The sequence below is a fragment of the Fusobacterium sp. JB019 genome (assembly GCA_030673965.1).
Lineage (GTDB): Bacteria > Fusobacteriota > Fusobacteriia > Fusobacteriales > Fusobacteriaceae > Fusobacterium_B.
In genome coordinates this window covers 1-53614 of record JAUTCN010000014.1, presented here as the reverse complement: position 1 = coordinate 53614, position 53614 = coordinate 1, and the positions used below count along the sequence as shown (strand labels likewise).

Genomic DNA, 53614 nt, shown 5'->3' with positions numbered 1-53614 from the left:
ATTTACAGAATGGAAAGAGATAAGAGATTTACGTGGAAAAGATTTTAAATTAATGAGAACACCTCTTGTATATGATGGAAGAAATATATATGACACGAAAGAGATGAGTGAAAATAATATAGAATATTATTCAATAGGAAGGTAATTATGAAAGATAATTTTAACTATGATTTTTATAGATATTACAAAAGAGATTATATAAATAAGGATTTTCTATTATTATTAACTCATCATGATTTATTATTTATTTATCTTTTTAGAAAATCTAAAATAACTAAAAATAAATTAATGAAAATTATAATAAAATTTTTGTTAAGGAAAATAAGATTAAGATATGGTATAGAGATTGATAAATCAGTTGTTATAGGTCCCGGATTTTATATGGGACATCCTTATAATATAACAATTAATCCTGAAACTATTTTAGGTTCGAATATTAATATTCATAAAGGAGTTACAATAGGAAAAGAAAATAGAGGGGGAAGGAAGGGAGCTCCTATAATAGGAAATGATGTTTGGATAGGAGTAAATTCAACAATAGTTGGAAAAATAAAAATAGGAAATAATGTACTAATAGCTCCAAACACATATTGTAATAAAGATGTTCCAAATGATTCAATAGTTATTGGTAATCCTTGCATAATAAAAGAAAATATAGAAGCTACTAAAGGCTATATAAATAAAAGAATAGAGGTGTAGTTTAATTATATGAATAAAAAATATTTAATAACAGGGGCAGCTGGCTTTATAGGATATTATTTATCTAAAAAATTATTAGAAAAAGGAAAATTAGTAATTGGAATAGATAATATCAATGATTACTATGATATTAACCTAAAACATACAAGACTGGGTATTTTAAATAAATTTGAAAATTTTAAATTTATAAAGGAAGATATTTCAAATAAAGAAGAAATATTAGAAATATTTAAAAATGAAAAACCAAATATAGTTGTAAATCTTGCAGCTCAAGCGGGAGTAAGATATTCAATAGAAAATCCTGATGCATATATAAAAAGTAATATAGAAGGATTCTTTAATATATTAGAGGCTTGTAGATATTATTCAGTTGAGCATTTAGTTTACGCCTCATCAAGTTCTGTATATGGAAATAATAAGAAAGTGCCATTTGAAGAAAGTGATAATGTGGATAGTCCAGTATCATTATATGCAGCTACTAAAAAGTCAAATGAATTAATGGCAAGTACTTATAGTCATTTATATAAAATACCAGCAACAGGACTTAGATTCTTTACAGTGTATGGTCCAATGGGAAGACCTGATATGGCTTATTTTGGATTCACTGATAAATATTTTAATAATGAAGAAATTCACATATATAATAATGGTGATTTTGAGCATGATCTTTATAGGGATTTCACATATGTAGATGATATAGTGGAAGGAATAGAAAAATTAATAGATAAAGGTCCCAATATTAAAGAACTTCATAGAGTATTTAATATAGGAAATAATAATCCAGAGAAATTAATGACATTTATATTAACTTTAGAAAAATGCTTAAGTAAGTCTTTAAATAAAAACATAGAATTTGAGAAAATATATGAGGCAATAAAGTTAGGAGACGTTCCAAAAACCTATGCATCGACAGATAAATTGCAAAATGAAATAGGATTTAAACCAAAAACAAGTATAGAAGAAGGATTACAAAAATTTACAGATTGGTATGTGATGTATTATAGAAAATAAAATTATTAAAAGGAAATAAATATGAATAAGCCAATAAGAATATTACAGGTTTTAGCAACCTTAAATATAGGTGGAGCTGAAACTCTTGTAATGAATATATATAGGAATATTGATAGATCAAAAATTCAATTTGATTTCATGATCCATACGAATGAAAAATGTGATTATGAAGATGAGGTGTTAGCTTTAGGAGGAAGAATATATAGGGTATCAAGATATAAAGGGAAAAATCATTTTATTTATAAAAAAGAATGGAATAATTTTTTTAAAAATCATAAAGAGCATAAAATAATTCATGGTCATATAAGAAGTATAGCTGCCATATATTTAAAAATAGCTAAAAAATATGGAAGAATAACAATAGCTCATAGCCATAGCACTGCTTCTAGAGGGAATAGCTTAGAACAAATAGCTAAAAATATTATGCAACTTCCCATAAGATATATAGGAGATTATTTCTTTGCTTGTTCTAATGAAGCAGGAAAATGGTTGTTTGGAAAAAAAATATTAAATAATAAAAATTATAAACTTATAAAAAATGGGATAGAAGTTGAAAAATATATTTTTAATGAGAAAAAAAGAAAAAAAATAAGAAAAGCTTTAAAGTTAAATGGGAAATTTGTAATAGGACATGTAGGGACATTTACTTATCCTAAAAATCATAAATTTTTAATTGAAATTTTTAATGAAGTTTATAAGATTAATCCTAATTCAATACTTTTAATTGTTGGAGAAGGATCTTTAGAAAAACAGATAAAAGAGCAGATAAAAAAGTTGAAATTAGAATCTAAAGTTATATTTGCAGGAAGTGTTTTAAATGTAGGGGATTATTTGCAAGGAATGGATAGTTTTTTATTTCCATCAATATTTGAAGGTATGCCAATGTCTCTTATAGAAGCACAAGCCTCTGGATTAAATTGTATAGTTTCAGATTCTATAACAAAGGAATCTAAAATATTAAATAGTGTGAAATATATTTCATTAAAAGAATCAAGTAAATACTGGGCTAGAAAAATACTAGAAACATCTTATGAAAATGGAAGAAGAAATACATCAAAAGAAATTACAAATAATGGATATAATATAAAATCTATAGTAAAAGATTTAGAAGATGTATATTACTTAATGCAAAGGAGATAAAATGAAAAAAAAAATTTGTTTTATTTTACCTAGTTTATGGGGACATGGTGGAGCAGAAAGAGTAGCTTATAATTTATTAAATAACTTATCTTTAGATAAATTTGATCTGCATTTAATTTTAACCAAGGAAAAGGGAGATGCTTTTAAAAAATTAAGGAGTGAAGTTAAATATAGTATTCTTAATTGTAGAAAAAGTAGATATTCAATAATAAAAATATATAAGAAATTGAAAAAAATAAAACCAGATATAGTTATAATTTTTTCCTTTGAGATATCTATGCTAGTTGGAGTTTTTATAAGCCCTTTTTTAAAAAATATTAAGTTTATAAATAGACAATTAAATTTAATTTCTAAATCAAATTTTAGTTGCTTAAGAAAAATATTTTTAAAAATAGCATACGGAAATTTTAATAAAATAATAAGTCAATCTAAAGATATGACAGAAGATTTAATGAAAAATATTAAAATTTCAAAAGAAAAAATAATAGAAATTAATAATCCTGTTAATTTTAAAGAAATAAAAGAATTAAGTGAAAAGAAAATGGAAATAGAGTTTAATAGTAAAAATAAAAATCTTTTATGTGTGGGAAGACTTTCTAGACAAAAAGGTTTTGATAAGATAATAGAAATTATGAAGCTTTTTAAAGGGACTAATATAAAATTATATATTTTAGGAATAGGAAAAGAAAGAAAAAATCTAGATAATATGATAGAAAAATATGATTTAGAAGGGACAGTTTTTTTACTAGGTAGAAAAAGAAACCCATATATATATATGAAAAATGCTGATTTATTTATTTTAAGTTCTAGATATGAAGGATTTCCAAATTCTCTATTAGAGGCAGGGGTATGCGGATTATATTCAATTTGCAATGATTCACCTGGTGGAATTAATGAAATAATAGAAGAGGGGATTAATGGAAATATAATTGATTTTAATAATAAATTAGAAGTTAAAAATATAATCTTAAAGAATTTATATGAGGACAAGAATAAAGATAAGATAAGAAATATTGTTTTAGATAGATATAATTTAGAAAAAATAATAGGAAAATATAGTAAATTATTAGAAAACATTTAATAAAAGGGGGAGAGAATAATGAAAATTTACTTTATAATGTTAATTCTTATTTTTATTTGCTCTTTTATAAAGAATAAGTGCATTCAAAAAAGAGTAATATTTAGTATATTTTTTCTGGTTTCATCATTAAGATATATTTATTTAGGGACAGATACTTTTAGCTATATTAGTTATTTTAGAAGATTCAGTAGAAGTACTTTTAAGGAATTATTTTTAAAACAGCAAAGTATTGAAAGAGGATTTGCAATTTTTAATAAAGTCCTAGGATTAATAAGTAAAAATGAAAGATATTTTTTAGTTATGATTGCTATTATAGTAATGATTTTAATTACAAAATTTATATATGATAATTCTAAAATTCCATGGTTTAGTTTCTTTTTGTTTTTAAGTTTAGGTTTTTTTATAGCGAGTTTAAATATATTAAGACAAGTTTTAGCTGTACTTATAATGATAAATACATTGGATTATATAAGAAAAAGAAATATAAAAAAGTTTTTATTTTATTATTTTATTGCAATTTCAATTCATATAACAGCAGCAATTTTTATATTAGCTTATATTCTTTATCCAATAAAAGTAAATCTTAATTACATTTATTTTACACTTTTAATAACTGGTTTAATTCATTTATATGCAGATAAAATATTGATATTACTGTTTACTTTTTCAAATAAATATAGTTTAAGGTATACGAGTCATTTAAATAGTGGGCAAGGGAAAGGAATGCTAATAATGATTGTAGGGGTTCTTTCTTTAGGATATGTTTTAGAGAAATTAGAGATAAAAAGAGATAGAAATGTTATGTTTTATCATATGTTAACCCTTGCAGTTTTTTTACAAATCATAGCTTTAAAGTTTTCTTTATTTGTTAGAGTAGTTAATTATTTTTCCATAGGGTTAATAATTTTTATTCCAAATATAGTAAGCAAGATAGAAAGAAAAGATTTGAAGTTTTTAGTTGTTACAACAATTTGTATAATTACTAGTTTTTATTTATATATAATACTATATGAATCTTCTTCTGGAGTAGTCCCCTATAGATTTTTATTTCAGTAATAAAAACTTAAAGTAAGATTATTTAAAAGGGAGAAAATTTATGAATAAAAAAATATTATTTTTAGCAGGAGGATGTCATCCAGGCATTCAAGGAGGGATACAAACTTTTGGAAGGACATTGCAAAAGATGTTTTATGATAATATTATTTTTTTAGCGAATAAAAAAAAAGATAAAAAAATATTTAAAGTTGATAATGTAGAAGAAGTTTCAAGGGGGAGTTTTCTATTTAAAGTAATTAATAGATTTTTAAATAATAAATTAAGAGAAAAAAAGTTAATGAAAAAAATAAAAAGTATAAATCCAGATATTTGTATTTTAAGATCTCCTCAAGATTTAAAAAAATTAGATGCTATTGAATGTAAAAAAATATTAGTTCAACATACTAAATTAGATAGATGTTACAAAAATTGGAATTATTATAATTCAGAAATTAATTTATTTGAAAAATCTAAGGAAGAATTAAGTTATTTTGTAGTAACTTCTTTAAAAGATAGATATATATTAAATGAAAAATATAAATTTCCAATGGAAAAGATAAAAGTTATAAGACATTCTTGCGAGCTTGATTTATTAGAAAAAGTAAAGATAAGAAATAAAAATTTAATAATGATAGGAAGATTAGATAATGAAAATAAAAGGTTTGATTTAGCTATAAGAGTTATGAAAAAGTTGCCTGATTTTAAGCTTAAAATTTTTGGAGATGGTCTAGATAAAAAAATATTAGAACAAATAATAATAAAAGAAAAACTAAAAAATGTATTTTTATGTGGTCCAACAGACATAGTTAAAAATAAATTGGATGAGTCAGGAATTTTAGTAATAACAAGTGATGTGGAAGGTTATCCTATAACAAGTATAGAGGCTATGAGAAGAGGATTACCTATTATTTTAAGAAATACATTTGAAGGAGCAAGTGACATAGTTATTGATAATGGAATATTACTAGAAAAAGAATGGGAAGAAAATAAATTTATAGAAGGAATAAAAAAAATATACAATAATTATGATTATTATTCAAAAAATAGCTTAAAAATGGGTAAAAGACATGATATTAAAGTTATAAAAAAAGAATGGGAAAGTATATTTTATGAATAAAAAAGGAGAAAAAAAGTGAAATATTTTATTATAACAGTGGATACAGAAGGAGACAATTTATGGGCTTATAATGGAGGAAAGATCACAACTAATAATTCAAAATATATCCCAAGATTTCAAAATTTATGTAATAAATTTAATTTAAAGCCAGTTTATTTAACAAATTATGAAATGGTTAATGATGACTATTTTGTTGAATATATAAAAGGAGTGTTAAAGAATAATCAATGTGAAGTGGGGATGCATTTACATGCATGGAATAGTCCTCCTTTTTATAAATTAGAAAAAAAATATGATGGGAATCCCTTTTTAGTAGAATATCCAGAAGAAATAATGGAATTAAAAATAAAAAATATGTTGGAGTTATTAGAAAAAAAAATAGGAACAAAAATTATTTCTCATAGAGCAGGAAGATGGATAATAAACGATTTATATTTTAAGGTATTAAAAAAATACGGATTAAAAGTTGATTGTTCAGTAACTCCTTTTGTAGATTATTCTAAGACACAAGGTAGAACTCAATTTGGAATAGATTATAAAAAATATAAAAAAGATTGTAGTTATATATACAACAATATATTAGAGGTACCAATGTCTATTAGAAAATTTAGATATTTTAGTCAAGGGAGTTTAAAACATAGGGCAAGAGTTCTTCTAAAAGGAAATAATATTTGGTTAAGACCTGCATTAAGTACCTTGGAAGAAATGAAAAAGGCAATAAATAAAATAGAAAAAGAAAGTGATTATTTAGAGTTTATGATTCATTCTTCAGAACTTATGCCAGGAGGGAGCCCTTATTTTAAGGAAGAAAAAGATATAGAAAAATTATATGATTCAATGAAAGAATTATTTATATATGCTATAAAAAAAGGTTATAAGGGCATAACTTTAAAAGATTATTATAATATAAAAAAGAAAGGAAATAAAAAGGCATGAAAATAGGGATATTAACATTTCATAATACTACAAATTTTGGTTCTATGTTACAAACATATGGACTGTATAAAGCTATTGAAAATCTTGGTCAAGAACCTGAAATAATAAATTATAATTGTAAATTTTTAGAAGATAAAGAAATTCCTAAAAATATTAGATTACATTTAAAGCTAAAAGAAAATATTAAAGAAATTTTAATATATAATAAAATCAGAAAAAAATATAAGAAGTTAACTTTATTTTTAAAGAATAATGTAAAATTAAGTAAACCGTATAATGTTAATAATATAAAAGACTCAAGCAATAAATATGATAAATTTTTTGTAGGAAGCGATATTGTTTGGGGATTAGATATAACTTCTAATGATTATACTTATTTTTTAAATTTTATAAAAAATAAAAATAAAAAATATTCTTTTTCATCTTCTATTGGAAATAAATGGAAAGAAAATCAAAAAATAGAAGTTAAAAAACTGTTGACTGATTTTAAACAAATAGCAGTTAGAGAAATAGAAGCTAAAAAATGGGTAGATGAATTAGTAAAGAAAAAAGTGGATGTGGTATGTGATCCAACTATGTTGATTAAAAATGAATGGAATAAATTTATAATGGAAGAGGATAAAAATGAAAAATATGTATTGGTTTATTTTAATGACTCTAATAATAAATGTTTAGAATCAGCAATGAGATATGCTGCTAGAAATAATTTGAAAATATATTATATTAATTATAGCTTACCATTATCCAAGGTGAAAAATATTAAACCAGAAAGTATAGAAGAGTTTTTAACTTTAATTTATAATGCTGAATTTATTTCTACAGCTTCTTATCATGGATTGTTATTTTCTTTATATTTCAATAAAAAATTTGCATATTTTAATAGAGCCCATAAATCTAGAATGGATTCTTTAGGAAAAATGTTATCTATTTGTGATAGAGATGGTATCAAAAATGATATTTTAAAAATGGGGGAATTAAATTATGATGAAATAAATAAAAAAATAGATATAATAAAAGAAAAATCATTAGATATTTTAAAAGGAATGTTAGATGAATAGAAATTAGAATATATAGGAGGAAATTTGAAAAAGATAAAATTTAGTATAATAATACCAGTTTATAATTCAGAAAATAGCTTAAAACAGTGTATGGATTCTATATTAGGTCAAACCTATAAAAATTATGAAATTATTATAATAAATGATGGTTCTGAGGATAATAGTATTAACATTTGCAATAACTATAGAAATTATGATCAAAGAATAAAAATATATAATCAAGAGAATAGAGGTGTAAGTTATTCAAGAAATAAAGGGATTAAAAAATCAAAGGGTGAATATTTAGTTTTTATAGATTCAGATGATTATATAGAAAAAGATATGTTAGAAATATTAGATAAGGAAACAAAAAAAGATACTCCAGATATATTATATTTTGGAATTAAATTTATAGATTTACAAAGGAAGTTACTTCAGATAAAAGCGCCTTCTTTTAATTCTTTGTCTTTAGATAAAGAATATATTTATAATGATTTAAAAATAAAAAATGAAATTTTTGGATTTACATGGTCAAAAATTATAAAAAGAGATATAGTTATAGAAAATAATATTTTGTATAATGAAAATATGGAATTATATGAAGATCTTGTGTTTACATGCAAAGTATTCAAAAAAGTAAAAACGATAAAAACGATAAAAAAGCCTTTATATAATTATGTTATAGGAGAAAATGATTCGGGAAAATTAAGTAAAAAATATCATAAAAATATGAAGGAGTTAAAGTCAGAGATAATATTATTTTTAGTTGAATTTATGGATGATATGAAATTTAAAGATTCTATAAAATTAAAAATAAAGCTAAAAAATTATGAAAATTTTATTGATTATATGATTGTAAATTATTTAAATGAAAAAAAATTAAAAAAGGATGATAAAAAAATATCAAAGTTTTATAAAGAAATAATGAATGATAATATATTTAAAGATTTTATAAACATAAGAAAAGAATATCAAAAAGAAATAAGGAATATAAATCAATTATTTATATATATATTATTGCTCTCAAAAAGCAAATATTTTTTAACTTTATTTTTATATTTAAAAAAACTAAAAAGAAATAAAAATTTTAGTTAATTAAGGAGATTTTATGTTCTTAAAAAAAGTATATAAGGGTATGCTTATTAATTTTATATGTACATTTATTCCTTGTATTATAAGTTTTATAGTAAATAAATATTTTGTAGAATTTATGGGAATTGAATATTTAGGATTAATGAGATTATTTACTCAACTTCTAGCATATTTAGGTATTGTTGAGATGGGATTAGGATCTGCTTCAGCCTATTCTTTATATAAACCTCTTGCTGAAAAAGATTATAGAAGATTAAACATAGTTATATCTACAATATCTAGTTTATATAAAAAAATAGCCTTTTTTATTTTAATTATGGGATTAGTTTTAGTTCCATTTTTAAAATTTTTTATAAAAGATATAAATATAACTAATATGATAATTTTATATTGGATATTATACTTAACTAATACAGTATTAAATTATTTATTTATAAAATATAATATATTATTTACAGCTAATCAAGAATATAATTTTGTTAGAGTAGTTCAGGCTTCAACTAGGATTTTAAGTCAAATATTGAAGATTTATGTTATTTTAAGATATAAATCATTTTTATTATTTATTAGTTGTATATTACTTGAGACTGGAATTCAATATTTATTATTTAAAAAATACTATAATAAAAATTATTCTTTTATAAAAAAAACAAAGATAAGGGACAAAATTATAGTGAAAAATTTAAAAAATTTGTTTTTTCATAGAATTGGAGAATTAGTAGTTTTTAATACAGATTTAATATTAATATCAAAATTTATATCCTTGAAAACAGTAGGGGTATATGCAAGTTATCGTATGCTAATAAAATTACTTAAAATGAGCTTAAATGTTATAACAGGAGTCTTATCTCCAATGATTGGTAGATTTGTAGCAATACATTCAGATGAAGAAAATTTTAATTTATGGAAAAAAATAAATATAGTTTATGTATTTATGGGAGTTATAGGAACGTATTGTTTTTATGAACTATCCACTGATTTTGTTATTATTTGGATAGGAAAGGAAAACACTTTTATTAAAGAAACTGTATTTTTATTAAGTGTAAATTTATATATAATATTTATAAGATGTATAACTGAGAAATTTAAAAATTCTTATGGATTTTTTGATGATATACAATTACCTATATTAGAAAGTATATTAAATTTTTCTGTTTCTTTGATATTAGTTATAAAGATAGGACTAAATGGAGTAATAATAGGGACAATTGTTTCTGATATATTTGTAATATTGATATTAAAACCAATACTAGTATTTAAAAGATGCTTTAAAAAAAGTATAGGTTGTTATGCAAGATTATATTTAAACTATATTTTTCTTTCAATAATATCAATATTATTGGTTAGTAATATTGTAAATAAATATTTTGATAAAAATATAAGTGATTTTTACGACTGGACTTTAAAGGGTTTTGAGATATTTATATTAACAACTATTATATCACTTCTAATTTTTTTATCAAATAATGATTTTAGAAAGGGAATTAAAAATATTTTTAAGGATATATTTAAAGAAATTAAAAAATAAAGAGAATATGCTAAAAGAATATTTTATAAAAATAAAAAGACTGCAAAGATAATTTGCAGTCTTTTATGATTATATCTATTTTTCTAGCTTTTCTAAAAAATGACTTACAGGTAAAAATGCAGCTCCAATTAAATTAGAAAAATCACCATAATTTGAAAATTCTAAGATATTATTGTTTTTAAAAAATATATTATTGAATATTTTTTTTGTAAGAGCTTCTTCTATTATATTTTTATAGTTAGCTATAAGGCCTCCAATAATAATTTTATCTAAATCAAGTAAGAAGAGAAGACTTCTAATACTTGATGCAAGATAAGTTGTATATTCATCTAAGATTTTCTTTCCTTTTTCTTTTTCGTATAATTTTTTAGAAAATATTTCCACAAATGATAAATTTTTAAAATTAAATTCTTCTTCAAAGCTTTTAATTAAAGCTTCATTAGAACAATAAGTCTCAAGACATCCGTGATTTCCACAGTTACAAGCTCTTCCATTTAATTCCACTGTGAAATGTCCAAACTCTCCAGCCTTAGATGTTGATCCTGAATAAAGATTTCCATTTAATATTATTCCTGCTCCTATTCCAGATTCAATAGAAATAAAAGCTAAGTTATTAAAATCACCAGTTTCGTTTAAAAAGAACTCTCCCATAGCACCAGCGTTAGCTTCATTTATTAAATAAACTGGTAAATTAAAAGTTTCTTCTAAAATATCAAAGTTTTTAGCAAATATATTAAAATTTGTTCCTATTTCAAAAATTTTCTTATCATTATTAACTATCCCAGAAAGGGAAATTCCTATTCCTATTATTTTATTTTTATATTCAAAATTCAATAAGAACATTTTTAGTTGCTCGCTTATATATGACACAAAATTGTTATCATTGAAAAATTCTTTAACAATAACAGTTTTTTTTATTTCTATTCCACTTAGATTTATTAATATAAAACTAATAGAATGAAGTTCTACTTTTATTCCTATTGAATAAAAAGAATTTGGATTATATTTATATAAAAGTGCCTTTCTTTTTATATTTTCATTTGAAAAACCACTATCAACTATAATTTCTTTTTCTAAAAGAATATTTATTATTTTAGTCGCTGTTGGAAAACTAACATTTAGAGAAGTAGATAGTTCTTTTTTTGTAAATATATTGTTTTTAGCAATATAACTGTAGGCTCTATTTATATTTTTAAACTTTTCTTTTTTCTGATAAATTAAATTATTCATAAGCTTTCTCCTTAAGACAATTATGTATATTTAAAATTTAACATATAATAAAAAATAAGTCAATTTAATTAATTTTTTGTGTCATATTAAAGCTAGGTAACTTTCTTAAAATTCTATGGTTTTTAAAGTGTAAGAATGTTCTGAAAATAAATATAATAAATTTAAACTTGACATAAAAATAAAAATAGGGTATATTTTCAGTATAAATTAAAGTCAATTTAATTAATCAAAAATATAGGAGGAGAAATGGAATTTTTTAAAGGAATAGATAAAATAAAATATGAAGGCAGTAAGAGTATAAATGCATTATCTTTTAAATACTATAATCCTGAAGAAGTTGTATTAGGGAAAAAGATGAAGGAACATTTGAAATTTGCAATGTCATATTGGCATACCCTAACAGGTGGAGGAATGGATCCATTTGGAGAACAAACTATTATTAGAAGCTGGGATGCTTTAAATCCTATGGAAAAAGCAAAGGCTAGAGTTAAAGCAGGATTTGAATTTATGGAAAAATTAGGAATTGAATATTTTTGTTTTCATGACAAAGATATAGCTCCTGAGGCTGATACTTTAGAGGAATATTTTAAAAATTTAGATGAAATAGTTGATGAGATAGAAAAAGAAATGAAAAGAACAGGAATAAGACTTTTATGGGGGACATCTAATATGTTTTCAAATAAAAGATTTGTTCACGGAGCGGCAACTACTTGTAATGCAGATGTTTTTGCATGGGGAGCAGCTCAAGTTAAAAAAGCATTAGAGATTACCAAAAGATTAAATGGTTCTGGTTATGTCTTCTGGGGTGGAAGAGAAGGATATGAAACTTTATTAAATACAGACATGGGTCTAGAATTAGATAATTTAGCTAGAATGTTAACTTTTGCAAAGGAATATGCAAATGAAATTGGATTTGAAGGTCAGTTCTATATAGAACCGAAACCAAAAGAACCAACAAAACATCAGTATGATTTTGATTCAGGAACTGTAATTGGATTTTTAAGAAAATATAATTTAGATAAAGATTTTAAATTAAATATAGAGGCAAATCATGCAACTCTTGCAGGACATACTTTTCAACATGAATTAAGAGTGGCAAGAACAAATAATATGCTTGGAAGTATTGATGCTAATATGGGAGATACTCTTTTAGGTTGGGATACAGATCAATTCCCTACAAATATTTATGATTCAACACTTGCTATGTATGAAGTGTTAATGGATGGTGGATTTAAAGAGGGCGGACTTAATTTTGATGCTAAATTGAGAAGAGCTTCAATTGATGTTGAAGATATGTTCTTTGCTTATATAGCTGGAATGGATACTTTTGCAAAGGGATTACAAGTTGCAGCAAAACTATATGAAGATCAAGTTTTGGAAAATATAATAAAAGAAAGATACTCTAGTTTTGATACTGGAATAGGTAAGAAAATAGTAAATAAAGAGGTTGGATTAAAGGAACTTTCTGATTATGCTCTAGGTTTAAAAGAAATAAAAAATACTTCTGGAAACCAAGAAAAATTAGAAATGATATTAAATCAATATATCTTAGGATAGGTGAATAAAATGTATATTGGAATAGATATAGGAACTTCATCAGTTAAAACTTTGCTAATGGATTCTCTTGGAGAAGTTGTAAGAACATCTTCAAGGGAATACCCCCTTATTTTTGTAAAGGATGGTTGGATAGAACAACATCCTAGTGACTGGTATGAAAAAACTATTGAATCTTTAAAGGAATTAGTGGTTGGTTATGAAGATAAGATAAAAGCAATAAGTTTTAGTGGGCAAATGCATGGCCTTGTTGTTTTAGATGAAAATGATAAGGTTATTAGACCTGCAATGCTTTGGTGTGATCAAAGAACTGAAAAAGAATGTAAATATTTAAATAATGATATAGGAAAGAAGAAATTAATAAGTTTAACAGGAAATATTGCACTTACAGGATTTACTCTTCCTAAAATACTTTGGATGAAAAATAATGAACTAGATAAATTTAACAAAATATCAAAAATAATGCTTCCTAAAGACTATATTGCATATAAGTTAAGTGGTAATTTTGCAACAGATGTAAGTGATGCATCTGGAACATTGATGTTAGATGTTAAAAATAGAAAATGGTCATGTGAAATGTTAAAAATAGCTGGTATAGATGAAAGTAAACTACCAAAGGTATACGAATCTTATGAAAGTATAGGAACTTTAACAAAGAAAATATCAGATGAGCTAGGATTAAATGAAAATATTAAAATAGTTATAGGTGGTGGAGATCAAGCTATTGGGGCTGTTGGACTTGGGGTTGTGAGTGAAGAAAATTTATCAGTTTCACTTGGGACATCAGGTGTAGTTTTTTCAAATAGTGATGAATATACATTTGATGATGAGGCTAGGGTACATTCTTTTTGCAATTCAGCTTCTAAATATCATCAAATGGGAGTAATACTTTCTGCTGCATCATCTTTAAAATGGTGGGTTGAAAATATAAATAAAACTGATGACTACAAAGCTTTAATGGAAGAAGCTAGTAAATCAGAAAATGAGAGCATATACTTCATGCCTTATCTAGTTGGAGAAAGAACTCCTCATAATGATTCTAATATAAGAGGATCTTTTGTTGGTCTTAGTGCAATTGATACAAGAGGAGATATGACAAAGGCTGTTTTAGAAGGAGTAAGTTTTGCTTTAAGAGATTCTTATGAAATATTAAAAGAGATGAAAGTTAAAGGAAATGTTATTAGGCTTAGTGGAGGGGGAGCTAAAAATAAATTATGGAGAGAAATAATTTCTAATGTTTTTAATTTAAAAGTAGAAATTTTAAATTCTATAGAAGGTCCAGCCTTTGGAGCAAGTATAATAGCAGCTGTTGGAGATGAAAAATATGATAATGTGAAAATGGCTTGTGATTCCTTAATCAAAGTTACTGAAGAAATATTTCCAAATGAAGAGAAATCAAAAAAATATAATGAAAAATATAACAAGTTTAAGCAACTGTATCCGATGATGTGTGAATTTTATAAATAATTAGGAGGGCGAGACAATGAAAAAGAAACCAAGTTTTTTACAGGCAGTGATACCAATTATTTCAATGATATTATTATTAGGAGTTGGTTATGGGGTTTATGGATTAAGAGCAGAGGTGTTAATGTTAATATCTGCAGGAATAGCAGGTATTATAGCAATTCATTTAGGTTATACTTGGGAAGATATTATGAATTCAATAGTTGGAAAACTTTCAAAAACAATGCCAGCAATATTAATCCTTATAATTGTTGGAGTTTTAATAGGAAGTTGGATGCTAGGTGGAACAATTCCAATGATGGTATATTACGGACTTAAAATAATAAATCCTAAGTTTATAGTTATCACTTCATTTGTAGTAACTGCATTTGTATCCCTTTGTACTGGAACTTCATGGGGAAGTGCTGGGACAATAGGGGTTGCTCTTATGGGAGTAGCAGCAGGAATGGGAATGCCACTTCCAATAGTTGCAGGTGCAGTAGTTTCTGGAGCATATTTTGGAGATAAAATGTCACCTTTATCAGACACAACTAATCTAGCTCCAATAGCAGCAGGAACAAGTTTATATGAACATATTGGGCACATGATATTTACAACAGGTCCAGCATTTATTTTATCATCTATTGTTTATATAATAGTAGGATTAAAAATACCAGTTTCAGAAATGGCAACACCAGAAAAAGTAGGAGTGATATTATCAACATTAGATAAAATGTTCACATGGAATCCTTTAATTATATTACCTCCAGTATTAGTATTATATGGTTCTTTTAAGAAAAAACCAACTATTCCAGTAATGCTTATATCAAGTTCTATAGCATTATTTAATGGAATTGTTTTCCAAAAGTTTACTTTACAACAAGCTTTTGAATCAACAATAAGTGGATTTAATATTTCTATGATTTCAGGAATAGATTCATCATCAGTAATAGCAGATATTCCAAGATTATTAAATAGAGGTGGAATGAATTCAATGCTTGGAACAGTATTAATAGCTTTTTGTGCCTATGGATTTGCAGGAACAATATCTGTAAACGGATCTTTAGATATAGTTTTAGAAAGAGTTTTGAAAAGTGTAAAATCAACAGGAAGTTTAATACTTGCAACTTTGGTTTCTTGTTTCACTGCAGTATGTGTTACATCTAATGGACAATTATCAATATTAATTCCTGGTGAAATGTTTAAGAATAGTTATTTAGCAAGAAAACTAGATCCTAAAAATTTATCAAGAACTTTAGAAGATGGAGCTACAGTTATAGAACCATTAGTACCTTGGACAGCAGCAGGTATGTATATGGCAACAACTTTAGGAGTTCCAACTTTAGAATATTTACCTTGGGCAATATTATGTTATTCTGGTTGTATATTTGCAACTATCTGGGGATATACAGGTAAATTTATAGCTAAAATAGATGAATCAGATGAAAGATATCAAGAATATTTAAAAGAACATGAAAAAATAAAATAGTAATTATAGATGGGAGATAATTATGAATAGTTATGATGAGATAATAAATAGATTTGGAACAAATTGTGCAAAGTGGGATGAACATAAAGATGAATTAGGAGAAGATATATTACAGTTAGCAGTCGCAGATATGGATTTTAGATCACCTAAAGAAATTATTAATAAAATGTTAGATGTTGTAAATCATGGTATTTTTGGATATACAATTTTACCAGAGACTTATTATAAGTCAACAATAGACTGGTATAAAAAAAGACATAGTTACACAATAAAAAAAGACTGGATATTATATTCACCTAGAGTTGGGATAGGTGCAAATACTATTGTTCAAGAATTAACAGACGTGGGAGATGACATTATAGTAAATACTCCTGCCTACCCTACATTAACAGAAGTTGTTTTGAAAAATAATAGAAATTTAATTGAAAGTCCACTAGTATTAAAAAATAATAGATATGAGATAGATTTTGAAAATCTAGAAAAAGTTGTAACTGAAAAAACAAAAATATTCATGCTTTGTAATCCTCATAATCCTACAGGAAGAGTTTTTACAAGAGAAGAATTATTGAAAATAGTTGAATTTTGTAAAAAATATGATTTATATATTATATCAGATGAGATACATTGTGATTTAACTTTCCCATCTAAAAAACATATTCCAATATGTAGTGTATCTAAAGAAGCAGAGGGAAGAAGTATAATTTGCAGTTCTATTACGAAAACTTTTAATGTTCCAGGTGTTATAACTTCTAACTTAATTATTCCAAATAAAGAGATTAGAGAAAAAATATTAATAGCTTTTGATAAAGCTGTAATCCATAATCCTAATATATTCGGGGCAGCTATCACAGAGGTAGCATATAATGATTGTGAATATTGGTTAAATGACACAATGGAATATATTATAGAAAACAGAAATTATTTGAAGGAATATTTAGAAAAATATATTCCAAAATTAAAATTAATTGATGCTGAAGGAACTTATTTAGCTTGGATTGATTTTAAAGAAACAAATATAGAAGATGCTGAGCTTCAAAAATTATTTATAGAAAAAGCAAGAGTAAATGTATATATGGGAAATCATTTTGGAGAAGTTGGGAAAGGTTATATAAGAGTTAATCTAGCAACTCCTAGAAAAAATATAGAAACTTTCTTAAATAATATAGAAAAATATTTAAAATAATAATATTAGTGAAGTTTAAGAATAGGAGGAAAATTGAAAATATTTATAGATACAGCTAATATAGAAGAAATAAAAGATGCAAATGATATGGGAGTAATTTGTGGTGTTACAACAAATCCTAGCTTGATTGCAAGAGAAGGAAGAGATTTTAAACAAGTGATAGGAGAAATATCACAAATAGTTGACGGGCCAATAAGTGCAGAAGTTATTTCTTTAGAGCATGATAAAATGATAGAAGAAGCAATTCCTCTTTCAAAAATTCATAAAAATATAGTTATAAAACTTCCAATGACAATTGAAGGTTTAAAAGCTTGTAAAAAATTAACTGAGATGGGGATAAAAACTAATGTAACTTTAATATTTACAGCTAGTCAAGCTTTGCTTGCTGCTAGAGCAGGAGCTACTTATGTGAGTCCTTTCTTAGGAAGGTTAGATGATATTGGACAAAATAGTTTAGAGTTAATAGAAGATATAGCTAAAATATTTAAAGTCCATGATATAAAAAGTGAAATAATAGGAGCAAGTATAAGAAATCCTTGGCATGTGAAGGAAATAGCAAAAAGAGGAGCTCATATAGGAACAATTCCTTATTCAACAATAATTGCTATGACAAAACATGAATTAACTAATAAAGGAATTGAAAAATTTTTAAAAGATTGGGAAAGTTTAAAAAAATAATATGTTAAAGTAATATAAAAGGAAGCTGCTAAGAATTTAAGTTCTTAGCAGCTTTTTTAATAATTACATTTAAAAAATACTCAAATTAAATTTACTTGATAAATTCTCTAAAAGAGATATCCCAGCAAGGGAATTTCCATGCTCATTTAGGGCAGGTCCATAGACCCCAATTCCCATTTTTCCTGGGACAACACATAATATTCCTCCACCAACTCCACTTTTCGAAGGAATACCAATCTTTACAGCAAATTCTCCTGATTCATCATATAGACCGCAAGTGTACATTAAAGTTTTTACTATCTTAACAATATTAGAATCTATAATTTGTTCATTTTTACTATTTTTTCCATTTCTTGCTAAAAATAAAGCTATTGTTGCTAAATGTTTTGCAGTTATTTCTATTGAACATTGTTTAAAATATAAATCTAAAGAGTCAGGAACAGATTCTTCTATAATTCCTTGTCCTTTTAGAAAATATGCAAGAGCTTTATTTCTATCTCCAGTCCTAGCTTCACTGCAGTATACCTTATAATTTACATCTAAAGAGTTATCTTCAGATATTTTTCTTGTGAAATTTAATATTCTTTGGAATTTATCATCTTTATTTCTTCCTTTTATAGTTGAAGTTATTACAATTGCTCCAGCATTAATAAAGGGATTTGCAGGTTTTTTCATTGTTGAAGTTTCTAATTTTTTTATGGAATTAAAGGGATCACCAGATGGTTCCATTCCGACTTTTGAAAATATATATTCTTCTCCGTTATCTATGATAGCAAGCATTAATGTTATTATTTTTGAAATGCTTTGGATAGTGAAGTATTCATTATGATCTCCTGAAAAAAAAGAATTACCAGAAACATCAGATATATAAATTCCTAAATTATTTCTATTTACATTTTTTAATTCAGGAATATAGCTAGCTACATTTCCTAGTTCAGTTTCCTTTCTTTTTTCCTGTATAAGTTCTTCTAAATATTCTTTCATATCTCCTCCTGAAAATCATATAGATCTGTTGATAAGTATTTTTCTCCTCCATCTGGAGAAACTGTTAATACTTTTTTACCAGGTCCTAATTTTTTAGCAATATTTATTGCAGCACATACATTAGCACCTGTTGATATACCAGAAAGAAATCCTTCTTTTTTTCCAATAATTCTGCAAGTTTCAAAGGCATCTTCATCTTCTACACTTATAATATTATCTATTATATCTAAATCCACTATTTTTGGAATAAATCCAGCTCCTAATCCTTGAAGTTTATGAGGGCCTGGTTTTCCACCTGATAAAACATTTGAATTTTTAGGTTCCACTGCGTAAATTTCTATATTTTCATATCTTTCTTTTAATTTTTTTCCTGTTCCAACTAATGTTCCACCTGTTCCAACTCCTGCAACAAAGGCATCTAAATCATTAAAATCTTCGATTATTTCCATAGCTGTAGTATTATAGTGAATTTCTAGGTTAGCTAAGTTATTAAATTGACCTGGCATAAAGCTGTTTTCTATTTTTTTAGTTAGCTCTTCTGCCTTTTCAATAGCACCCTTCATTCCTAATTTTCCTGGAGTTAATATAACTTCTCCTCCGTAAGCTTTCATAATATTTATTCTTTCTTGACTCATAGAATCAGGCATAACTATTTTTACATTATATCCCTTTAATCTTCCAATATAAACAAGACCTATCCCTGTATTTCCACTTGTTGGCTCTATTATTGTTCCATTTTCTTTTAATAAACCTTCTTTTTCTGCTTTTTCAATCATATTAAGAGCTACTCTATCCTTAATACTTCCACCAGGATTTTTCCCTTCTAATTTTATATATATATCTGCCATATCTTTATTTGTTAGATTATTTAATTTTAAAATTGGTGTCTTTCCTATTAATTCTATTATGTTTTTCACTATCATAATATTCCTCCTTTAGTCTTATATAAAAAAGTAACCTAGAAATAAGGCTACTTTTCTATATAACAATATAATACATTTAGGGCATTTTTATTTTTAACCTAATAATGCGATTGCACTTTTGATTGCTGATAATAAACTAGTTCCTCCAAGTACAAAGGAAATTGCTGCAATAGTCCATCCAATAGCTTTTTGGAAAGTGTTATTAGTGTAATCTCCTAGTATATTTTTTCTTGAAGTAGCATAAACTAAATAGATAACAATTATTGGCAAAGTTATTCCATTTAAAGCTTGAGAAACTAAGATCAATGTAATTGGATTGAAACCAGTTGCAGATCCTATAATTCCAAATAAGACGATTAAAACATTTGTAGTTTTGAATCTTTTGTCAGAATTATTATATTCCCATCCAAGGAAACCAGCTAATGTATATGAAGCTCCTAAAGGAGTAGCTATTGCAGATGAAAGTCCTGCAGAAAATAATCCGATACTTAAGAAGTATTTAGCATATTTTCCTAATAATGGCTCAAGTTGAACTGATAAATCAGCAGCACTTTGTATACTCATTCCTCTCATTAAAGTAGCAGAAGTAATTATAATAGCTGCAGTAATTAATCCTCCCATACTTATTGAAAAATAAATATCCCATTTAGATAATTCTAATTCATCAGCATTTTTCCATGTATTTTTAGCAGAAGCAGCGTGAATGAAGAAGTTATATGGTACGATAGTTGTTCCTATTATTGCAATTACTGTAAAAAGGCTTTTATGTGGTATAGTTGGCATAAATCCTGTAAATATATTTGATAAATCAGGTTTAGCCACAATCATTGTAGTTACAAATATTACAGCCATTAATCCAACTAAAACAGTTAATAATTTTTCTAAAACTTTAAAACTTCCTTTATAAACTAAAGCAAGAATTATTAAACCCATAAGAGGTGCAACCACATTAGATTTTCCTCCTATCATAGTAGTAAGTCCAAGAGCAGTTCCTGCTAAATCTCCAGCAATGTATGCAACACATCCACTTACAATTGAAAATCCAACAAGGACCATACTTAATTTTTTCAAAATAGGGTTGTCAAAAGTTTTAACAACTGCCTCCCCGAGTCCTTCTTGGGTAATTATTCCTAATCTAGCTGCCATCTCTTGAAGAACTATTGTTGATATTGTTGCAAATATAACAGTCCATAAAAGAGCGTATCCAAAGCCTGCCCCAGCTTTTGTACATACAGTAATTGTTCCAGGCCCTATAAAAGAAGCTGTAATAACAGCACCAGGACCTATAGCCTTAACCTTATCCTTCCAAGTGTACTTCCCCATATTTTGTTCCTCCCGTTTACTTTAATTATTTATTTAAGCTCAAATTTGAACTTTGTTAATCCCGTTAATAAATAGATACTCATCCAAACAGCCACATGACCAGAAGTATTTTCAGGATCTTTACCAGGATAAAGCTCTACAAAATCAAAAGCTCCAACTCCAGCTTTCCCGCATTCATGTAACATCATAGCTAATTCATATGTTGTCATTCCACAAGGATCAGGAGGTCCAGCAGGATTATTAGCAATATCTAAAATATCAGAACATACAGTTACATAAAAAGTATCAGTATCCTTTGTAACAATTTCTAATGCTTTTTTTATAGAATTTTTCCATCCTTCTTCTTTAACTTCCATTCCTGTGATTACAGTAGCTCCAAACTTTTTAGCTTCTTTTAAAGCTAGTGGATTATTTCTAGGTCCTCTAATTCCAAAATGAACTATTTTTGTAGGATCTATATTTTCATCTTCATATAATCTATGGAATGGTGAACAACGAGCATATTTTTCTTCTCCAAACTCATCCATGTTATCCATATGTGCATCAAAATGAAGTACTCCAACTTTTCCTTTTCCCTTAGCCTTAGCAAATTCACTTATTAAAGGATAAGATATAGAATGATCTCCCCCAAATATAACAGGGAATTTTTCAGCATCTAAAATTTTAGAAAGTTTAGTTCTCATACTATTAAAAGAAAATTCATAATTTCCATTTTCAATTGCGCAATCTCCAAAATCTCCACCAGTAAAGTGATCAAAAACATCCACATCAAACTCTGGTAAATATCCCCCATATCTAACAGAAGCTTCTCTTATATTTTTAGTTGAAAGTTCGCAAGAAGAATATCCTCCGTAAGTACAAACTCCTTCCCAAGGAACGCCCATAAAAACTAAATCAAAATTATTTAGTTCTTCCTTTGTTGATATTTTTGGTAATCCTAAGAAACTAGGTACCCCACTAAAAACTTCTACCTTTTCTCTACCAGGTACATAACAAATAGGTTTGTTATTCATAAAATATTACCTCCCTTTATTAAACTACATTATAGTTTATCTGACTACAATGTAGTTATATCATTATTTTTTTATCTTGTCAACAAAAAAAATTAAAACTTTAAAAATTTAAAAGAATAGTGGTATAATTTAAATATAAAAAAAATTAGGAGATAAAATGAAAAAAGAAATTAAAATAATTCAATCTATTCAAAGGGCAGTAAACATTTTAAATTGTTTTGATGAAAAAAATATGGAGCTATCTTTAAAGGAAATTAGTGATAAGATAGAGCTAAATATAAATACCACAAGAGGGATAATTAACACTCTTGTTTTAAATGAGTTAGTGTGCCATAATAATAAAAAAAATACATATTCAATTGGTAACTTTTTTATGTTGAAATCAAACTTGTTACAAAAAAATAATGTTAATAGGGCAAGGGATCTTTCAGTGGATTTACTTACGAATTTATCTGAGAAATTTAAAGTTTCAAGTAGACTTCAAATTATAGAAGCAGACAATATTTTTACAGCAAAAACAATAAATCCAAAATTAAGTCACTATATTTTAACAAGTACTCAAAGCTTAAATTTTCCTCTTCATGCAACAGCTTCAGGAAAGATATTATTAAAATATAGAAAGAAAAATTTAGAAGATTTAAACTTAGAAAGTTTTACAGAAAACACAATAATTGAAAAATCCATATTGAAAAAAGAATTGAAATTAATAGAAAAAAATGGATATGCAACTGAATTTGATGAGATAGGTTTTGGGATAAGTAGTATAGCTGTTCCTATATTTGATAATAATAATTCTATTTTTGGATCTGTTTCAGTTACAGCAATAACTCCAATTATAAAAAAATTAAAGGATGAAATTATTGAAGATTTAAAGAATTTAGCTGATGTTTTAGAAAATAGAATATTTCTTAAAGAAAAGTAAAATAAAAAAGTGCTGTTAAGCACTTTTTTTAGGTGAAATAGAGCAGTATAAATGAAAAGAATATAAATATCTAAGTTCTTTAAATTTAAGGACAAAAAATGCATTATATAAATTGTATATATATTACATTTAAAAATCATATATGAAATTGATAAAAAAATCTTGACAATTTTTTTCAAATAAGGTATAAATATATCATAACAAAAAAATATAGCTATATAAAACTTATCAGGAGGTGATCCCGATGTTTTGAACAACTAAGCATTTTACTAAAAAAAAAGGGGTGAGTCCAATGTACTAAGAAATAAGAGTAAAAAATATAATAAAAAAATAATTTATTAATATAATAAAAATTTTTCAGGAGGTGATCCCGATGTTTTGAACAACTAAGCATTTTACTAAAAAAAAAAAGGGGTGAGTCCAATGTACTAAGAAGTAAGAGCTAAAAATGTAATGAAAAATAATACTTATTCATAATACTAAATCCTTGTTAAAATAAAAATAAATAAATGTAAAGTCTGTGAGATATTGTTTTTTAAGTTATTAAGTAATGAAAATTTAGAAGTAAAATTAAATATGTGAAAGAAAGCTGGTGATTTTTACGATTGTAATGTTCTAGGGCTGTTTAGGTTATTAAATTATAACTTATACAGCCCTTTTTTAATTTTTTAATTTGATACTAAAAAATCTAAAATATTTTGGATAATGATTCCATTATAGTTATTATCTATAACATTATCCATTGTTAAAAGAATCTTTTTGTGATGATCTTTAATTAATTCAAAGGGATAAATTTCCCTTTGGAAAGTTTTTTCTTCTTTTAAAGTAGTAGAAACTTGATAATATATTTTTTCTTCCTGCACTTTTAATCTAAAAGAATTGATAACTTTTTCCCATTTATCTATATTTTGAAATTCATCTAATAACAAATATTCGACTATAATCTAAAAACTTTATAAAATTAATAACTTTTTCAGGCATACTCTAAAAAATATTAATTTTAAATAGCAAATAGGAACATAATTTTAATTTTTTATTATGCTAATATAGTTGTATAATAAGTTAGGAGGTTTTATGGATTATATAAATACAATGAAACAAGCTCTTGATTATATTGAAGAAAATTTAGAAGAGAAATTAACTTTACAAAAAATATCTAATAAAATATTTATTTCTCCCTATCATTTTTCAAGAATATTCAAAGCTATTTTAGGAGTTACAATATCTGAGTATATAAAAATGAGAAGGTTATCTATGGCAGCTACTTTACTTAGTGATACAGATAAAAGGATAATTGAGATTGCTTTTATAGCAGGTTTTGAATCTCAAGAATCTTTTTCAAGAGCTTTTAAAACATTTTTTTCATATACTCCATATTCATTTAGAAAAAACAAGCCTGGAATAGTAAAATATTCTAAAAAGGAACTTTACCTTGCTAACTTAAAAATAAAAAATTTGAAAGGAAGTGCCTATATGAATTATAAGATAGTTGAAAGAAATGAAATAAAATTAGTAGGAATAAAGGAAAGAGTTTATTTAAAAAGAGAAAATACTATTCCTAAATTGTGGGGAAAATTCTTTTTAGAAGAAAATAAGATTAAAAATAAAGTAGAGGGAAGTTATTATGGTGTAGCTTTTAATATGGAAATTAAAAATAATCTAGCTAAAGATATAACAACTGATGCTATTTGTGAATTTGATGAGATGATAGGAATTGAAGTTTCTTCTTTTGATCATGCGAATGAAGAAATGTTTAAAAAGATAATAAATCCTCAAAAATATTTAGTATTTACTTACAAGGGAAATCCAAATGATAAAGATTTTGTTTCAAAAATTCAAAAGACTTATGATTATTTATATGGAAGCCTGCTTCCTGCAACAGAGTTTCAAGTGGATAAGGAATTTAATTTTGAACTTTATGATGAAAGATTCAAAGAAAATAGTGACAATTCAGAATTTGATATATACATACCTATAAAATAATAATTATAAAAATATTTAAAAGATAAAACAAGCTGCATATATTTAATAGCAGCTTGTTTTTGTATTGAAAAATTCTGAAGCAATATCAATAAAATCAATTATATGTTTTGGTAAATTACTATTTTTAAGATAGGTTGCTGAAATAGAAATATTTTTTGTTATAGGTTCCTTTGTATTAAAAAAATATATCTTTTTTTCATCAAGGGTGTATTTATGACAATCAACAAATAATTTTGGAATAAAAACTATCCCAAGTCCCTTATATAATAAAGCTAATTGAGTTTCTATGTTTCCAACTTCTAAGGCTATATTTGGAACAATATTATGTTTTAAACATAGTTTATTTAAAACAAATCCAGAATAAGTATTAGAAGGCATTGCAATAAAAGGACAAGATTTAATTAAATCTAAATCTATTTCTTTTTTTAAAGCTTTAATAATAGAAGAAAAATTATTTGGGAAATATTCCTTTAAAATATTTTCAGGAATGCCAAGTAAATAATCTTCAGATGTTAAAAAGATACTTTCAAATAATGGATTTTTGTGAGGAGTAAATCCGATTATAATATCAGTTTGTTTTTTAAATAAAAGTTCTTCTAATTCGTTGGAAGATCTTTTTTGTATTATATTTATTTTTGTTTTAGGGTGAGTCTCAGAATATTTTTTTATTAGTGATGGAAGAATAATAGCTCCTCTTGAAACAGTACTTCCAACAGTTATTTCTAAAATTTGTTCATTTTTAATGTAGTTCATTTCAGATTCTAGGTTCTTTTTTAAAGTTAAAAAATGCTCAGCATATTTATAAAAAGTATGCCCTGCTGGAGTTAGTTTAAGAGGTTGAGTTCTTTCAAACAACTTAACATCAAATGTTTTTTCTAATTTGGCAATGTGAGCACTAAGTGATTGCTGGGATATATAGAGTTTATTAGATGCTGATGTAAAATTTAATTCCTCTGCAAGAAATAAAAAATAAGTTAAATTAGTAAAATTAATAGTTTCATCACCCCTTTCTTTTCATTTTTGTTTAATACTTAAGTATATTTTATTTTTTATATTGTGTCAATATATTAAAATTTATATTGTGATGAATTTTACTTCTTACAACCTTTTGGTTGTAAGAAGTAAAAGAGAAAAAGTGTTTTTAAAATTAGGCTTCATGTACTAGACTTATAGTAAGAAATTTCTTGAGTGGTTAATATAATTCAAATATAAATATTTATAAAAACAAAAATATTTAATTGATGGAGGGAATATGAATAAAATAGAAAGAATAAAATGTGCAATTAATGGAGATAAGGTGGACAAGCTACCATATGCTTTCTGGTCTCATTTTCCAAAGATAGATTTAGATCCTAAATTAATAGCTATGAAGACATATGATTTTTATAAAACATATGATATTGATTTTATAAAAACAATGAATAATGGGATGTATTCAATAGAAGATTATGGATGTGAAATAGATTATTCAAATATTTTTGATGGGGGAGTTGCAAAATTAACAAAAACTCCAATTAAAGAACCAAAAGATTGGTTGAAAATAGAAGATCTAGATATAACTAAAGGAGCTTTAGCAAGAGAATTATTATATTTAGAAGAGCTTATAAAATTATTAAAAGATGAGGAAGTTCCAGTAATATTTACTGTTTTTTCTCCCATAACAACTGCAGATAAATTATCAGGAAAATTACTTAGAAAGCATATAGAAGAGGGACATGGAGAAGTTATACATAAAGCTTTAGAAAATATAGCAAATGCAACTAGTAGATTAGCTGAAAAAGCTATAGAAATGGGAGCAGATGGAGTATTCTTTGCATCTCAAATGACTTCATATAATTTTATTGATGAAAAGACATATTTAGAGTATGGGAAACCTTATGATTTAAAAGTTTTAAAGGGAGCTTCAAAGGGTTGGTTCAATGTTATTCATGCTCACGGGGACAATATAATTTTTAATATTTTAAAGGATTATCCTGTTCAAGTAATTAACTGGCATGCTTATGAGACACTTCCAGAATTAGAAGAGGCAAGAGATATATCAGGAAAATGTTTGATGGGTGGAATAAAACGTATGGATATTACAAATAAGAAGAAAAATGAAATAAGAAATGAAATTTATAAAACAATAAAAGTTATGAAAAATATAAAACATATTCTTACACCAGGATGTGTTGTGAGGTATCCATTAGATGATGAAACATTTAAATTTATAAAGGAAACAAAGGAGGATATAGAGGGGAAATTAAGTAAAAATTTTTAATTAAGTTCAAGGGAGGAATGAAATGAGAAAAGGTAAAAAATTTTTTATAGGATTTTTAAATTTATTGATTTTAGTCTTTATGATTGGATGCGGGAAAGAAAAAGATACAGCTGAAAATTATCCTAATAAACCAGTTGAAATAATAGTTGGATTTTCTGCTGGTGGAGGAACAGATTCTTGTGCAAGATTAGTATTTGAATATGCTGGAAAATATTTTGGTCAACAGTTTGCAATTGTTAATAAACCAGGTGCATCTGGAGAAATAGCTTGGACTGAATTAGCAGGGGCTAAGCCAGATGGATATACAATTGGATTTATAAATCCACCAACTTTTGTTTCTCATCCTGTTCAAAGAGATTCTTGTAAATATGACATGGATAGTTTCAAAATTATTGCAAATATGGTAACAGATCCAGCCTGTATTGTGGTAAGGAGCGATAGTAATATTAATACTGTTAAGGATTTATATAATATTGATGCTTCTATTGGATATTCTGGACCTGGAACATCAGAATCTTTAATGCTTAGACAAATAGAAGAAAAATTAGATAGAAAAATAGATAAAATCCCTTATGATGGTTCAGCTCCTTCTGTTGTGGCATTATTAGGTGGGCATATAGATGCAGTTTGTATGAATGTTTCTGAAGCAACAAATTATACTAATGATGGTAAATTAAAAGTTATAGGTATTTCGTCAAGAAAGAAAGTTGAAGAATATCCAACTGTAGCAACTTTAGAAGATCAAGGAATAGAAGTTTATAACGAAGCTTATAGAGGAGTAGCTGCTCCAGCTGGAGTTCCAGATGAGATTATAGCTAAAATAGAGTCTTCAATTAAAAAAGCTCTTGAAGATCCTGAGTTCCAAAAGAAAGCAAAGGCTCAAAACCTACCTTTAAATTATCTTGATTCTAAAGAATTTACAAAAGTAATATTAAATATAAAAGCGGACCTAGAAAAAGAAACAGAAAAAGGTGAATGGTAAGAAGAAAGGAGAATATTTATGAAAATTGAAAGTAAAAAAATTGGAATGATAGTGGGCGTATATTTTATTTCAATTATGTTTTTTATTCAATCTTTTCAAATGATAAAAGATTCAGGACTATTTCCAAGATTTGTTTCAGGTTTAATAATATTTCTAAATACTCTTTATGTTATTGAAATATATAGAGGAAGAGATGTTACTACTAAAAATAAAAAGGATGAAATAGTTTATAAAAAGTTATATATAATGATAGTTTTATCTGTAGTTTATATATTAATAACCCCTTTCCTAGGCTACTTTTTCACTACAATAATATATATGGCAGTTAGTATGAAAAGTTTAGGAGTTGAAAATAATAAGAAGATTCTATTTATTTCAATAGTAAGTGCTCTTGTTATATATTTATGTTTTTCAATTTTACTTAAAGTTCATATTCCTGTAAGTTTTTTAGGAATTTGATAAAAGGGGGGAGATATGAGTGATTTTTTAAATGCAGTTCCTTTAGTATTTAATTTTGGAACTATATTAATTTCTTTATTAGGTGTTGTTCTTGGAATTATAGTTGGTGCACTTCCAGGACTTTCATCTACAATGGGAGTAGCATTATTTATTCCTATAACTTATATAATGTCACCTTCCACAGGACTAGTTTTTTTAGGTGCAATATATATGGCTTCAACTTACGGAGGATCTATTTCAGCAATTTTATTAAATACTCCAGGAACTCCTTCTGCTGTAATCACTGCAATAGATGGATATGAATTAACTAAAAAGGGACAAAGTGGAGAAGCACTTTCCATGGCAACAATAGCTTCATTTGTTGGGGGAATAATTTCGATATTTGCTTTAATGTTTATTTCTCCACCACTGTCAAAAATGGTTATAAAATTTGGAGCAGCAGAAATGTTTTTGCTTTCAATACTTGGTTTAACAATAATAGTAAGTTTATCTAATGGATCTTTGATAAAAGGATTGATGGTTGGATTGTTAGGAGTTTTAATATCTGTTGTTGGAATAGATACAATTACAGGACAATATAGATATACCTTTGATATGTTACCTTTATTTAGCGGGGTATCTATAATAGCAACTGTTATTGGAGTATATTCTACTTCACAAGTATTTAAGTTGGCAGCTCAAAAAAGAACAACAATACAATATGAATATGATAGTAGCAAAAAATTAAAGATAGTTAGTTTAAAAGTTGTAATGAAAAATATGTTTAATTTTGTAAGATCAGGAATTATAGGAACATTTGTAGGAATTTTACCTGGAGCAGGAGTAAGTATTGCATCAGCTCTAGCATATAATACTTCAAAATCAACTTCAAAGCATCCAGAAAATTATGGAAAAGGAGAAATGGATGGATTGGCTGCATCTGAAGCAGCTAATAATGCAGTTGTAGGTGGATCACTTGTACCACTTTTAACATTAGGAATTCCTGGGAATGCAGTTTCTGGAGTATTTTTAGGAGGACTTATTATTCATGGATTGCAACCAGGACCACAGTTATTTGTAAAACATGGAGAGATTGTTTATTCTTTATTTATAGGATTATTTATAACAACATTTTTCATGTTGATACTTGGGATATTTGGTGCAAAGATATTTGCAAAAATATCAACAATGCCAACCAATATAATAGCTCCAATTATAATGGCATTATGTGTTGTAGGAGCATTTTCAATTAGTAATAATATGTTCAATGTATATATTATGTTTGTCTTTGGTCTATTTGGATTACTTTTATCAGAACTTAAATTTTTCCAAGCTCCATTTGTATTAGGATTAATACTTGGACCAATAGCAGAACAAGAATTTAGAAGAGCTTTACTTATAAGTAAAGGAAACTACAATATATTTATTAGTAGTTGGATAGATATAGTTTTAGTAGTATTAATAATTTTATCTCTAATTTACCCGTATTTTCAAAATAAAAAAATCTCAAAGAAAAACTGTTAGGTATCTAACAGTTTTTTCTTTTCTCGAGATTTCTTTAGCTACATCTATTTTTAAAATGTGTTAGGTATCTAACAGTTTTTTCTTTTCCTTAAGGTTTCTTGAAGCTTCTTATAATAGAAGAAACTTAAAACTAATTGAAATAAAGTTCCAATAGGTGTTCCAAGTCCTATTAAGAATACTGAAACTGGAGTAACTTTTGAAAAAAGATAAGAAACTGGAATTCTAACGAGTAGAGCTCCAAGCACTCCTGAAATCATTGTAAATTTAGTTTTCCCATATCCATTGAAATATCCAATAGAAGTAAATAAAAATACAGTGAAAAATATATCAAAACAATAGGATTTTAAATATTCAAATGCAGCTGCAATTATTTTTTCATCCTTTGAAAAAATACTCAACATTTCTTTACCGTAAAGAAGAGAAATAATTATCATAATAAAAGCTATTACAAGAGAAATATAAATAGCTGACATTAAACCTTTTTTCGCTCTTCTATGTTCATGTGCTCCGACATTTTGTGCTACAAAAGTAGCCATACTTTGTCCAAAGGCAAAGGGCACAAGTAATAGAAAGCCAATAATTCTTTCAGTTATACCAACTCCAGCTGAGATAATAACACCAAACTGATTGGCAATTCCAAGTATAAATGTAAAAGAAAGTGAAACTAAAAAACCATTTATAGCAACAGGTAAACCTACTTTAATAGTGGAAGGTGTATATTTTTTATGAAATTTAATATCATTTAATGAAAACTTGAAATTTGTTTTCATTTTAAATATAAAAAATAAAGAGAAGGCAACTGAAGAAAACTGAGCAATTACAGTTGCAAAGGCTGCTCCAAAAGCTCCCATATTAAAATTTCTAATAAATATTACATCAAGAATAAAATTTATAATAGTTGATATCATAACTGTATATAAAGGAACTTTTGAGTTTCCAAGACCTCTAAAAATAGAGCCTAAAACATTATAGGCTACTAGGAAAAAAGATCCATATCCTAAAGTAGAGATATAAATTGATGTTTTAGAAAAAGCTTTAGGTGGTGCATTAATTAAAGAAGCAAAAAAATCACCATTTAATCCGAGAATAAGAGTAAGTATCATACCAATTATTATAAAGATAAATATACCACCACCAATAACTTTCCCTATACTTTTATTTTCACGAGCTCCAACTTTATGAGCAATTAATATTGTAGTACCTGTAGCAAGGCCAGCTATTAAATTTATAAATACTGATATAAATTGAGCTCCAGTACTAACAGCAGATACATCACTAGGCAAAGCAAAATTCCCAACAATTAATAAATCAACAGCTCCATAGAGAACTTGTAAAATAAGAGTTGCCAGTATTGGTAAGGTAAATTTAATTAGTTTTTTAGAAATGCTTCCAGTAGTAAAATTGTAATCCATAATTAATCTCCTTGTATAATAAAAAAATAAATATTTTTTTGATGTTTAGATAGCCTTTGTACAGTATAACAGGTGTTTGATGTAAATTCAAATATTATAAAATAAATAAGTTATATTTTAAAAGTACTATTTGTTGGTACTATAAATTGATTCTTTAAAATAAAAAATGTTCTAGTATTTGGAGCATTTTTTTATTTTTTACAATTTAAATATAGAAATAATCAGTTTTTGTAATCTGAAATTAAAAAAAATTAATTAAATTAATCGGGGCATTAAATGGAACTTGTTTAAAATGGTACAATTAATAATTGTATCAAAAAAATAAGGAGGGAATTTAATGAAGAAGTTAATTTGTATTTGTGTAATATTAGCAGCTCAACAATCTATATTTGCAAATAGCACACAAGAACTTGGAAAAATTGCAACAGGAGAGGAAATAGTAAAAAATACAGAAGATATTTTATTACAAAATCCTGGTGAAATTATATTAAAATCAAAGGAAGGTGGGACTGCAATAAATGAAGGAACAATAACAAGTTCTAATTATAATGAGGGAATAAGAGTAGAAGATGGAGGAAAAGGGATAAATTCAGGTAGCATAAAATTATTACCTATTCCAGGATTAGGTATTGTAGGAGGTACAGGAATATTTGTTACAGGGAAAGATTCAGTGGGAATAAACGATGTAAATGGAACTATAGATCTTTCTCAAGGTGGAACAGGAATAAGAGTAGGAGAAACAGGAAAAGGAATAAATGAGGGAAAGATAACTGTAGGAGAAATGGGTGAAGGAATGATTTCATATAGTGAGATAGAATCAATAGAAAAGCCCCTTTTGATAAATAAAAAGAATGGGATTATTAATGTTAATAGTAATGCGGCTAATGCTATATTTTTAGAAAAAAATTCAGAAGGAATAAATGAAGGAACTATAAATATTATTAATGGAACATACGCAATAAATTCAAATTGGAATTCAAAAGGAATAAATAAAGGTATAATTAAAGTTACAGGAAAAAAAATATCAGGTGGATTGCTTGCAACAGAGAATTCTGATGTAATTAATGAAAAAGAGGGAATTATAATAGTTGAGGGAGAAGGAAAAGGGATATGTGCTGGTATTTATGGGAAAGAAACTATCAATAAAGGAACTATTAGAGTTACAAAGGGATTTGGAATGTATCAAGAGTGGGATTCAAATGGAGGAGTAAATGAAGGGTTAATAGAGGTAAATAATGGTACAGGAATGTTTATGGAAAATTATAGTTTAAAAGGAGTAAATAAAAAAGAAGGTATAATATCTGTTAAAAATAATGGTTATGGAATGTATGTTAAAAATTCACATGGAAGTTATTTATTAAATGAAGGAGAAATAAATGTAGATGATAGTATAGGTATGTTTATAGAAAATACTACAAACTGTAAAAATACAGGTATAATAAATGTAACAAGTGGGAAAGGAATTAAGGCTATAAATACTAATTTCTATAACTCAGGGATAATAAATGCTGATGGTAAAATAGCAATAGAGATGGATGATAGCAATTCTATATTAGAACTTGGAGCAGGCACTTTTTTAAGAGGACTAACTGATGGATTAAAAGGAGAAGATACTTTAGTATTATCAGATAATGGAACTGTTGATGTTGGAGATAATTCAGTTCATAATTTTGAAAAATTAGTAGTAACAGGTGATATTATAGCTAAAGGAACGTATAATTTAGAAGTATCAAATGGCAGTGATTATGAAAGTTCTGCTTCAGGTGGATACATGTCTTATAAGATTAATGATGCAAGTGGAGTTCCTGGAGATTTAACAGTTGATGGGACAATAAATATTGGAGTAGATTATGATGGAATAGATAAAGCTGGAACTGATAAAACAGGAAAAATAATAGCAAACACAATTTCAAAGACTTCAAATGGTCATATAGTATTAGTAAATAAAGGAACAACAACTAGTAATATTATAGATGAAGCAAAAAAAAGTGATGCTAATATTGATGAGTTTAGAATAAAAGGACTAGCAACAGTAAGTGGAGCTCAAGTAGTTGATCCAACGTTATTTGAAACAAAAGATTTATTTGATGTGAGCGGTAACTGGAGAACAATGACAGTGGGAGACAGAGTAGGCTTAAATGGTTCTATTTTATTAGATCAAAAATATTCAGGGTCAATCCCAATGATAGACTTAGTACCAGCAACAAAAATAATTCCAATGACAGACTTGGTACCAGTAACAAAAGTAACACCAATGATAGACTTGGTGCCATCAACAAAAGTAACTTCAAAAATATTAATTCCAAGAAACAGAGTTGATTTAGATTCTATGGAAACATTAAATAAAATTAAAAATGATTTAGTGTTATCAAACAATTTAGATCTTAGCATAGGGGAAGATGCATTTACAGCAGATTACTTAGGAACAAAGGGGAAAAGTAGATTTATGGGAAGTAAATCATATAACTATGATTATGATATAAATACAGATGGTGTAGCTTTCACATATATGTATAAAGCAAACAAAAAATTATCACTAGGAACAGCTGTTTCTTATGAAAAAAATGAAGTTAAATATAATGGTGTAAGAATAGAAAATATAAGTGTAGTAGCTCCTAGTCAAAATCATACAGAAATAATAGATTCATATAATACAGAAATATTTACAAAATATGAAAATAATAATCTAAATGTAGTTTTAGATTTAGGATATGGATTATCAAATCATAAGGCTAAGACAAATTTTGTAAGTGGAATAAAGGATGGAAAATATGATTCACATATTTTAAAAGCAGGAATAGAAGGTTCATATACTTTTGATTTAGAAAACGATTTAACAGATGAAACAAAATTAGTTCCAACTATAGGTTTAGAATATGTAAATGTTTTTGAAGAAAGCTATAGGTACAAAGATAGTGTAAAATTAGAAAGTGCAAATGGTGATGGATACGTGGGAACTATAGGTTTACAACTAAAAAATAGAAAAGCTAAGATTAGTTGGAACTACGGTGTAACTTATAAATATAATAGCGAAGATACATTCCATAATAAAAGAAAAGTATCAGGTTATGATTTAGAAGTAGAAAAATTAGATTATAGTAGAAAAACATTATCATTTAATTTTGATACAGAGTATAGTGTCACAGAAGATTTTTCATTAAGAGCAGGATATGAATATGAAAAAAATGATAATTACAGAAATAATAATATAAATTTAGGATTTACATATAAATTCTAAAAAATAAATGATTTAAGAAATGCTAGTGCCTAAAAGCACTAGCATTTTGTTTTTTAAAATAATCTTTTAAAATTAAGTTTTTTTTGGTAGAATATTTATTACAGAAATTATTCTATTATAATTTCAATTATGTAATAAGGTTAAGAAAGAAAGGATTCTTTATGAATAAAAAAATTAAAATATCTTTACCTAGATATGTTGTGGAAATAGTAGAAAAAGATAAGAATTATTTTTCTATTTCAAAGGATGCAATATATAATAAAATTTTAGCAGGAGTTGGTTTTAATAAAATAAGAAAGATAGAAACTTCTATTTTTGATAAAAAAATTTCTGTTTGTTTCAATCTTAATAATAAAAATTTTTCTTTGTTTTATGAGATGTTAAAATTTTCTAAAATAGAAGTAGAGAATGAATTTATAAGAACTCTTTTAATTGATTATTCTAATACTCATCCAAGTATTAGAGAAAAATTATTAAATGCAACTTTGTTTAGAGAACTAGAATATGCTATAAAAAATAAGAAAATGATTAAAATATTATATAATGAAGAAGTTATAGATATATTTCCACTAGTTTTCGAAAGAGATAAAAATACTTACTATAATAATTTAAAGGTATCCACTAAAGGAGAACAAAAAAACTTAAAAATTAAAGATATTGAGATTTTAAAAATCTTATAAATAAAAAAATCATTGAAGCTTTTCTTTTATTTATGTATAATTTAAATAAAACTATTATACGAGGAGAGAAGATGAATACAGCAATTATACTTGTGGATAAGATGAGTACTAAATTAGAAAATATTACAAGGGGAGATTTTCCAAAAGCTTTTATGCCAATTAACAGAAAACCATTAATAGAAAGAACTATAGAGACTTTAAACGGAGTAGGAATTAAAAGAATAATTTTAGTTACTGGATATTTAAAAGAGTTCTTTGAACTTTTAGATAAAAAATATGAGGGAATTGAAACTGTTGCAAATCTTAATTATTTTAATACTGATACTATGAAAAGTTTTTATTGTGCTAAAGAAAGCATAAAAGATGAAGATTCTGTTTTTCTTTTAGAAGGAGATTTAATTTTTGAAAAAAATTTAGCTAATCATTTAATAGATTCTAAAAATAAAAATGAAATTTTAGTAAATGAAGAGGAAAAATCAATAGGAATGGATAAACTTTCTAATTCATTATTTTCTCAAATGTTTGAAGTTCATGAAAGTAACAAGGATTTAACTTACGGGGAAGTTTTAGAAAAATTAAATAGTGAGATAGCTTATAAAAAGACAGAAGATATGTTATGGGCTAGAATAGAAACAAAAGAAGACTTTAAGGAAGTAACAGAAACAATTTATTCAAAAATTCTTGAAAATGAAGAGAAAGCATAAAAATTAAATTAAACGTATGTTAAAAAAGTTGTACTCAGTAGTGAGGACAACTTTTTTTTTACTTTTGAAAGCTTAGAATAGTTAAAAAAGCGTTTGAAAATATGGAATTTATGTTAACTTATTACAGTGGGTAAGCAAATTAAATTGCAATTTTATTATATAATCAGAATTAATTTATATTTAGGAGGGAATAGTAATGAAGTTAAAATGGTTTAGAGTTCCAAAGGATATTGTTTTCGGAGAAAATACAATTGAATATTTATCTACTTTAAAAGGGAAAAGAGCGACATTAGTTACAGGATTTAATTCTATGAAAAAATTTGGTTTTCTTGATGCAACAAAAGAACAACTTGAAAAAGCAGGGATGGAAGTTTCCATAATAGATGGTGTAGAGCCAAATCCATCTATTGAGACAGTTATTAGAGGTGGAAAAGAATTAGCTGAATTTGGTCCTGATTGGATTGTTGCAATTGGTGGAGGATCAGCTTTAGACGCTGCTAAAATAATGTGGGTTTATTATGAATATCCTGATACAAAATTTGAGGATTTAGTTAATTTTAAATTTCCAAAGCTAAGAACAAAAGCTAAATTTGTAGCGATTCCATCAACAAGTGGAACAGCTTCTGAAATAACTGCTTTTTCAGTAATTACAGATGTTAAAAATCATATAAAATATCCATTAGTATCATATGAAATAACTCCAGATATTGCTATTCTTGACCCAGCTCTACCATCAAAAATGACACCTAGTATAACAGCTAATACAGGTATGGATGTAATGACCCATGCTATTGAAGCCTATGTGTCAACTAATGCAACTTCTTATACAGATCCCTTAGCATTAGAAGCAATAAAATTAGTATATGATAACTTATTAATAGCTTATAAAGATGGTGGGAATTTAAAAATAAGAGAAAGAATGCATAATGCATCTGCCCTTGCAGGAATGGCATTTACAAATTCTTCTTTAGGACTTGTGCATAGTTTAGCACATAAATTAGGTGGAGAATTTGGTATAACTCATGGTTTAGCAAATGCAATTCTATTACCCTATGTAATAGAATATAATAGAAAAGCTACTTATAAGTATAATAAACTTGAAAAAGAATTAGGAATATTAAATATAGTAGAAAGTTTAAAAGAATTAAATAAGTCAATAGGAATACCTAATAGTTTACAAGAGGTTACAGAAGTAGAAATCTCACAAGAAAAGTTCAATGAAGTTTTAGAAAGAATGAGTAAAAATGCTTTTGAAGATCCTTGTACAGCAACTAATCCTAGAAATTCTTCTCCAAAAGATGTGGAAGACATCTATAGAGCTGCTTACTATGGAAAAACGGCAAGAAATATATAAAACTAAGGAGAGATTTATATGAAAAAGGGAAGGGCTATTTATCAATAGACCTTCCTTTCTATTTAAGTTTAATTTTTTTTAATAACTTTCATTTTCGTCTATTAACATATTGTATATAAAATATTTAGAAAGAATATCGATTAGTTTTTTCATTTCCTCGATATCTTTTTTTTCGAAAGAAGAGTTATAAAAGTCATTATAGTTTATCCATGAATAAGAGGATGTTAGTTTTACAATTTTTTCGTCATCTATATTTTTTATAATTTTAATTAAAGGAAGTTCTAACATATTTTTTTTATTTAATTTTTTTATATTAATTAGATAATCTCTTATTAAAAATTCAATAGCTTTTTTTAATCCGAGACCTGCTATAGTATCTAACTTATACAATTCAGCAGTTAATGCTTCTTTATAGATTTTTATAAATTTTTTAGAAATCTTTTCTAATTCAGTACTTAATTTTAAATCAAGCTTTCGGTTATATTTATATTCTATTAATTCTGGAATTTTAGTTCCAAATGGTAAATTGTAGGCCATTGTAAAATATTTATTACAACAAGGGCATTGAGCTATTATAGCAAAAGTTCTGGTACTCATATCTGTATCAGTTTTAGAAAGTACATATGGAGCTATTTCCTCTTCGCAAAAAGGGCATTTATTTATTTTAGGTATACTATAAATTTTGTCTATTCCATTTATTTTTATAGATATTCTTTCAAAAATATAATTTTTCATATTATCCCCCCTTTTTTTATAACCTAAATTCTTTTAATATTTAATTATACCATTTTTTATGAATACTTTATTATTTATATTACTTATATTACTTATATTACTTATATTAAAAAAAATTCCTTCAACTTTAAGTTGAAGGAATAGATTTTTTTATTTTCTTATAAGTTTATAAAATTCTTCAAATTTTAATGGAGGATAGAAAAAATTACCTTGAACATATTTACAATTTAAATTTTTAACATAATTAAGTTTTTCTTCATTGTTAATTCCAGTATAAATGATAGGAATTTTATTTATATTTGAAAAACTAATAATTGATTTAATTATTTCTTTTTCTAAATCATTTTTTTCTAAATTATCAAGAAAACTTTTGTTAAATTTAAGGTAATTTAAATTTAATTTATCAATGTTTTTAATAGAAAGAAATTCATTTTTAAATAAATCTAAATAAATATTAAAGCCTAAACTTTTAATTCTATCTATTTTTTCTATTAAACTTTTTAAATCAGATTCAAGTTTTATATTGGATAATTCAATTTTCATCAAACTACGTTTAAAATTATATTTGTTTAAAATTTCTAAATAACTATGAGTATATTCATTTTCAAAAAAATTGATAGGAAAATCAAAAGATATAGAAATATCTTTAATATCTTTAATATTTAAAAATTCTAATTTCTTACAAACATCTTCCATTATATAAAGATTGAGCTCGTTAATAAATCCATTTTTAATGAAAATAGGATAAAATATTTCATTTGGAACAATTCCAAAATCAGAATTTTTCCAAAGGATTGACACTTCAGCTCCAATGATAGAGTTAGTTTCTAAATTAATTTTAGGTTGATAATAGATTTTAAATTCTTTATTTAAAAAAGCTTTTTTGGCAGAATATTTGATCTTTTCATTAAATAAATTTAATTTTTTATAGTTATCTTTATAAAAATATGTAATTGAAGAAAAATATTCAGGATTAAATTTTTTAGTGTAATAACAATTGGAAATAGCTTTTTCTAAAGAAATAGTTTCATTTATTATAAAAATTCCATTTTTAAAGATAATATCAATATCTTTATTAAGCTTATTTTTAATCTCTTTATTAATTTTAGATTCAACAACAGTGAATCTTTCTTTTAGTAATTTAGTATTATTAAATTTTCCAAATCCAATAAAACTTTTTAAATCTGTTCTACAAAAATACTCAGAAGAACCTAGGTTATTTTGAATAGTATCATTAATTAACTTTAAAATTATATTTTTGTATTTAAAACCATATATTTCACAAATATAATCTAAATTACTAACTTCTAAAGAAATTAAAAAGTATTGCTGAGTGCTAATATTTTTTAAAATAGGTTGAACTTTCTTTTCGAATTCATAAAAATTATAACTTTCAGTAATTTCATCAAAAGTTTTAAGGTTTTTAAAGTTGATTATAGATTTATATCTAAAATAAAATAATAATATTATAATGAAAAATAAAGCTAAAATAAGTTCATAAAAAATTAATAATTGTGTTTTAGATATATTTATTTTATTGAAAAGGCTGAAATTATCATCATAAATTTTATTTTTTAATACAATTTCATGAATGGTATTTTCATCTAGATTACATATAGTTTTATTAATTATTGTAGAAAAATAAAAAGGTAATTTTTTAGAAATAGCAAGGGATTTTAAATGCCTGTAAGGAGCTAAATCTATAATTAAATTTTTATAAGTATTATTTCTTAAATAATAGTCAGCTACATCAGATTCTAAAACAGTAAAATTATTATTGTTTTTATTAATGTTTTTTAATAAAGTATTAATATGGCTATAATTTGATATTTTTTCAAAATTATAATCATTTAAGACATTATATAAAACAGGTTTTGAATTTTCTGAAAAAGCAGCAGAAAATTTATTTGAATTAGATATATTTTTATTTTTTATAATATAATACCGTGAATTATAATAAGGGACAGAAAAGTAGAAAGATTTATTAAAATGATTTTCATAACTAACTCCTCCCATAATATCTAATTTTCCTTGTTTCATTAACTCTTTAGCTTCTTCAATATTAGTAACAGGAATTTTATTTATTTTTAGATTTAATTTTTTAGATATAATATTAAGAATATCTACATCAATTCCTTTAATATGAGTTCCATTTTTTCTAGATAGATATCCATTATTAGGAATAAACCCAACATTTAGTATTGGAAGATTTTTTAAAAAAGTTTCTTCTTCTTTATTTAATTTAAATTCTAGTTTTTTAATTTTATTTTGGTTTTCTGTAAAAATTTTATTAAGAGCATAGTTTACTTTGTTTAATAAAGTAGTATTTCCTTTTTTTGTAACAAAATATGTTTTTTCAAAAGAAAAGTTAAAGAGTATCTTTTCAAAATCGTATATAGGTCTTACATTATCATCTATAACAAAATCTAAATATTTATTTTTTAAAGCACGAAACATAGCTCTTTTATTTTTAAAAAATATGATTTGACTTGAAATATTATTTTCTTTTAAAATCTTTTTTATTTTGGTTTCATTGATAGTTGATTTAACACAACCTATTTTCTTATTTTTTAAAATAGAAAATCCTTTATCAGGAGTGACATTGTTATCTTTATAAGTAGAAATCATAGAAGAGATTCTTCCTATATTAAAGAATGAGTAATCAAAATAATTAGCTCTTTCTTCAGTGAAGGTTACAAATCCAAGCAAATCAATTTCTTTACTTTTTAATTTTTCTGTAAGAGAGTCCCAATCATCGTAAACATATTCGATTTCTAAATCTGTATATTTTTCAATAAGTTTATAATATTCATCAAGATAACCATTAGTTTTATTGTTGTGTAATACAGGATTATCAAAAACTCCAACTTTAACAATATTTTTTTGGGAAAAAGTATTGTTAAAATTAATTAAAAATGTAAAACAAATTAAAAAAGATAGAAAATATTTTTTTATTATCATAACAAATTCCCCCCATTCTTTTGTTTTAATAATTAAATTAGAAAATATTTATTGCAAGGTCTTCCTCCAGTTTCATAATCTATCTCAAACTCTAAACTGTCATGTTCAACTAGATAATTTAAATATCTTCTAATTGTAACTGCAGATAGATTAAGTTCAGCAGAAAGTTCATCACTAGTTATTTTTTTATGTAAATGTTTTTTAAAGTATTCTATTATTAAATCTAATGTTTTAGGATTAATTCCTTTTTCATATTTCATTTTATTTTTTAGTGGAGAAGTTGTTTTTTTGTTATTAAATAAAGAATCAATTTGATTTTGATCGAAGGCCTTATCTTTCTTTAGAACTTCATATTTTTTAAAATATTTATTAATAGCCTCTTGAAAACGATTAAATTCAAATGGTTTAACTAGGTAATCAAGAGCTCCAAAACGAACAGCTTTATTAATACTTTCGTAATCATTTGCAGCAGTAATCATGATAATTTCAGTTTGAATTCCTAATTCTCTTATTTTTTTTAGTAAAGAAAGACCATCTAATTTTGGCATAAAGCAATCAACTAAAGCTAATTGTATATTAGAATTTATTTTTAAAAATTCTAAAGCGTCAGCTCCATTTGAAAAAGTTTTAATTAATTTAATATTCTCATTAGAATTTAAATAGTTTTTATTTATTTCTAAAACCATAGGATCATCTTCAACGATTATAGTATTTATCATAAGTTTAAACCACCTCTCATTTATTTTTTTTAAGAATAATTGTTATAGATGTACCAACATCAATCTCAGAGTCAATGTTAATCATTCCATTTTTTTTGTCAACTATATTTTTAATTAAATCTAGACCAACTCCTCTATTATTTCCCTTAGTAGAGAATCCTCTTTGAAATATCTTTTTTAGATTTTTATCAGGAATTCCAATTCCAGTATCATCTACAGTGATAATAAAAGCTTTATTTGTACTAGAGATAAATAAATTTATTTCTTTATCATCAGAATTTTTATTTTGATTAATTGAATCAATAGAATTTTCTAAAAGATTACCAATTATTGTAACTAAATCTTGGTTGTTTATGTAATCATTATTATTTGGCAAAAAACTTTTTTTATTTAAAGTTAAATTTATATTACATTCTTTAGCATAGTTAAATTTTCCATAAATAAGAGCGGCAATAATTTTGTTTTGTATTACTTTTAAAATAAATCCAAAGTTATTAGTAGAACTACTAATGGAAGAAATATAGTTTATTGCAGCATCTATATCTTTAATTTCTAGTAAACCAAGGATAACATGCATTTTGTTTTTAAATTCATGAGTATTTGCTCTTAAAGCTTTTACAAGATGATTAGAACCAGTTAAATCTTCTGCTAATGAAATCATTTCTGTTTTATTTTTAATAAGTAAAATAACTCCAGATATTTTATTATTTTCCATAACAGGTAATTTAGTGATTAGCATATATTTTTGTTTAAGATAGATTTCATTATTTATTTCTGGTTTTCCAGTTTCAAGTATTTTAGAAATTTTTGCTTCTGGGAATAAAGTATAAATATTTTTTTTATATGAGGTTCGATTATAATCTAATAAATTTTTTGCAGTTTTATTTAAAAAAGTAATCTCACCCTTTAAGTTAGTTGAAATAATACCTTCATCAATAGAATCTAAAACATTGTTTCGAATTAAGAAATTTTCTTTAAAATCACTAGGATTATATCCTAATAAGAATTTTTTTATTAATTTTAATTTTAAATTTAAGATTAAAGTTCCAAATATTAAAATACAAAGACTAAGTAAACCATATGTTAAAGCTAATTCTTTAAAAGAAAATAAAGCATTTTCTTTTAATGCGGAAACAGAAATAAATCCAATAAAATCATCATTTTTAGAATATATTTTATTAAATGCAATTTTTTGAAGACCTAACTCATCTTTAAAATTATTAATAATGGAATTATCTTTTCTTTTTAATATTTTTTCAAAATCAAAGTTAGTTTTAGTACCTATTTTATTTTTATTAATGTGATAAAACCTTACTCCATTAGTGTCATTTAAAGTAATAACATCAATTTTAGGGTTATAGATAATTATATGGTCTAAATAATCATTTAATAACTTACTATTTTTTTTACTTTTAAGAGTTTCTACTACTAAAGAATTTTTTGAAAGTAAAAAAGCAATAGTTTTGATTTCATCTGATTTTTTTCTATTTAAATTTAATATAGTTAAATTATAAGTGATGAAAGCAGAAATAAACATTATTAGTATTAAAGAAATTAAATTTAAAGTCTTAAATTGTTTTATAAATAATTTTTCTGAAAATTTCATAAAATGCTCCTTTCTTAAAAATTAAACTATATTACAGTAATTAATTATAGCATATTTAAAAAAATTTAATAAAGGGTTGTTTATTTATTTTACTTACGAAAGGTTTTATTAATTACAAAATATATACATTTATATGTATTTTTGTAATAATTAACTTAATATATGTAGTTAATAATAAGGGAGTTATATTTTAGATTGAAAGGAGTGGGACTGTGAAAAAAATTAATTTTAAAAAAGTTTTAACTAGTTTAAGTTTATTAATGTTACTAGGATGCGGGATAAACGGTGGTACTAAGGAGGAGAGTATGAAATTAACAAAGGAAGAACTTAAAGTTGCAGGGGATAATAAGAAGAAAATTCTAGAAATATTACTAAGTAAAGCTAGCTATAAAGAAGCTTTTAAATCAGTTAAAGATAATAAAGAAGAAAAAGAAAAATTAGAAGCTTTAGAAAGAGGAGTAGTCAATGATTACTATATTTTATCTAAAGCTGGAGAAAAAGTAAAAGTAACAAAAGAAGAAATAAAAGAAATATACGATGCAAATAAAAAAGATTTAAATGGGAAGAAATTAGAAGAAGTGAGCGATGCTATAGAAAATTTAATAGGAAGAGCTAAATTAAAAGATCAACTTTCAAAAGAAATCCTTATTATAAAAGATAAATATAAGATAGGAGAAGGATTAAGCAAAGAAGAAATAGAGAAACAAAGAAAAGAATTGGATATTGAACTTTCAAAAGCTATATACAAAGAAGCAAATGAAAACTTCAAATCTAAAAAGCAAAAAGAGGAAATGACTGTATTAAAAAGAAGAAAAGTAAATGATTACTATATTTTAACTGAAGCAAAGAAAAATGTTAAAGTAACAGAGGAAGAAATAAAGGAAGTATACGAAAATAATAAAAAAGATTTAGAAGGTAAAAAATTAGAAGAAGTTCATCAAGCTATAGAAAATTTAATTTATGAAAATAAAGTTAAAGCAGAAGTGACAAATGTCCTAAAAAAAATAAATGAGAAATACGATATAGACAAGATTGTAGAAGGATATTTAGCGGAGAACTCTAAAAAATAAATGTGTTTGATGTGAAAAGGAGTGCGGGATGGAAAGATGGAAAAGAATATGTATTGGAATATTTATTTTAAGTAATTTAGCATACTCTACAGATAAAATACAATCAGTAAACATAGAAGTAAATAATACAAATAACCCTTCCAAAGCAGAAAGAGAAGCTTTGGAAGGGGGAGCAGGAGATACATTAATTAATGATGCTGAAATAAAAGTAAACGGAAATGACCCTACAAACAATGCTAACTTAACAGGTATTAGAGGTATAGATGCAACAATAATAAATAATGAGAATAAAAAAATAATTATAGATTCTATAGAAGGTGGAACAGGAATAAATTCAAGTTATTCCTCTGAACCTACAGATCCAAATGCTTCAAATACAGCAACTATAACAAATAAAGGTGAAATAGAAATTATAGGTAAAGAAGTTATAGGTATGATAGGACATGGAGGGAATACTGGTAGTGGTGTAACTATGATAAATGATACTACAGGGGTAATTAATATATCGGATAGTTCTATTTTAGCATCTGGTATGACTTTAAAAGGTGGAACCTCAGAAAATAAAGGGATTATAAATGTTAATGGATATTCTAAAAATTCAGGAATGGAAATATTGCATAATGAAGGTATTGACGGAGTTCAAAAAAATAGTGGAACAATAAATTTAATAGGAAATACTTTAACAGGAATGAATGGTCCAGAAGAAATAGGAGTAACTAGAACTGCAAATAAAACAACTTCTATAAATACAGCTACAGGAAGAATTATAGGAACTGGAAGTTCTTTAAGAGGAATATTATCTTCTAAAGGTGGCCAAGTTGAAAACCATGGAAATATTGAGTTAACAGGAAATATAAATTATGGTCTAGCTAGTGAGAATAAAGTTGTAGTTGGAACTAAAATTGCAGGTTCAGTAATAAATACAGGTAATATAAAAATAACAGGAAACCAAGGTATTGGTATTGTTGGAATAAATATAGAGGGACTTCATAATAGTGGAACAGTTACTATTGAAGGAAATGAAGGTACCGGTATAAAGTATTATAATCTTAATCCAGGTCAGTTACAAAATACAGGAGATGTGATAATTCATGGAATTAATAACTGGGCATTTGCAACAGATGAAGAGAAAAGTTCATTAGTTGAGAGTGTTGGAAGAATATTAATAAAAGATGGATCAAGAGATTCAGGAGCATTTAAAGTTACAGGAACTATTACAAGAGGTATAAATAGAGGAGATGTTGTAGCTGTAAATGGAATTCAAAACAAAATAATTTATGTAGAAGACAACACAAATAGTTCAGGAGTAGTAACTCCAAATACAGGTATTGTTGAAAATCAAGGAAATATAGATATTCAAGGTGGACAGCAAAACTTTGCAGTTCATTCAAAAAATGGAGCTCAAGTTATAAATAGTGGAACAATAAAAATGAATGATACTAATGGTGTAGCTATTTATAACCCTAATGGAAAATCAATATCAAACACAGGGGAAATAACATTAAGTGGAAAAAATCAAATAGGTGTTTACTATGAAAATGAAAATATAAGTGTTTTAAATACAGGTGGTATAAAAATTAAAGGTGAGGGAATAATAGCCTTTGATGTTAATGCTGGAGATTTCACTTCAGGAAGAACAGATTTATATGTATCTTCAGTAGGAAATAAAGAGGTTAAAGTTTTTGGAGATGTTCTTATAGATTCAGATGCAAAGGGATCAATGGGAGCTTTTGCTAGAAACTCTATAAAAAAAGCAATTAATACAGGAAACATAACAATAAAAGGTGTAGATTCTTCTGGATTAGTTGGTTTAGATGGAACAACTTTACAAAATGATGGAAATATTAATGTTGAAACAAAAGAATCATATGGTATTCAAGCAGTAAAAGATGCAACTGTAATAAATAATGGAAACGTTTCTAATACAGCTACTGACGGTGTTGCTATATATATGGGTATAGAGGATAGTAATTTATATATGGATGAAAAGTCAACAGTTATAGGAACAGTTGTTTCTTCAGGTGGAGTTGGAAGATTTTATGGTAAAGATGACTTTTCAAGTTCGACAACTCATAATATAGATTATTCTTTAAAAGGATTTTCTCATATGGATATTACTAGTGGAGAATTTGCTATAAAGAAAGACACTACATTAAAGTCTCCAATTAGAAATACCCTTGCTACAGGGCATGAAGATACTAGTTCATATACTGGAAATTTAGAAATTGCCACAGACAAAACTCTTACAATGGAAGTAGAAGTTAATAGAAATAATGTTGATGGGAATAAATATACAAGTACAGTTCATGCAAATAGTTTAGATATTCAAGGTAAATTATCATATAAGCCACTAGACAGTGTTTATGTTGTAGCTGATGATGTTGATGAAATTGTTGTCCCTAACATTTATACAAATGAAGAAATAAAGGTAACAGAAGATAATATTGAAGTATTGAACTATGTTTCAGGTTGGGAAGGAACTTATAGATTATCTTCAGATAAAACTGATTTAAGTATGGTTTTAAAAAGAAAAACTGGGGGAGATAATTTACCAGATTCTTATAAAAATGGTGTATGGAATTACTCTTATAACTTCTTAGATAAAAAATACTTATCAGAGGCCACAAATCTAAAAGATAAGTTTAAAGTTATAGAAAAAATTCACAATGCAGAGATTCCTTATTATATAGATGCGGGACCAATTGTTAAATCTGGAAATTATAAAGCTGGAGATAAAAAAGGATATTTCTTCTATGATACTTATGGAGGAAAATTAGATAGTTATTATAAGATAAGAGAAAATATAATTTTAGGTTTAGGATTTACAGGTTTAGAGAGCAAGGTTAAATATAAATATAATAGTAGTGAAAAATTAAATTCTTATATACTAAATTTTAATGCAGCTTATCAAATAGAAGATTTTAAAATTGGAGGGTATGTAGGAACTTCTATAAATAAACATAAATTAGAAAGAGGTATCACTGGAAAAGAATATATTGTTAATGCTAATTATGAATCTTATGGATTTAATATAGGACTAGTAGGTGAATATAAATACAGAGTTTCTAGAGATAGTGTAATAAGAACTCACGCTAGTTTGGGTTATTTATTTAATTATATAGAGGGATATAAGGAAACAGGAAACGAATACTATATAATGAACTTACCATCTTTAAGAGAAAATATTCCAAATGTTAAATTAGGAACTAAATGGGAGCATAGGAATCAAAATAGATTTACAGAATTAGGAGTTAATTTAGAATATTTCTTTAATGGGATGATAGATAATAGAAGAGGTTATTATATTTTTAATGAAAAAGCAAAATATGATATTTATTCAGTTAAATTACCAAGATTTATATTAAGTGTTGATTTGAAACAAGAAATAGATATAAATGATAGACTTTCTGTTTATGGACTAATTTCTGCTGAAATGGGAGAAAATTTCTGGCAAGCCTTAGGAAGGGTAGGTGTTACTTATGAATTTTAAAAAATATATAATTATGATTTTAATGGTTATACTGTCAACATCTGCATTTTCTAATATAAGAATAAAGGTTTTGTCAAATTCCACTAAACTTAATAAAAAAATATATACTTATGAGGTAACTGATGAAATAAATGGAAATCCAATAGTTAGAAATTTTTATTTAGTAATTACCAAAGATAAAAATAAAGTTAATAAAAAATTATATACATACAGAAATGTTTTTGACAATAAAGATAAATTTATAATTGATGAAGAAGCTATAAATGAAAAAATATACGAGATAACTACAAAATATGATGACAAAGAAAGAATAGTAAGTACAAATGAGAAATCATATTTAATAAGTCTTGATCATATTGATATGATAATGTATGTTCCTATAAAAACTTTAAAAACAAGTTATAAATATTATTCTAAGAAAGAAAAACAAAAATTAAAAATCGAAGATACAGGAATTATGAAATATGAAAAATTTTATAAAAAGATTTTTTATGGTTCAGGAGAAATAAGTGCTAAAAAATTAGAAAAAATAATTACTTATTTAATTCCTGAGAGTAAGATTGAAGAATATAATATTTTAGATTTAGGAATATTAAAGGAAGAAATTCAAAATAATGATGAAGAAGAGATATTTTTAAGAGGAAGTATAGCATTTTAAAGGAGAAAAATATGAAAAAAACATTTGTAATATTATGTGCATTTCTATTAGTATCTTGTAGTAGTTTTCAAGAAAGAGTGAGAGTTGCAGTTTATAGTATTCCTTTAATGGTTATAGATGATACAAGCGGTACTTTTGATTTTGATAAAAGTACTCTTGCAGAATCTACTTTTATTGTTGAAGAAATAAATAGGGTGTTGATAGAAAGAATAAAAGATAAAAAAGGAATTTTGAAGGTCGTAGGTCATACAGATAACTATGGATCAGATGAATATAATGTAATTTTATCAAGAAAAAGAGCTAACACAATAGCTAATGTAGTAAAAACTTTACTACCTAAAGATAATAAAATTCAATTTTTAATTATTCCTAGGGGAGAAAGTGATCCAGTGGTTCCTAATGACACTGCAGAAAATAGAAGAAAAAATAGAAGAGTGGAATTATTTTTTGATGAAGCTGATAGTTAGAGGGGAGTAGTTTATGAAAAAAAAGACATTAAGTAAGGTTTTTTTATTAGTTGGACTGACATTTGCATTAGAAAATGTATCGTACTCTATCTCTTCACCTCAAAATAATAGTGATAGAGAAATGCAACTGCAAGAAAAACGGCTTGAAGAAAAAAGAATAAAAAATATTTTAAAAAAAGAGTTACAAGAAAAGGAAAAAGTTAAAGAAAAAGAAGATGTACAATTTCAGTCTGGAAGAAAATTTTACATTAAACAAATAACTCTTATAAATGCTAATAAGTTAAGTGTTAAAGAGAAAATAAAGATAGTAAAAAAATATGCAAAGAAAGATTTAGGTATGGGAGATATACATAATTTAGTTAAAGATATAACAAATAGTTATATTAAAAAAGGTTATGTAGCTGCTCGTGTGACTTTACCTATAAATCAAAATATTTCTCAAGGAGAATTAAAATTAAAGATTTTTGAGGGAAAAATAGAAAAAGTGTTAATAATTGATAGAAGTAAAAATAAATCTAAATTAAAGGAAAATTTAAATTTAGTCTTTAAAGAAGGAGATACTGTAAATCTTAAAAAGATAGAGTATTCAGAAGCTAATTTAAGCTCTGCTCCAAATACTCAAGGTAAGTTTAAATTAAATCCAGGTACAAAAATAGGTCAAACTATTATAATTGGAGATGTACATGAAACTAAATTAGGTAGCGTAAATGTGGATTTTGATAATTTAGGTAGTGAAGGCACAGGTAAAAATAGTGTTAAAGTAGGAATGTCTACAGGAAACGTATTAGGAGCTAGTGACACGTTATTTGTTCAAGGTTCTTCTACATTAGATGATGATTCTGTAAGATATAGTAGAAGTGTTTTTGCAGATTATACTCTTCCTATTGGTTGGTGGGAAACAGGGGTTACATATAATTACTCACAAACAAGAAATACTATACCAGGTAAAATAACGAGTTCTTTAAATGAATCTAAAAGTTCTAGTGCTAAATTTAAATTGAATAGAACTTTATATGATGGAAGTAAAGGAAAAATAAAATTAGGATCGACTTTTGCCTTTAAAGATTCAAAAACATTTATAGAAAAAAGTTTTGTTGAGACAAGTAGTTATAAATCAGCTAGTGAGCAAATAGATTTATCTTATAGTGGTATTTTAGCAGGTGGAAGTATTTTTAATAAACTTAGCTATGTGAGAGGTTTAGGAAGTTTAGGAGCTGATAAAGATAAGTATAATAGTCAAGCTAAACGTCAATATGACAAGTTTAAATTTTATACAAGATATTATAAACCATTTACTTTCATGAATCTTGGGTTAGCTTATGAATTTACATTTGATTCACAGTATTCTCCAGATATTTTATATAGTGGAGATAAGATGTCAATAGGAGATGATGTAACAGTAAGAGGATTTAAAGATGGAGTAACTGGAGAAAAAGGTATATATGTAAAAAATCAATTGAATTATACTTTCTTAACAGAATCTAAAAATCCTATAGCTAGACAATTAAATCAAACTAAATTTTATGTAGGAATAGATTATGGATTTGTAAAAAATAGTTCAAATAAAAATAATCCAAAATATTTATCAAACGAAGAAATTGCTTCAGTAGCTTTTGGATTATATAAAGATATTAGTTTTGCTAATATAAGTGTAAGTTGTGGAATACCAATTTACTATCCAGATTACTTAGAAGTAGATAAAAAAGGTAGAATATATTTAACAGGAAGTATGAGTTTTTAATATAAAAATACTTCTCCAATTAAATTGGAGAAGTTTTTTTTACTTATGAAAGGTTAGCTTAATTAAGTAATATATACATATATTGAATCATTTGTAATAATATGTGTAAGAATGAAAATAAAGTATAAATAATAATTTTTATGTGTTTTTAATAAAGGTATGAGGTGGTCATATGAAGAAAAAAGATTTGGATAGTAAGAGTAAAAAAATTATAGGTGGTTTAATAAGTTTGGCTATTTATAATTTAGTTAGTCCACTGGATGTTGTTTCTTATGCAGCTGGTGTTATTGTTGATGAAGATGCATTAAGTAAACATCAGGCTATAATAAGAAAAACAAAGAATAATATTGATCAAGTGGATATAGTTACACCTAATGAGAGAGGTTTATCTCATAATAAATTTTTAAAGTTTAATGTTGATGAAAATGGAATGATCTTAAACAATTCATCTCAAATGACGTTAACAGATTTAGCTGGATTAATTTATGGAAATCCTAATATTGAAGCTGGAAAAGAAGCTAAAACAATTTTATCTGAAGTTACAGGTTTAACAAGATCTGAAATAGAAGGTTTTATAGAAATAGCTGGAAAAGAAGCAGAGTTCATATTAGCTAATCCTAACGGAATATATTTAAGTAATGGTGGATTTTTAAATACATCTAAAGTAACTATGACTACAGGTAAATTAGTTGATGAAATTAATGAAAATGGTGGAATAGTTTTCAAGATAACTGATGGGCAAGTTGAGTTAGCAAGTGGAGGTTCTATTAATATAGCAAGAGTTGACTATTTTAATATAATTTCAAAAGCTTCAAAAATAGGTGGAGCACTTCATAGTGGAAGAACTGAAAATAGATCAACTAAGGAAATAAAAATATTAACAGGAAGCAATACTTTTAACTATGAAACTGGGGAATACACAAGTGAAGAAGGTGCAACTAGTAATTATGAGTATGGAATAGATGCTAGTGAATTGGGAGCAATGTCTGCTGGAAAAATTACTTTAATTGCTACTGATAAAGGAGTTGGAGTAAATAGTAAAGGTCAAATGGTTGCTACAATAGATGATTTAACAGTGGACTCTAAAGGTAATGTATTATTAAAAAATGCAGCTACTAGAGTTGGAGATATAAAAGTTAATGTTGAAGGTGACTTTACTCAAGATGGTAATAAGGGATTAATTTTAGCTGAAAAAGATCTAAAAGTTAATGCTACAGGAAAAGTATCATTTAAAGGAAATGATGGCTATGCTAAGGGTAAAGATAATGTTAAAATTTCAGGTAAAGAGTTAGAAGTTAGCAATGGAAGTACGTTAATATCTATGGATGAAGACCAAAATAGGGTTCAAAATGTAGAAATAAATACAGAAAAAGTTAATGTATATGGAGAAGACTCTTTAATAGTTTCAGGAAAAACATTAGACATTAATGTAAAGTCTAAGTTAGAAGATGGAACAATTTCTTATACAGATAATAATCAAATATACAATGAAGGAACAATAATAGCTGCAAATGTAGATATAGACGCAGGGAAAATTTATAATAAAAAAGCTATTACAGGAAGAGATATATTAAATATAGCATCTAAAAATATTGACAATGCAGGTAAAATTTTAGGCGTAAATAAATTAAATATTTCAGGAAATGGTTCCCTAACTAATATGGAGACAGGGGAATTATCTTCCAATGTATTAGTAAATATAGATGGTTATAACGATATATTAAATAGTGGAAAAATTTTAAGTGGATCAGAGTTAAATATAATTAATTCTAACTCTGTATTAAATTCAGAGACAGGTAAAATTCAATCTTCTAGAGAAGCCTTGATTTCATCAACTTCTTTAGATAACAAAGGAAGTATTTATGCAGCAACTAGATTGAATATAAATTCAGATAGTTTTACAAATGAAGGATCAACGTATTCAGAAACTACTAATATTTCAGGGAAAACTTCAGGAAAAGGAAGCTTAATTAATAAATCTTCAGGTAGAATTATTTCTACAGATGAGACAAATATAACTTCCTCTGAATTGGTTTCAAATGAAGGATCAATAAAAGGTAATGGAGTAACAATAAATACAGAAAACGTTAATAATGATGGAACTATTGTTGCTGGAGATAAATCTTTAGATATTGATGCTAGTAAAAATATTACAAATAAAGGAACATTATTAT

The 53614-nt window shown here is 25.6% G+C and carries 43 protein-coding genes; 31 read left to right on the top strand and 12 right to left on the bottom strand.

Going from position 1 to position 53614, the window contains the following annotated elements; genetic code table 11:
* Positions 1–147: 147 nt before the first annotated feature.
* Genes Q7K47_08475 through Q7K47_08430 form a run of 10 tightly spaced genes read left to right on the top strand, consistent with a single transcriptional unit; the run spans position 148 to position 10676 of the window.
* Positions 148–699, top strand: coding sequence for a serine acetyltransferase (locus Q7K47_08475; protein ID MDP0507234.1), 552 nt, complete (start codon positions 148–150; stop codon positions 697–699).
* A 9-nt stretch (positions 700–708) separates the two neighbouring features.
* Positions 709–1710 carry a GDP-mannose 4,6-dehydratase gene (locus Q7K47_08470; protein ID MDP0507233.1) on the top strand — a complete coding sequence of 334 codons (1002 nt, stop codon included), beginning with the start codon at positions 709–711 and terminating at the stop codon, positions 1708–1710.
* Positions 1711–1731: 21 nt separating this feature from the next.
* Positions 1732–2850 carry a glycosyltransferase family 1 protein gene (locus Q7K47_08465; protein MDP0507232.1) on the top strand — a complete coding sequence of 373 codons (1119 nt, stop codon included), beginning with the start codon at positions 1732–1734 and terminating at the stop codon, positions 2848–2850.
* Position 2851: 1 nt separating this feature from the next.
* On the top strand, positions 2852–3931 hold the full coding sequence (locus Q7K47_08460) for a glycosyltransferase (GenBank protein MDP0507231.1): 1080 nt from the start codon (positions 2852–2854) through the stop codon (positions 3929–3931).
* An 18-nt stretch (positions 3932–3949) separates the two neighbouring features.
* Positions 3950–4987: an EpsG family protein gene (locus Q7K47_08455; protein MDP0507230.1), complete on the top strand. Its 1038-nt coding sequence runs from the start codon at positions 3950–3952 to the stop codon at positions 4985–4987.
* A gap of 40 nt (positions 4988–5027) precedes the next feature.
* Positions 5028–6083 (top strand): glycosyltransferase, encoded by a 1056-nt coding sequence (locus Q7K47_08450; protein MDP0507229.1) that lies wholly within the window; start codon positions 5028–5030, stop codon positions 6081–6083.
* A gap of 15 nt (positions 6084–6098) precedes the next feature.
* The gene (locus Q7K47_08445) at positions 6099–7019 is read left to right on the top strand and encodes a hypothetical protein (GenBank protein MDP0507228.1); all 921 of its coding nucleotides are present in this window, start codon (positions 6099–6101) and stop codon (positions 7017–7019) included.
* Positions 7016–8077, top strand: a complete 1062-nt coding sequence (locus Q7K47_08440) for a polysaccharide pyruvyl transferase family protein (protein ID MDP0507227.1) — start codon at positions 7016–7018, stop codon at positions 8075–8077. Before Q7K47_08445 ends, Q7K47_08440 begins: the two co-directional genes overlap by 4 nt.
* A gap of 24 nt (positions 8078–8101) precedes the next feature.
* Entirely contained in the window at positions 8102–9151 is a 1050-nt protein-coding gene (locus Q7K47_08435) for a glycosyltransferase family 2 protein (GenBank protein ID MDP0507226.1), read from the top strand.
* 13 nt (positions 9152–9164) lie between these two features.
* A complete protein-coding gene (locus tag Q7K47_08430; GenBank protein ID MDP0507225.1) occupies positions 9165–10676 on the top strand; it encodes an oligosaccharide flippase family protein in 1512 nt (503 codons plus the stop codon).
* A gap of 75 nt (positions 10677–10751) precedes the next feature.
* Here the strand turns inward: Q7K47_08430 and Q7K47_08425 are convergent, their stop codons facing one another.
* Positions 10752–11906 carry an ROK family protein gene (locus Q7K47_08425; protein ID MDP0507224.1) on the bottom strand — a complete coding sequence of 385 codons (1155 nt, stop codon included), beginning with the start codon at positions 11904–11906 and terminating at the stop codon, positions 10752–10754.
* A gap of 246 nt (positions 11907–12152) precedes the next feature.
* Between Q7K47_08425 and xylA the strand changes: the two genes are divergently transcribed.
* The 5 genes from xylA to fsa are packed head-to-tail and all read left to right on the top strand — an operon-like array spanning position 12153 to position 18253.
* On the top strand, positions 12153–13463 hold the full coding sequence (xylA, locus tag Q7K47_08420; protein MDP0507223.1) for a xylose isomerase: 1311 nt from the start codon (positions 12153–12155) through the stop codon (positions 13461–13463).
* A 9-nt stretch (positions 13464–13472) separates the two neighbouring features.
* Positions 13473–14927, top strand: a complete 1455-nt coding sequence (gene xylB, locus Q7K47_08415) for a xylulokinase (GenBank protein MDP0507222.1) — start codon at positions 13473–13475, stop codon at positions 14925–14927.
* A gap of 16 nt (positions 14928–14943) precedes the next feature.
* Entirely contained in the window at positions 14944–16392 is a 1449-nt protein-coding gene (nhaC, locus tag Q7K47_08410) for a Na+/H+ antiporter NhaC (GenBank protein MDP0507221.1), read from the top strand.
* A 22-nt stretch (positions 16393–16414) separates the two neighbouring features.
* Positions 16415–17575, top strand: coding sequence for a MalY/PatB family protein (locus Q7K47_08405; GenBank protein ID MDP0507220.1), 1161 nt, complete (start codon positions 16415–16417; stop codon positions 17573–17575).
* A 33-nt stretch (positions 17576–17608) separates the two neighbouring features.
* Positions 17609–18253 (top strand): fructose-6-phosphate aldolase, encoded by a 645-nt coding sequence (fsa, locus tag Q7K47_08400; protein MDP0507219.1) that lies wholly within the window; start codon positions 17609–17611, stop codon positions 18251–18253.
* Between the two features lie 69 nt (positions 18254–18322).
* Here the strand turns inward: fsa and glsA are convergent, their stop codons facing one another.
* From glsA to Q7K47_08380, 4 genes are all read right to left on the bottom strand, one after another.
* The gene (gene glsA / locus Q7K47_08395) at positions 18323–19237 is read right to left on the bottom strand and encodes a glutaminase A (protein MDP0507218.1); all 915 of its coding nucleotides are present in this window, start codon (positions 19235–19237) and stop codon (positions 18323–18325) included.
* Positions 19234–20160 carry a cysteine synthase A gene (gene cysK / locus Q7K47_08390; protein MDP0507217.1) on the bottom strand — a complete coding sequence of 309 codons (927 nt, stop codon included), beginning with the start codon at positions 20158–20160 and terminating at the stop codon, positions 19234–19236. Before cysK ends, glsA begins: the two co-directional genes overlap by 4 nt.
* A gap of 93 nt (positions 20161–20253) precedes the next feature.
* Positions 20254–21483, bottom strand: a complete 1230-nt coding sequence (locus Q7K47_08385; protein ID MDP0507216.1) for an Nramp family divalent metal transporter — start codon at positions 21481–21483, stop codon at positions 20254–20256.
* A 29-nt stretch (positions 21484–21512) separates the two neighbouring features.
* Positions 21513–22496 (bottom strand): agmatinase family protein, encoded by a 984-nt coding sequence (locus Q7K47_08380; protein ID MDP0507215.1) that lies wholly within the window; start codon positions 22494–22496, stop codon positions 21513–21515.
* Between the two features lie 157 nt (positions 22497–22653).
* Here Q7K47_08380 and Q7K47_08375 point away from each other — a divergent pair, with 157 nt between their 5' ends.
* Positions 22654–23418 (top strand): IclR family transcriptional regulator C-terminal domain-containing protein, encoded by a 765-nt coding sequence (locus Q7K47_08375; protein ID MDP0507214.1) that lies wholly within the window; start codon positions 22654–22656, stop codon positions 23416–23418.
* A gap of 668 nt (positions 23419–24086) precedes the next feature.
* Here Q7K47_08375 and Q7K47_08370 read toward each other — a convergent pair.
* Positions 24087–24347, bottom strand: a complete 261-nt coding sequence (locus Q7K47_08370) for a hypothetical protein (GenBank protein MDP0507213.1) — start codon at positions 24345–24347, stop codon at positions 24087–24089.
* 145 nt (positions 24348–24492) lie between these two features.
* On the opposite strand from Q7K47_08370, the gene Q7K47_08365 reads away from it, so the two are divergent.
* Positions 24493–25401: an AraC family transcriptional regulator gene (locus Q7K47_08365; GenBank protein ID MDP0507212.1), complete on the top strand. Its 909-nt coding sequence runs from the start codon at positions 24493–24495 to the stop codon at positions 25399–25401.
* Between the two features lie 42 nt (positions 25402–25443).
* Here Q7K47_08365 and Q7K47_08360 read toward each other — a convergent pair whose 3' ends face one another.
* The gene (locus tag Q7K47_08360; GenBank protein MDP0507211.1) at positions 25444–26394 is read right to left on the bottom strand and encodes a LysR family transcriptional regulator; all 951 of its coding nucleotides are present in this window, start codon (positions 26392–26394) and stop codon (positions 25444–25446) included.
* Between the two features lie 259 nt (positions 26395–26653).
* On the opposite strand from Q7K47_08360, the gene Q7K47_08355 reads away from it, so the two are divergent.
* From Q7K47_08355 to Q7K47_08340, 4 genes are read left to right on the top strand one after another with little or no spacing between them, the layout of a single operon-like run.
* Positions 26654–27661 carry a uroporphyrinogen decarboxylase family protein gene (locus tag Q7K47_08355; GenBank protein MDP0507210.1) on the top strand — a complete coding sequence of 336 codons (1008 nt, stop codon included), beginning with the start codon at positions 26654–26656 and terminating at the stop codon, positions 27659–27661.
* A 22-nt stretch (positions 27662–27683) separates the two neighbouring features.
* Positions 27684–28643: a tripartite tricarboxylate transporter substrate binding protein gene (locus Q7K47_08350; protein ID MDP0507209.1), complete on the top strand. Its 960-nt coding sequence runs from the start codon at positions 27684–27686 to the stop codon at positions 28641–28643.
* A gap of 18 nt (positions 28644–28661) precedes the next feature.
* Positions 28662–29102 (top strand): tripartite tricarboxylate transporter TctB family protein, encoded by a 441-nt coding sequence (locus Q7K47_08345; protein ID MDP0507208.1) that lies wholly within the window; start codon positions 28662–28664, stop codon positions 29100–29102.
* 15 nt (positions 29103–29117) lie between these two features.
* Positions 29118–30605, top strand: a complete 1488-nt coding sequence (locus Q7K47_08340) for a tripartite tricarboxylate transporter permease (GenBank protein MDP0507207.1) — start codon at positions 29118–29120, stop codon at positions 30603–30605.
* 68 nt (positions 30606–30673) lie between these two features.
* Here Q7K47_08340 and Q7K47_08335 read toward each other — a convergent pair whose 3' ends face one another.
* Positions 30674–32017, bottom strand: a complete 1344-nt coding sequence (locus tag Q7K47_08335; GenBank protein ID MDP0507206.1) for an MATE family efflux transporter — start codon at positions 32015–32017, stop codon at positions 30674–30676.
* 337 nt (positions 32018–32354) lie between these two features.
* On the opposite strand from Q7K47_08335, the gene Q7K47_08330 reads away from it, so the two are divergent.
* The 4 genes from Q7K47_08330 to Q7K47_08315 all read left to right on the top strand — a co-directional run bounded on the left by Q7K47_08330 (position 32355) and on the right by Q7K47_08315 (position 37993).
* A complete protein-coding gene (locus tag Q7K47_08330) occupies positions 32355–35255 on the top strand; it encodes an autotransporter outer membrane beta-barrel domain-containing protein (protein ID MDP0507205.1) in 2901 nt (966 codons plus the stop codon).
* Between the two features lie 161 nt (positions 35256–35416).
* Complete coding sequence (locus Q7K47_08325) at positions 35417–35935, top strand: hypothetical protein (GenBank protein ID MDP0507204.1); 519 nt, start codon at positions 35417–35419, stop codon at positions 35933–35935.
* A gap of 71 nt (positions 35936–36006) precedes the next feature.
* Positions 36007–36639 carry an NTP transferase domain-containing protein gene (locus tag Q7K47_08320; protein ID MDP0507203.1) on the top strand — a complete coding sequence of 211 codons (633 nt, stop codon included), beginning with the start codon at positions 36007–36009 and terminating at the stop codon, positions 36637–36639.
* Between the two features lie 196 nt (positions 36640–36835).
* Positions 36836–37993 carry an iron-containing alcohol dehydrogenase gene (locus tag Q7K47_08315; protein ID MDP0507202.1) on the top strand — a complete coding sequence of 386 codons (1158 nt, stop codon included), beginning with the start codon at positions 36836–36838 and terminating at the stop codon, positions 37991–37993.
* Between the two features lie 78 nt (positions 37994–38071).
* On the opposite strand, the gene Q7K47_08310 is transcribed toward Q7K47_08315, so the two are convergent.
* The 4 genes from Q7K47_08310 to Q7K47_08295 all read right to left on the bottom strand — a co-directional run bounded on the left by Q7K47_08310 (position 38072) and on the right by Q7K47_08295 (position 44014).
* Positions 38072–38728 carry a hypothetical protein gene (locus Q7K47_08310; GenBank protein MDP0507201.1) on the bottom strand — a complete coding sequence of 219 codons (657 nt, stop codon included), beginning with the start codon at positions 38726–38728 and terminating at the stop codon, positions 38072–38074.
* Positions 38729–38878: 150 nt separating this feature from the next.
* Positions 38879–41689: an EAL domain-containing protein gene (locus Q7K47_08305; GenBank protein ID MDP0507200.1), complete on the bottom strand. Its 2811-nt coding sequence runs from the start codon at positions 41687–41689 to the stop codon at positions 38879–38881.
* Positions 41690–41721: 32 nt separating this feature from the next.
* The gene (locus Q7K47_08300) at positions 41722–42408 is read right to left on the bottom strand and encodes a response regulator (GenBank protein MDP0507199.1); all 687 of its coding nucleotides are present in this window, start codon (positions 42406–42408) and stop codon (positions 41722–41724) included.
* A gap of 16 nt (positions 42409–42424) precedes the next feature.
* The gene (locus Q7K47_08295) at positions 42425–44014 is read right to left on the bottom strand and encodes an ATP-binding protein (GenBank protein ID MDP0507198.1); all 1590 of its coding nucleotides are present in this window, start codon (positions 44012–44014) and stop codon (positions 42425–42427) included.
* 212 nt (positions 44015–44226) lie between these two features.
* Between Q7K47_08295 and Q7K47_08290 the strand changes: the two genes are divergently transcribed.
* The 6 genes from Q7K47_08290 to Q7K47_08265 all read left to right on the top strand — a co-directional run.
* Positions 44227–45084 carry a hypothetical protein gene (locus Q7K47_08290; GenBank protein ID MDP0507197.1) on the top strand — a complete coding sequence of 286 codons (858 nt, stop codon included), beginning with the start codon at positions 44227–44229 and terminating at the stop codon, positions 45082–45084.
* Positions 45085–45112: 28 nt separating this feature from the next.
* Entirely contained in the window at positions 45113–48574 is a 3462-nt protein-coding gene (locus Q7K47_08285) for an autotransporter outer membrane beta-barrel domain-containing protein (protein MDP0507196.1), read from the top strand.
* Positions 48564–49232 (top strand): hypothetical protein, encoded by a 669-nt coding sequence (locus tag Q7K47_08280; GenBank protein ID MDP0507195.1) that lies wholly within the window; start codon positions 48564–48566, stop codon positions 49230–49232. The genes Q7K47_08285 and Q7K47_08280 overlap by 11 nt, the downstream gene beginning before the upstream one ends.
* Before the next feature lie 11 nt (positions 49233–49243).
* Positions 49244–49699 (top strand): OmpA family protein, encoded by a 456-nt coding sequence (locus tag Q7K47_08275; GenBank protein ID MDP0507194.1) that lies wholly within the window; start codon positions 49244–49246, stop codon positions 49697–49699.
* Between the two features lie 13 nt (positions 49700–49712).
* Positions 49713–51440: a ShlB/FhaC/HecB family hemolysin secretion/activation protein gene (locus tag Q7K47_08270; protein ID MDP0507193.1), complete on the top strand. Its 1728-nt coding sequence runs from the start codon at positions 49713–49715 to the stop codon at positions 51438–51440.
* Between the two features lie 172 nt (positions 51441–51612).
* Positions 51613–53614: filamentous hemagglutinin N-terminal domain-containing protein (locus tag Q7K47_08265; GenBank protein ID MDP0507192.1), on the top strand; the 2002-nt coding region annotated here is incomplete at its 3' end.

Excerpts from the sequence above, each read along its gene's own strand:
- Q7K47_08475 (MDP0507234.1), top strand. The coding sequence starts at position 148 with ATGAAAGATAATTTTAACTATGATTTTTATAGATATTACAAAAGAGAT.
- Q7K47_08470 (MDP0507233.1), top strand. The coding sequence starts at position 709 with ATGAATAAAAAATATTTAATAACAGGGGCAGCTGGCTTTATAGGATAT.
- Q7K47_08465 (MDP0507232.1), top strand. The coding sequence starts at position 1,732 with ATGAATAAGCCAATAAGAATATTACAGGTTTTAGCAACCTTAAATATA.
- Q7K47_08460 (MDP0507231.1), top strand. The coding sequence starts at position 2,852 with ATGAAAAAAAAAATTTGTTTTATTTTACCTAGTTTATGGGGACATGGT.
- Q7K47_08455 (MDP0507230.1), top strand. The coding sequence starts at position 3,950 with ATGAAAATTTACTTTATAATGTTAATTCTTATTTTTATTTGCTCTTTT.
- Q7K47_08450 (MDP0507229.1), top strand. The coding sequence starts at position 5,028 with ATGAATAAAAAAATATTATTTTTAGCAGGAGGATGTCATCCAGGCATT.
- Q7K47_08440 (MDP0507227.1), top strand. The coding sequence starts at position 7,016 with ATGAAAATAGGGATATTAACATTTCATAATACTACAAATTTTGGTTCT.
- Q7K47_08430 (MDP0507225.1), top strand. The coding sequence starts at position 9,165 with ATGTTCTTAAAAAAAGTATATAAGGGTATGCTTATTAATTTTATATGT.
- Q7K47_08425 (MDP0507224.1), bottom strand. The coding sequence starts at position 11,906 with ATGAATAATTTAATTTATCAGAAAAAAGAAAAGTTTAAAAATATAAAT.
- xylA (MDP0507223.1), top strand. The coding sequence starts at position 12,153 with ATGGAATTTTTTAAAGGAATAGATAAAATAAAATATGAAGGCAGTAAG.
- xylB (MDP0507222.1), top strand. The coding sequence starts at position 13,473 with ATGTATATTGGAATAGATATAGGAACTTCATCAGTTAAAACTTTGCTA.
- nhaC (MDP0507221.1), top strand. The coding sequence starts at position 14,944 with ATGAAAAAGAAACCAAGTTTTTTACAGGCAGTGATACCAATTATTTCA.
- Q7K47_08405 (MDP0507220.1), top strand. The coding sequence starts at position 16,415 with ATGAATAGTTATGATGAGATAATAAATAGATTTGGAACAAATTGTGCA.
- glsA (MDP0507218.1), bottom strand. The coding sequence starts at position 19,237 with ATGAAAGAATATTTAGAAGAACTTATACAGGAAAAAAGAAAGGAAACT.
- cysK (MDP0507217.1), bottom strand. The coding sequence starts at position 20,160 with ATGATAGTGAAAAACATAATAGAATTAATAGGAAAGACACCAATTTTA.
- Q7K47_08385 (MDP0507216.1), bottom strand. The coding sequence starts at position 21,483 with ATGGGGAAGTACACTTGGAAGGATAAGGTTAAGGCTATAGGTCCTGGT.
- Q7K47_08380 (MDP0507215.1), bottom strand. The coding sequence starts at position 22,496 with ATGAATAACAAACCTATTTGTTATGTACCTGGTAGAGAAAAGGTAGAA.
- Q7K47_08375 (MDP0507214.1), top strand. The coding sequence starts at position 22,654 with ATGAAAAAAGAAATTAAAATAATTCAATCTATTCAAAGGGCAGTAAAC.
- Q7K47_08365 (MDP0507212.1), top strand. The coding sequence starts at position 24,493 with ATGGATTATATAAATACAATGAAACAAGCTCTTGATTATATTGAAGAA.
- Q7K47_08355 (MDP0507210.1), top strand. The coding sequence starts at position 26,654 with ATGAATAAAATAGAAAGAATAAAATGTGCAATTAATGGAGATAAGGTG.
- Q7K47_08350 (MDP0507209.1), top strand. The coding sequence starts at position 27,684 with ATGAGAAAAGGTAAAAAATTTTTTATAGGATTTTTAAATTTATTGATT.
- Q7K47_08345 (MDP0507208.1), top strand. The coding sequence starts at position 28,662 with ATGAAAATTGAAAGTAAAAAAATTGGAATGATAGTGGGCGTATATTTT.
- Q7K47_08340 (MDP0507207.1), top strand. The coding sequence starts at position 29,118 with ATGAGTGATTTTTTAAATGCAGTTCCTTTAGTATTTAATTTTGGAACT.
- Q7K47_08335 (MDP0507206.1), bottom strand. The coding sequence starts at position 32,017 with ATGGATTACAATTTTACTACTGGAAGCATTTCTAAAAAACTAATTAAA.
- Q7K47_08330 (MDP0507205.1), top strand. The coding sequence starts at position 32,355 with ATGAAGAAGTTAATTTGTATTTGTGTAATATTAGCAGCTCAACAATCT.
- Q7K47_08325 (MDP0507204.1), top strand. The coding sequence starts at position 35,417 with ATGAATAAAAAAATTAAAATATCTTTACCTAGATATGTTGTGGAAATA.
- Q7K47_08320 (MDP0507203.1), top strand. The coding sequence starts at position 36,007 with ATGAATACAGCAATTATACTTGTGGATAAGATGAGTACTAAATTAGAA.
- Q7K47_08315 (MDP0507202.1), top strand. The coding sequence starts at position 36,836 with ATGAAGTTAAAATGGTTTAGAGTTCCAAAGGATATTGTTTTCGGAGAA.
- Q7K47_08310 (MDP0507201.1), bottom strand. The coding sequence starts at position 38,728 with ATGAAAAATTATATTTTTGAAAGAATATCTATAAAAATAAATGGAATA.
- Q7K47_08305 (MDP0507200.1), bottom strand. The coding sequence starts at position 41,689 with ATGATAATAAAAAAATATTTTCTATCTTTTTTAATTTGTTTTACATTT.
- Q7K47_08300 (MDP0507199.1), bottom strand. The coding sequence starts at position 42,408 with ATGATAAATACTATAATCGTTGAAGATGATCCTATGGTTTTAGAAATA.
- Q7K47_08295 (MDP0507198.1), bottom strand. The coding sequence starts at position 44,014 with ATGAAATTTTCAGAAAAATTATTTATAAAACAATTTAAGACTTTAAAT.
- Q7K47_08285 (MDP0507196.1), top strand. The coding sequence starts at position 45,113 with ATGGAAAGATGGAAAAGAATATGTATTGGAATATTTATTTTAAGTAAT.
- Q7K47_08280 (MDP0507195.1), top strand. The coding sequence starts at position 48,564 with ATGAATTTTAAAAAATATATAATTATGATTTTAATGGTTATACTGTCA.
- Q7K47_08275 (MDP0507194.1), top strand. The coding sequence starts at position 49,244 with ATGAAAAAAACATTTGTAATATTATGTGCATTTCTATTAGTATCTTGT.
- Q7K47_08270 (MDP0507193.1), top strand. The coding sequence starts at position 49,713 with ATGAAAAAAAAGACATTAAGTAAGGTTTTTTTATTAGTTGGACTGACA.